Here is a 41,723-nt window from a genome sequence, read left to right on the forward strand (position 1 = left end):
TGGGCGCCAATCTCATGCGCAGAAATGCTCACCCGTGATTTTCCAAACAGGCTCTTACAGTTAGCCAGCCGACTTCTGCTTTTTGACAAAAGAACCAAAAACTTTTTATCAGCCGACGCCGTTTTTCCGGATGCTCGAGTATTCTCGGACGCAAAAATTCTTTTTCTGGACAGGTAAATCCCTTCGAAGAACACGCTTCGATGTATGGCCTTCATCGCCTTCGTTCAGCAGCGGTTCCTTAGGTCAGTTCGCCTGACTCACCACCATGGGTTTCAGAAGATCGGCGATGAACGAATAATGCGGCGGGAAAACGGAGGCCAGCCCGTAGCAGATCAATGCGAAGACTACGGAAGCGCCGTACACCACAAGCGCTTTCCCCCAGCTAAGGCGTAGGCCGACTTTCGCAACGAACCACCCTAGCCAGACCCCGTACAACTCCGCAGCCGCTACAACAGCCTGAACGAACGAAGGCGTATGAACCAGAGCGGGCGCGAAAAGACTGGCGACGGCGAGCGCAACGACCGACACGAACACCGACACCCACTCGCACCAAGCGGCCGCCGTGGCGTAGCGCAGCCACAAATCTTCACGCCCCCAGCGACGCGCGAAGAAGTTCGAGATCACCGGCGGCGCCAGCAGGGCGCAAAACGACAGTTCGACCTTGGTCAGTCCGATCGCGGCATGGTCCTGCATCGCCACCAGAAGCAGGCTGACCAGATTGACGGCGACTCCCGGCGCGATGGCGGCGAGAAACGAATCGGCGGAGCCCCGGAACCGATTCAGGCCCTCCGCGCGACCGGACGCGAGCATCGCCATGCCCTGGACCACGGATTTCGGGTCCGGCGGGTCGCTCCTGCGTTCGGCGTTCACGTCATCATCCTTTCCAGCAACCGCACGTAGACGCGGGTCAGTGTCTGGAGGTCCTCCACCGCCACGCACTCGTCCGCCTGATGCATGCTCGCGCCGACCAGTCCAAACTCTGCGACAGGGCAATACTTGGCGATGAATCTGGCGTCTGATGTGCCGCCGCCGGTGTCGAGGCGCGGTTCGCGCCCGGTCACGTCCATGACGGCGTCCCGCAGCACGTCCACCTCCCCGCCGGGAGCGGTGAGAAACGATTCCCCGCTGCATTCGGTCGTTACAACGACACGTTCCGCATGCTGGCGACAGATCGTCTCGATCCAGCCCCCCAGCGACGCGCTGGTGTGCAGGTCGTTGAACCTTATGTTCAGCGCGGCCGTCGCCGAGGCAGGAATGACGTTGGTGGCTACGTTGCCCACGTCGATACTTGTAATCTGCAGGCTCGAGGGCTCGAACCATTGGCTGCCCGCATCCAGCGGAGCGGCAGTCAGCGTGTCAAGAATCCGGACGAGTCTGTGCACCGGATTATCGGCCCGGTGCGGATAGGCGACGTGACCCTGCCGCCCCTCGACCACGATGCGCGCATTCATGCTGCCACGCCGACCGATCTTGATGACCTCGCCCATGACCGATGGGTTGGTCGGTTCGCCAACGACGCAGAAATCCGGCGTGTGGCCGTTCTCCTGCATCCACTCCAGCACCTTGCATGTGCCAAAACGGGCTGGACCTTCCTCGTCGCCGGTCAGCAGGAAGCTGACAGACCCGCTCCAGTCGGGATTGCTGGCGAGAAACGATGAGGCCGCCGCGACGAACGCGGCGACGCCGCCCTTCATGTCGCAGGCGCCACGCCCGAACAGAACGCCATCCTCGATCGTTCCGGAGCATGGATCATGCCGCCACGTCGCAGCGCCAGGATGAACAACGTCCGTATGGCCAGCGAAACAAAGATGAGGCGAACCAGAACCCAGCCGCGCGAACAGGTTCGGCGTTCGCTCCGCGCCTTCGCCGAACGGAAGATGGACGACATCGAAGCCCATCTCCGTCAGCACTCCCGCCAGCATCTCCTGTGAGTGACCCGGATCAGGCGTAACAGACGGTATCCGGATCAGGGCGGCCGCCAACCCGGCGACGTCGAGCGGCGTGACCATGAGGGCCGATCAGTCCCGCAGCAGTTCGTTGATCGACGTCTTGGAACGCGTACGCTCGTCAACCCGCTTGACGATGACCGCGCAGGCGAGGCTCGGATTGGGCTGGTTGTCGTCGCCGACGGTCTTCCGGGCGGGGAGCGTCCCCGGGACAACGACGGAGTACGCTGGCACGCGGCCAATAAAAATCTCGCCCGTAGCGCGATCGACAATCTTGGTGGACGCGCCGAGGAATACGCCCATCGAGAGGACCGAACCGCGCTCCACGATGACGCCCTCCGCCACCTCGGACCGGGCGCCGATGAAGCAGTTGTCCTCGATAATCACGGGCGCCGCCTGCAACGGCTCCAGCACGCCACCGATTCCGGCGCCGCCGCTGATGTGGCAGTTCGCGCCGATCTGCGCGCAGCTTCCAACCGTCGCCCATGTGTCGATCATCGAGCCCGCGCCGACATGCGCTCCGACGTTGACGAAGCTGGGCATCAGCACCGCGCCGGGAGAGATAAAGGCGGAGCGACGCACGACAGCGCCCGGCACGGCGCGGAAACCTGCAGCGGCGAACTTTGCCGCGTCCCAACCCGTGAACTTGAGCGGCACTTTATCGTAGGCCGGAGCGCCTGCGCAGCCGCCGTCCATCACCACGTTGTCGTAGAGTCGGAACGACAGAAGAACGGCTTTCTTCAGCCACTCATGAACGGTCCAGCCAGATGCGCCGGGGCTTGCGACACGCAGCTCTCCGGAGTCGAGTTTCTCCAGAGCCGTTTCGATCGCGGCGCGATCCTCTCCCGAGGTGGCTGAAGAGACCGTCGCGCGCGCCTCCCACAACGTGTCGATACGGGATTGCAGTTCGTGTTCGGTCATCGTCCTCGGGTCCAGCAGATAGGCTGCGCATCAACTCTCCCTGCAGGGCCGGGAGTTCGCGTCAGGCACGGTCGTCGCCGGACCATGCGGATCGCGCTCCCTCCTGTCAACGCATAGACGTTAACGCGCCCTCAACCTTTTCGCGTTGAAGTGCTCAGGTATGAACACCCCCCTTCGGCCTCTCTTTCCAGAATCAAATTCGCCCGCGAACAGCGGCGAGATGATGGACGTTCTGCTGGCCAGCCGCCGCAGGTGGAAGAGCCTCACCCAGCTTGTCGCCGACGTCATTTTCGAAACCGACGAAGACGGACGTTTCACATTCTTCGACGCAGGGACGACGCTTGGCTGGGCGGACCATGACCTTATTGGAGAAGCATGCTCGCGGCTTCTCCCATTCGTCGACAGCGCCCCCGGCCCGAACCCGTTCCAGACGCGCGCCGCCATACGTGGCAGACGATGCTGGGTCCGGCGGGCGGACGGTACGTTCGCCTGCCTGCTGATCTACGCAACGCCTCTGCAATCCCCTTCCGGACGACACGCGGGGGTAAGGGGGCTTGGCATCGACGTGTCTGACGACGCGAACAACAATGCTGACCTGTCCATCGCACGGCTCCATAGCGAGAGTATCCGGCGCATCACGCTGACCATGCGTTCTCGCCCGATGTTCCGGCTTGGCGTCCCACCAGCCCTGGAAGAACTTGGAGCCATGCTCGGCGCCACCGGCGGAATCCTGCTCGCGCGGCAGGCGGGCTGCGACGCAGAATGCGCCGAACAGGAAATTCTCGAAGCAGGGAGTTGCGTCGGCGACGACGTCGTACATCGCTTTCCAGCGCAAGGATCAGCGCTCGACACCCAGATCGAATCTCTTTTACGCGATTATGAGGAAGGCGCATTAACCGCACCAAAAGTCACGCAGATCGAAGAGCGGGACGTCATTTTCTGCTACAGCCGCATTCGCTACACGACGTCCGCAGCAATGGCGTTATGGAGAGAGGGGCTGGGCGTCTGGACGCAAGACGACGCCAATCTGGCAGACGCCGCTCTGGCGACTTTCGCTTCCGCCGTAGAGATGGAGGCACTCAACAAAGCACTGGCTCAAAACGCACGCTTTGACCCTCTCACCGGAATGCTCAACCGGGCCGGCCTCATCGCCGAAATATCCCGCCGTCTCCCGCGCCTGGATCGTGAGCGCCTTAGTGGCGCGCTGTTGATCATCGGCCTCGATCACTTTGGCGAAATCAACGCGGCGCAGGGATTTGAGGCAGGCGACCGCGCTCTTCAGCAAGTCGCCACCTACCTCCGAAACGCCATACGCCCCACCGATCTCGCCGGCCGTCTCGGAGGCGATATTTTCGGCCTCTGGCTCGACGGGGCGGACCATTTCGTCGCTGCAGAACGTGCTGAAACATTCTGCCAGAACGGCGTCGTCGTATTTCTCGCGGTGCCCACGACCCTGACTTTCTCCGTCGGACTCGCCACCCGCAGTTGGGAAACGGGAGAAACAATCGAATCCCTTATTGATCGCGCCAGTTTGGCGATGCGCAGCGTGAAACTGGCTGGCGGCGCCCGTTGGCACGCCTCTTTGGAGGAATCTCCCCCATGACCGCATCTCTCGATCCAAAGTTCTTTCAGATTCTCCCGACGCGAGCCTTGTCGCCAGAAGCTGCATCGAACAAGTCCAGAAGAGGCGGTCGCGTTCCGCTGACGATCGTAGAGAACTCAACGACAACATGCGAAGAGTTGCAGCGCAGAGTGAAGGCGTTACGGCCAAACTATGATCAGGAACGCGTCGCGACGCTGGTCTCCAGACTTGAAGCGACCCTCACCGCGGCCCTCACCTCAAACTGGAAGCTTGCTCAACGCATTATCGCCCACGCCGCAGGCGACACCCTGGCTATTTCAATCATCGGCCCCCTCTCTGAATCTCCCGCCGCCCTCAATCGCCTCATGGCGGGGCTCGACGAAAATACGATCGACGACGAGTTGACAGGATATGAAGACTCATCTGTCATTCTTCGTAATACCGATTCAGCCGCACCCCAGGTCCTGCACACCGACCAGACAGGCCGTGTAATTGAGACAACCTTGGATGCGATGGAAAAGCATCATAGTCGACGCACTTCCCTTGATCACGCTTGCGTCGTCACCGTCCGATCGCTGGTACGCGAGCGGTGTGCATCACTGATTGCACCAGTAAGGCTGGCAATCGAAAAAGAACTCTCGTTCGAATTCGCTGCAACTTCAGAAATTACCGCCACAGACCTTCCGCCGTCCCCGCGAGTATCCACAGCGAGTGGTTGCGACGACGCAGTAAATGAAGCGCTTGAAGCGGGCGACATCCAAAAAGTCGCGCATTCCCTCGCCGCTGCGGACCGGATTAGACTGGCGACTGCCCAGAGGGCAATTTCCGAAAGCAACGCACGAGCGATCTGCGCCCTGGCATGGAAATCCGGATTGCCCGCCAGCATTGCCGCCGCCATTCAGATTCATATCGCGATGATTCCGCCGCACCGCGCCATCCGGCCCGCCGCCAATGGCGCCTACGCTCTTACCGCTCAAGAACTGGAGTGGCAGATGGGAATATTGGTCAACGACCCACGGCCGGTTTCATCGCCGAACTGAGGGTGGCCAGAATCTGGGCTTCCTACGAGCCAATTAAGTAAAAAAGCATTTTACACCGTGTTAAAAAACACCCGCAAAATCTAACGAATGAAGCTACTACCCTTGGTGCATCTTTATGGTCGGCTGGATGTCTGAACGGGGGGCTAAAGCCTGAAGTAAAGCTGCATTGAATTGCGCAGCATCCTGAATCTGGGGCGAATGCCCCAGTTCAGGAAATTCGACGAGTTGCGCGTCCGGCATAGCTTGCACTGCTCGTCGTGCAATAACCGGGTAATTTCCCAATGCCCCGCGTAATTCCGGAGGAGCAAGGTCCTTGCCTATGGCGGTCGTATCCTTGTCTCCGATCATCACCACTGTCGGCATAGTCAAAGACCCGAATTCATACATGACCGGCTGGGTGTAGATCATATCATAAAGCAGCGCCGAGGCCCATGCGACGCGTTCCCGTCCTGGCCCGCGATACATACCGGCCAACATCTGAACCCAGACTTCATATTCGGGCTTCCACTGCCCAGCGTAGTAGGTATTTTTCTCGTATGTTCTTATCTTGTCTGCAGTATTCGTGATCTCTTTTCTGTACCAACCATCGACGCTTAACCACGGAACGCCTTTGGCCTTCCAGTCCTCCAACCCGATCGGATCTACGAGCACCAGTTTCTGGACATCCGCGGGAGAAGCCAACGCCGCCCTTACAGCGACCATGCCACCAGTGGAATGCGCGACAAATATTGCTTGAGACACGCCTACGTATTTCAAAAGTCCAAGCGTGTTTTCGGCAAGTTGCTGGAAGCTGTAGTGATACCCTTCAGGCTTGTCCGACTTGCAAAAGCCGATCTGATCCGGCGCAATGACCCGATACCCGCCAGAGACCAAAGCCTTGATCGTCTTTTCCCAAGTCGCTGCACAGAAATTTTTCCCGTGAAATAACACAACCGTCCGCCCGTTCGGGGTTGCTGGCCGAACGTCCATATACGCCATGTGCAGGGACAAACGTTGGGATTCAAAGGAAAAGTAAGACACCGGAAAAGGGTAAGAAAACCCCTCGAGGTTGCTACCGTAGACCGGCTCCTGCCCGAAGGCGCTGCAAACGGTAAAGAAGAACATGATACAGGACGCCGCGAAACGCGGCATACGGATCAGATACCGCGAGCGCGAAAACGATTTGGCTAAACCCGCATACATCACCACCGCGACTGCGCGGAGATTTCTCCTGAACGGGCCCATAGCGTCCTCAACGTCGGCGGCACACATTTCGGACGGCGCAACGCCGCTGGCTGCACTTCCGCAGGCTACCCACGTCGCGATTCAGGATGGCCTCAGCTTCGGAATACAAGCACATAATACGCGTGTACATAAATGAGATATTATAGAAAATTTTACCAAAAATGGAATATTTTACGACAGAACAGTATCATAAAACGAAATATTAACGGTTTCGTCCGTTTCCATGACTGTGCCTGGCTGAACACCGCAACATCTCAAGGTCGTGTCACATTTTTACAACTCTAACAATTGTCAACCAGCAACCCAACTTGCGCAAACAACACCTGAGCGTTTTCTTCAGAGATATGGCGAAAGAAGTCTTGCCCCGGAGTCTCGCAGTTTCGTCAGATAATTTCGTTTATCAAGATCATGATGCGTAACCCGCCGGTCACAATGCCCGACGATGAAGTCATCGACCCTTTGCGAAAATTCCGCATTATAGGTTTCAAGGTTGATTTCAAAATTCAGGCGCAGGCTGCGCATGTCAAGATTTGAGCTTCCCACGAACGACCATTCCCGATCCACGACCAGTAGCTTGGAGTGGTTGAACGGGGGTGGCGCCGACCAAACCCTGCAGCCGGCGTCCAGCACCGGGTGGATATCCGCTCGACAGGCCCAGTCCATGACCACATGGTTACTCCGCTGCGGGATGACGATATCGACAGTCACCCCCCTCAGCGCCGCCAGACAAAGCTCGGTCGAAAGCCGCGTGCCGGGTAGAAAATACGGCGTCATCAAGCGGATGCTGCTTCTGGCGAGCGTCATGGCCTGTAACATGACGAACTCTATTTTTTCGAGATCCGTGTCGGGGCCGGCGGTCACGATCCGCATCAGATCCGTCCCACTGGCGTCGATATCGGGAAAATATGTCGGTCCGGCCAGATCCTCCCCCTCGGTGAAGGTCCAGTCCCATGCGAAGGCAGCCGCCAGTTGCCGAACGATCGGCCCGCGCACCCGAAAGTGCGTGTCCGAAACAGGATCGCGGGGGCAGTCAGCGACCATATTCTCATCCCCGATGTTCAAGCCGCCGATGAACCCCAGAACACCATCAATAATCAGGCTTTTCCTGTGATTGCGCAGATTTATAAACGGCATGCTCCACGGGAGCAGCGAATGCATAAAACGCCCGCAGGGAACGCCCGCCCGACGGAGACGCCGAGCGGTGGGGCAAGAGAAATAGCCGGCGCCGACGCCATCGACCAGAACCCGCACGGCAACGCCTCGGTTGTTGGCGTCAATCAACGCGTCGATGAACAGCCCACCTACCCGATCCGCCCGGAAGATATAAGAACACAACAGGACACTGGTGTTCGCGCGCTGGATTGCATCCAGCATTGCCGGGTAAGCCTCGTCCCCATCATGCAGCATTTCGATATTGTTCCCACCTACGAGCGAGCGGCTGGTCAGTTTCCCGACCATGCTCGCCAAAGGCGCGAACCGTCCCTCAACGCTCTTCTGCCATCGCGTGGCTGGCGCCGAACCCGGGGCGCCACGTTGTCTGACAAGCTTGCGAGCCAGACGCTTCACACGGTTGATGCCAAACATCAGGTAAAGAATTGAACCAAGAACCGGCATCAACGCCGCCATCCCGATCCAACCGATCGCCGCTGCTGTATCGCGCTTTGTAAGCAATACGTGAATGGTCACTGCCAGCGCGAGAAGCACACGAAGCGCGGAGAGCGTCATATTCAGAACGTTGAGTGCTGAAAACTCCAGAACTGTCCCCTCCGCGCTTGATCCAGAACATCATTCGATCGGATTGAGTCAGTTCGTCGGAGGAAATACTCGCCGAAACAACGAGGTAAATACGACACAACCGGGTATGGCTCTAGATGAAGCGTCTCTCATTCATCACTACTTCATTTGCATAGCGTATGCTGGGCGGCAATGATGCAAAAGCCAACAAAAACCCAGTTGAAGCAGAGCCTCGCGCGACGTGGCGAAAGATCTTATCGCATCGGCTTGAGTGCTGAGGCTCACGCTGAAACGCTTTTGACGTCGGAAGGCTGGGAAATATTATTGCGGCGAGCCAGAACCGCGCGAGGAGAAATCGACCTCGTCATTTCCCGTGAGGGAATGCTGGCGTTCGTCGAGGTGAAAGCCCGCGCCTCATTAACGGTTGCCGCCATGTCCGTCACGTCACGCCAGCAGGCTCGAATTATGGGAGCCGCCGAGGCGCTTCTCGCAAGCCATCCACATTGGCGTTACGAGGAGATTTCGTTCGACGTTATCGTGATCGATGGACACGGGCGCGCCGCCCACATCCACGACGCTTTTCGGTTGCAGTAGAGGAATACAACCTACTTCGCGGGCTATTCAGGGAGAGCGTTAGCTCTCAAGTCAGGTGCGGTGGCGTACTGCACGAGCATGAGAAGCGGCTTTCCGGGGGCTGTGATAAGCTGCAAGATGCACGAGACCATGAGAATAGCTGCGCGAGGACGCATACTGGTGCGCAGGCGCCGCATGAGAGCGCGCAGCCAAATGATGCACGGCGTGATAAACCGGCGGAGCAGCGGTCAAGGACGCCAGAGTGAGGCGGCTCGCCTCGTAATCAGAGATGATCCGCTCGGCGTGAGCGGGCTTCGCTCCGTAAAACGCGCCCACAGCAACTGTGCCAAGGGCGAATATCGACAGCTTGCGGAGCATCCCGGTCATTGCAACTCTCATATTACATTTCAAAGAGACGATACAATGAACCTGAATTGGCGAGCAAGCCGGAACAACCAGATTTATCTGGAAATCTGGTCCGACTCCGCCATGAAATAGCCAGTTTTTATCGGGTCGACTTCGTTGAAGAACAAGCCGACCCTACTCTCTGTAATCAGACCGGAGCGGAAACGATTCCGTTTTCGACGAACAGGGTCTGCAACTCACCAGACTTCGCCATTTCGGTGACGATGTCACACCCGCCAACGAACTCACCCTTTACATAAAGCTGCGGGATCGTCGGCCAGTCAGAGAAGGTCTTGATCCCGTCGCGCAACTCCGGATCGGCGAGGACATTTTCGTCCTTGAACGGAACCCCCAGGTGATTGAGAATCTGCACGACACGCGCAGAGAAACCGCACTGCGGGAAGTCCGCCGTTCCCTTCATGAACAGCATGACCGGATTGGCGTCGATCTGCGCCTGAATACGCTCGGCTACGGGGGTGGACATCGTTCAGATTCCTTTTGCTGGCAGTGGCCAATGGCTGCGGACGCAAAAGTCGGCGTCCGATTCAAGACACCCCGCCGACGAGCGTGCAGGGCAGAAAAGCAAGGCAGAACGTCAGGGAGCGGCGGTCTGCAGCGCAAGCGCGTGCAGCGTGCCGCCCATGTGGCCTTCGAGCGAATTGTAAACGAGCTTATGCTGCTTTACGCGCGAAAGCCCACGAAATGCTTCACTGATAACCGTGCAGGCGTAGTGGTCGCCGTCACCCGCCAGATCTTCGATCCTCACGACGGCGTCGGGGATCGCCTTGCGGATATAGGCTTCAATCTCGGACGCCTGCATGGCCATCGGGGTAGTCTCCGTGAACGTGTTCTGCGGGCCGCCAGGAAGGGGACGACGGCCCGAGCCGTCACGCTTCCATCAGACCGGGGAAAAATGCCTCGTTCGCTGAACGCAGGCGCGCAATGGATATTGTAGCGCCATTGGGCAAAGTCAAACCGTCTCCGCCGATTGTCGCGATCACACGCGCGGAAACGCTCTGCGCTTTCGCCCGCGCGATTAGTGCGTCGGCGTCGCCTTCAATGGCGACCAGATAGCGGGCCTGATCTTCGCCGAACCAGAACGCCTCCGGACGTATGCCCGTTTCCGCCGATTGCAGGACGCATCCGACCCCACCCGCCATCGCCATTTCGGCGACCGCAACCAGAAGTCCGCCGTCCGAAAGATCGTGGCACGCGGTAACCTCGCCCGCAGCGATACGCTCACGCACGAAGTCTCCGTTACGCTTCTCACGCTCAAGATCGACAACTGGCGCATCGCCTGTTTCGCGACCAAGCACCTCGCGCAGCCAGAGCGACTGCCCGAGATGACCGCCTGTTTCCCCAACCAGCACGAGAACGCCAGACTTTGGCAACGCCAACCCGACCGTCTTCCGCACATCCGAAAGAACGCCGAGCGCGCCGATAGCGGGTGTCGGAAGAATAGCCTGTGTCGAACCGTCAGGATTGCGGGTCTCATTGTAGAGAGACACGTTGCCGCTAACGACCGGGAAATCGAGAACCCGGCAGGCTTCGCCCATGCCTTCGATCGCGGCGACGAACTGCGCCATGATTTCAGGTTTTTCCGGGTTGCCGAAGTTGAGGTTGTCCGTCACCGCCAGAGGCTTCGCGCCCGTCGCGGTGATGTTGCGCCATGCCTCGGCGACCGCCTGAGCCCCACCCGAGCGAGGATTGGCGCGGCAGTAGCGCGGCGTGCAGTCCGTGGTTAGGGCGAGCCCGATCTCGCTGCCTTCTATCTTGACGACTGCGGCGTCCGCGCCGCCGGGACGGCGAACGGTCTGTCCGCCGACAGCGCTGTCGTACTGGTTCCAGATCCACGCGCGCGACGCCAGATCGGGGCACCCGATCAGACGTAACAGCGACTGCTCCAGACCGATCGGGTCGTGAATCGGGCCAAGTTCTTCCGGCGCGGCCAGCGGCGCAACCGGCCGATCATAGATCGGCGCCTGATCAGCCAGCGGGTCGAGCGGAATATCCGCCTCCACCGCGCCACGATGCCGGACGACGATGCGACCTGTATCAGTCAGATGACCGACGACGGCGAAATCAAGCTCCCACTTCTCGAACACGGCGCGGGCCAGTTCGGTCCGCTCCGGCTTGAGCACCATGAGCATACGCTCCTGGCTCTCGGAGAGCATCATCTCATAGGCCGTCATGCCCGGTTCACGCTGGGGAACCGCGTCCAGATCGAGGTCGATCCCGACGCCGCCTTTCCCGGCCATCTCGACCGAGGACGAGGTCAGGCCAGCAGCGCCCATGTCCTGAATCGCCACGATCGCGTCAGTGGCCATCAGCTCAAGGCAGGCTTCGATCAACAGCTTTTCAACGAACGGATCGCCGACCTGCACCGTCGGGCGCTTCGCCAGAGCGTTCTCGTCGAACTCGGCGGAAGACATGGTCGCGCCGTGGATGCCGTCGCGCCCCGTCTTCGACCCGACATAAACCACTGGGTTGCCCACGCCAGCGGCAGCGGACAGGAAGATGCGGTCCTGCCGCGCAACGCCGACGGTCATCGCATTGACCAGCGGATTGCCGTCATATGCAGGGTGGAAATTCACCTCTCCGCCGACGGTCGGCACGCCGACGCAGTTGCCGTAACCACCGATGCCGCGCACGACGCCATCGACGATCTGCCGCGTGCGCGGGTTCTCGGGAGACCCGAAGCGCAGGGCGTTCAGGTTGGCGACAGGGCGAGCGCCCATGGTGAACACGTCGCGCAGGATGCCGCCGACGCCTGTCGCAGCACCCTGATAAGGCTCAATGAAGGACGGGTGATTGTGGCTCTCCATCTTGAAGATGGCGGCCAGCCCCTCGCCGATATCGACCACGCCCGCGTTTTCGCCCGGCCCGTGGATCACCCACGGCGCCGTCGTCGGCAGCGTGCGCAGCCATTTGCGGGAGGATTTGTAGGAGCAGTGCTCCGACCACATCACCGAGAACACGCCGAGTTCCGTCAGAGACGGCGTGCGGCCCATGATCGTCAGGACGCGACCGTATTCTTCGTCCGACAACCCGAATTCGCGCGCGAGAGCCGCGTCCACTGTCTTCTGTGCGGCAGTCACCGGACCAGAGCCTCCACCAAGCCATCGAATAGCGGTTTGCCGTCGACGCCGCCCATCAGCGGATCGACCAGATCTTCGGGGTGCGGCATCATGCCGCAAATGCGGTTGTTGGCGCTGATCACGCCCGCGATGGCGTTAACGCTGCCATTCAGATTGGACGCGCGATCGCTGGCGTCAACGACGCCACCCGCCGAGGCGTAACGGAACGCCACGCGCCCCTCGCCTTCCAGTTCCGCAAGCGTTTCAGCATCGCACGCGTAGTTGCCGTCGCCATGCGCCAGCGGCGCACGGAACACGTCACCCTTTTTCCAGTGACGGGTGAACGGCGTTTCACTGGTTTCCACGCGCAGATAGCAATCCTGCGACAGAAAACGCATGCCGCCGTTACGCAGCAGCGCGCCAGGCAGAAGACCGGCTTCCGTCAAAATCTGAAAGCCGTTGCAGACGCCAAGGATATGACCGCCACGCTCGGCGAACGCCTTCACTTCCCGCATGATCGGGGAATGCGCGGCCATCGCGCCGCAACGCAGATAATCGCCATAGCTGAAGCCGCCTGGCAACACGATCAGATCGAGATCAGGCAACGTCGTGTCGCGGTGCCACAGCATTTCCGGCTTGCGCCCGGTTACGCCATGGAGCGCGATCGCCATGTCGCGCTCCCGGTTAGTGCCCGGGAAGACGACGATCCCTGTTTTCATTTCGCGCCGCCACAGGGATAGGAATCATGCAGCGCCATGAACACGCCCTCGCCCACCGGCTTGGACAGCGAGTCCTGATGCCCCTTCAGCCACGCGACGACCTTGCCGCGCATGGCGACGCCGGTTTCGGCCTGCGGAATGCAGAAGCCCGCAGGCGCGTTGGCGTCGCCTTCGTTGCGGTCATTGACCTTGGCGAGCGCGCCCGCGTCAGCCATGCCGGTGATGTACGCGTCGCAGATCTGCCCGCCGGCGGGCTTCGAACAGATGCGTCCGAAATTGCCCGCCGTCATGGGGGAGACACGTTGCGCGTCGGCGGCCGACGCCAGCAGGGAAGTCGCTGCGACGGCGCAGAAAGCCGTTGCAAGAGTCCGGACACGGTTCATTGCACGATCTCCGTTCTGAAATCTTCGATGACCTGATTGGCCAGAAGCCCCTTCGCCATCTCAATGGCGCGCTCCTGCGCACGCGCGGCGTCGGCCTCGTCGAGATCCAGCTCGATCACCTTGCCCACGCGAACCTCACGAACTTCGGGAAAGTCGAGAACATGCAGTGCGTGCCCGATGGCCTTGCCCTGCGGATCCAGCACGCCTTCCTTCAGCGAAACCGTCACCCGTACTTTCATATCACCCTCTTTTCCGAACTTTTCCCGACGTCAGACCAAGCCCCAACCTTTTGGCCCGGCCTTATTGCATGGCCTCCGGGCCTTTAAGGTCGCCATTGCCAGCCTCGGGCAGAATGCCCAGACGACGTGCGACCTCCTGATACGCCTCCTCGACGCGCCCCATGTCGCGCCGGAAACGGTCCTTGTCGAGCTTCTCACTCGTCTTGGCGTCCCACAGGCGGCAGTTATCGGGCGAGATCTCATCGGCCAGGACGATGCGCATCTCCTCGCCTTCCCACAAGCGACCGAACTCCAGCTTGAAATCCACCAGCGTGATGCCCACTCCGGCGAAAAGACCGCACAGGAAATCGTTCACGCGCAGCGCGATGGCGACCATGTCGTCCATATCGTGCGTCGACGCCCAGCCAAACGCCGTAATGTGCTCTTCGGCCACGATCGGGTCGTTGAGGGAGTCGTTCTTGTAATAATACTCGACGATCGAGCGCGGGAGCCGCGTGCCTTCAGGGATTCCGAGGCGCTTGGCGATGCTTCCGGCCGCCACATTACGGATCACGACCTCAAGCGGAATGATCTCAACTTCGCGAATCAACTGCTCGCGCATGTTGATGCGGCGGATGAAATGCGTCGGGATGCCGATCTCCTGCAAGCGCAGCATCACATGCTCGCTGATACGATTGTTCAGCACGCCCTTGCCGGTGATGATGCCCTTTTTGGCGCCGTTGCCTGCCGTCGCGTCATCCTTGAAATACTGCACGAGTGTGCCGGGTTCCGGCCCCTCGAACAGGATCTTGGCTTTTCCCTCGTAAAGCTGGCGGCGGCGGGCCATCGTCATCCTTGCTGGCTGCGCACGGGCCTGCTTCAAGGCGCAGAATCCGTGCTGTTGTCGCCCCTGCTTGGGGGCCCCGTTGGGGCAGCCTCTTAGCAGCCTTCCGCGTCGGATGATACAGCCCATGCACGGCGCCGCGGGAGAAAGCTACCGCGCGCCCTCCCCCACAACCGCCGTTCAGGCGGCCGGACCAGGTTCCCCGAACACGAGACGGAAACGCGCATCCACCGCCTTCAGATGCGCGCGGCTGTCCATCGCTGCATCGAGCACTTCCGGCGCCACCTTCCCCACGATATCCGGGTCGTCGCCCAGATTCTCGCGGAAGCTGCGGCCTTCCGGCTTGCCGAGCTTTGTCCAGGTCGCCATCGCGCAGCGTTGGACGATCCTGTATGCGTCCTCGCGCAGCACGCCGGCGCGGGCGAGCGCGAGAAGCACCTCACCCGAGTGCACGACGCCTCCGAGGCTCTCCAGATTCGCCGCCATCTGCTCCGGATAAACGACCAGCTTGTCCATCATCCCCGCGAGGCGCGCGAGCGCGAAATCGAGTCCGATCGTACCGTCCGGGCAGATATTGCGCTCGACGGCGGAGTGGCTGATGTCGCGCTCATGCCACAGGGCGACGTTCTCCAGTGCAGGAACGACATGCGAGCGGATGAGGCGCGCCAAGCCCGTCAGGTTTTCCGACAGCACCGGGTTGCGCTTGTGCGGCATTGCCGACGAGCCCTTCTGGCCCGGATGGAAGAACTCCTCGGCCTCCCGCACTTCCGAACGCTGGAGGTGGCGCACTTCGGTCGCCAGACGCTCTATGCCGCTGGCGATGACGGCGAGCGCGCAGAAATAAGCCGCATGGCGGTCACGCGGGATGACCTGCGTGGAAACCGGTTCGATCTTCAGGCCGAGCTTGTCAGCGACGAATTCCTCGATCTTCGGGTCGAGATGGGCGAACGTGCCCACTGCGCCGGAAATGGCGCAGGTCGCGATTTCCGCGCGCGCCGTCAGCAGGCGCTCCCGATTGCGGACGAATTCCGCGTAATGCCCCGCCATCTTCAGACCGAACGAGGTGGGTTCGGCGTGAATGGCGTGGCTGCGGCCGATGGTCAGCGTGTATTTATGTGCGAACGCCTGCTTTTTAAGCGCGGCGAGAACCGAGTCCAGACCTTCGATCAGGATGTCCGTCGCCTGCGTCAGCTGCACCGCGAGACAGGTGTCCAGCACATCGGAGGATGTCATGCCCAGATGCACGAAGCGGCTGTCAGGCCCGATCTTCTCGGCGAGCCATGTCAGAAACGCGATGACGTCGTGGCGGGTCTCCGCCTCGATCGCATCGATGCGGTCCAGATCGGCGCCAGAGAAGGCGGCCATCGCCGCGTCTCCGCGCTCGCGGATCGTGCGGGCGGATTCCTTCGGGATCTCGCCCAGTTCCGCCATCGCCTCACAAGCCAGCGCCTCGATCTCGAACCAGATCCGATAGCGGTTCTCGGGGGCCCATATGGCCGACATCGCGGGTCTCGAATAACGCGGCACCATGAAACGGGTCTCCCTTAAACCTCAGACTGATCGCGGCCCGGGCCGGGGCCGCAGCGTGCTCCTAAAGCATTTTTTCGCATGACGGAATTGAAGAGCAGTTCAGGCGCGCTGTTTCCATAGCGCCCCGAGACCACATGGACGGAAAATTAATGATTTTCATCCATCAATCTGCTCTACGATTGAATAAAAGCGACGCCCCCTGGACTTCAAAATGCCGTATCAGCAGAACCAAGCAAGTTGGTCCGCCTTCAAGGCGGCGGAAGAGGCGCTCGCCCGACAACCGACCCAACTGGTCGAACACGCAAGACGGAAGCGTGGACAGGAGCGAACGCTTTTCCGGGGATTGGCGATAGGCCTGCTCATCTGCGCACCGTTCTGGGCCTTGCTGGCGTGGCTGGTTCTCTGACGCGCGTCCGCCTATTGCTCAGAAGTACCGCTCATACACGGTCACCACATCTCCGGGCGCCAGCAGGCTTGCCGGTTTGACGCTGCCCGTGACCGGCCGACCACCCTGCATGCCTTCCGTTCGCACTGCGCCCGCCATATCGGTGACCGCCCGGTAAGTGTACCCTCCGGCGAGCGCGACAGCCGACTGCATAGTCATGCCTGGGCTGTACGGATATTGACCCGGTTTCGCCACCTCTCCGAGAACGAAGATCGGTCGGTACTGCGCGATTTCCACGGACACGCTGGGATGATTGAGGACGCCGCGCTGCCCCAGCACGCCGGACAGATCGGCTGCCAGCTGATCGGGCGTCTTTCCTGCCGCTTTCACCGGCCCGACCAACGGAAACCCGATCGTCCCGGCGTCGCTGACCGTGAACGAATTGCTTAATTGCGGATCGTTATACGTCAGGATGCGTAGCGTATCTCCCGCTCCCAGAAGGTACGACGCGGGCGGCGGCGGCAGCGGCTGGAGATTGCCCGGCGCCGAACAGGCGGCGGCGCCCAGCGCGCTGAGCAAAATCAGCGCTCGTGCGGCAAAACGACCATCGCATCTGCGGCGGCTGGAGCCGACCGGCGTTACACGCTTCGACGTCGGGAAAGCGGGAGTGATGGTCATGCGACGAACGATGCCCTTCTCAACTGTGTGACGAGTGACGCGCCGCGCCGTCCGCTCTCCGCTCCGCACCGTCATCGCGCGAAGCTCAAAGACAGAATGACCGCGTTCGCGGCGTATGTGGAGCGGCTGACGCCATAGCTGGTCGTCTGCGCCACTCCGTAATGGGAATAGCTGTTCATGTGGCTGTAGTTCAGCGACGCCGTGAAGTCGCGATTGATCTTCCAGTTGACGCCGACACCGAAGGTGAATTGGGTCTGGCGTCGATCCGGCCCGTCGGCGTCGCTGGAACGCGACACGGTTTTCGCGGCGCTTGCAAACCCGCGCAGGTAAAGATCATGGTGAAGTTCGCGGTCGAACTGCACCCTGATGCTGGACGCCGTCTGGTTGCGCGAGAACGGGGACGTCGGATCGAAAATGCCCCGCCACCCTGTCAGGGTGATGGTGTTGCGGCGCCCGGGCGTCCAGATGACGTCAACCTCGGCGGTCGGCGTCACGATCGCTTTGGTCGAAGCATTGGTGAAGTGACGCGTCTCTCCCCCGACGAGCGCGCGATATTGCAAGACTGCGTCGGAACGCAGATCGACGCCGACGAACCCGCCGCCATCTATGTAATTCGACGACGTTCCGCTCCCTTTGACGAACTGCGCTTCCGACGCCCGCAGGATCGCCACCACGGCGTCACCCTGAGATATCGCGAACCGTGACTGAAGCATTTGCGATTCCGTCTGGTGACTGATGGAGTGAAAATCTCGCGAGTCATAGGCGACCGGGCCGGTGGCGCTCCCGAACGAATAATCGTCCCATGCAGCGCCGGGAATCAGCGAGAATCGTCCCCATGTTTTGGAATAGCCGATACGAAGGTCGTCCACGGCGTAGGGCACCGGATAGGCGACGCCGAAATTGCCCAGATCGGTCGCGGAAAGGTGTTGTGCGCTATGGGAGTATCCAAGAGACACCCGGTCGCGACCGATATCCAGCGCCCCTCCGGCGCCGACGTTCCAGTTGGTGTAGCCCGCCTGCGACAGAGACGGATACGCCTTGTTGGCGACGCCGACCGATACGCCCGCAGCGTTGCGTCGCCAGTCGGAATTCACCCGAAGGCTTGCGGAAGTGTCGAGTTGCGCGCTGCCAGTTCCCGGCGTGGCGAGTACATTCGCGTTGTAGCCGACGGACTGGCTGACCTTCGGTCGAACGATGAAATCGTGAACGGGGATACCGGGCTGGGAGTTCTCGATCATCTGTCGCATCACCACCGATCCTGTCGTATCTGGGCCGTATCCGGGAAGGTCGGACGGAAAGTAGCGATCGATCAACTGCGCTTTCGCTTCGGACGACGCCCCGACAGTCACGATGATCCCGCCGAACGCCGCAAGAACGCGCATACGGGTCCACGCTCCCATTCCCAACTTTAGGACCGCCCTTGCGCGTTCGCGCCGCGAAAGGACGCATGCCCTGACGGTCTCAGAATATCCTGATATACGTTGACGTAACGCTGTGCGACGCTTCGCCAGTCGTAAGGCTCGGCCCCCTGCATCGCCAGACGTCGCACCACCGAAGCGGCGCCCTCGTCTTCGACATGCGCCGCCTCGATCCGTATAGCCGCCTCGTCCAGATCGGCTGGATCGACCAATACGCCCACACCGGTCTGGGCGACGAGACGGCGAAACGGCGGAATCGGGCTGAGAAGCGGCGTCAGTCCCGCAGACATCGCCTCCACTGCGGCCAGACCGAAGCCTTCATGTTCGGAAAGACTGGCAAAATAACTGGCTTCCCCGATCGTCTCCCGCAGCGTTACGTCGTCGGGGTCAATCACAAATCGCACAGACGAGGCGACCTGCGCATCCTGCGCCATGCGACGCAAATCTTCCGTGGAGACGTCAGCCGGGCGTCCGGCGACGACCAGAGACCAATCCGGATTCTTTCTCTTCAACGCGACAAGAAGAGGAAATAGAAGATCAGGTCGTTTATGGCTGGCGAAGCGACCGAAAGAGACGATGGTTCGACGCGGAGACGGGGATGAGGCATCGAAAAACTTCTGCTGATTGACGCCGTTTTCGATCGTCATCAGCCTTTCCCGCGCAATACGGCGGAAAATGTCGGCGTCGTTTTCGCTGCACGCAATCACTGCATCGTAAGCACGTATGCTCATTCGCGTGAGTGTAGAAAACCACAATTTTTTCAACCGGGAGAACGCGCCGGTATGAAAGAAACCACCATGCGTCGAAACGATCATCGGTTTGCGGTGCAACCACGTCGTCGCGGCGAAATAATCGAAAAAGAAATCGATCGCATGGACATGAATCAGATCGGCGTCGCCAAGCGCCTGCAAAGCCGACGGCGCAAGCGGATAGCGCGTAGAACCGCGCCACGGAACCCGGCGCACGGGCACGCCGTCCACCTCATCCTCGTCTGCGAGAACGCCCGGCCTGTTAAAAACACGGTTGAGCGTCACGACCCGAGTGTCGAGCCCCAGTTCGCGACGTTGCAGAGCCGCGAGCTGACGAACGGAATCCTCTAGGCCGCCGACCGAAGGACTGAACTGCCTGACGACATGAACGATTTTCACGAATTATCCTGGTTTCTATCTGAAATGCTGAAGCAGGCCGACAGAGGCGCGCGGCGCCTGCCCGTCAGGAGACACTCCGGCGGCCCGACCTTCAGCGGCGTTCAAAACCAGCCCGCTTACGCGCACGCCGTAATGACGCAGCCGCTCGATGCACAGGGCGGCGTCGCGGCGGGATGTGTCGTTCCAGCGGCATACGAACAACGCCTGATCAGCGATGGACGCCAGCACGAGGCCGTCCGGGTTGACCATGAGCGACGGCGCGTCGATCACGATCATGCGGTAGCGTGACGACAGCCCCCGCAGCACGGCGCGAAGCTTGTCGACGCCCGACGGGTCGAACGCGCTGAGATCCCCGCCCCACAGCACGTCGACGCCGGTCGTAGCGTCACGCTCTATCGCTTCGTCAGCCGTCGCGCGCCCAGATGCGACGTCCCACAGCCCATGACCAACGGTGCTGCGGCCAGCCGCGTCGCCGATCACCAGCACATCCTGCCCACCAGCCTGCACCGTCGCCGCGAGCCAGGACACCAGCGTGCTTTTGCCGTCCCCTGACGTTGGCGACGTCACAGCGACGATCCTGTCGTCGGCGTCGCCGCTTGCGCGCATGAGGGACAGTTGGGTCAACAGGCCGCGCGCCGCATCGCCGATCGGCGAATAACTCTGGCCGACCGAAAGCTTGCCGCTGGCCCTCACAAGGCCACGCGTCTTCGGCAACACAGCCAGAAGGCGCAGCCCCCCGAAGCGACGCAATTCTTCGATATCCGTGAAGCCGGACGACAGCATGGCGCGTAGCGCAACGGCGGCGCTCGCCGAAATAAGGCCCAGAACGATGACGCCAAGTTCGAGCTTTTTACGATTGGGGAATGTCGGCGCGGCCGGGACCGCCGCGTGCGAAACAAACGCGACCGGCGGCCGCAGCAAAGCCGCGCGGTCGGCGAATTCCTTGGCGCGATCGAGGAAGGCTTCGTAAACGCTCTTCGCGCTGTCAGCGTCCTGACGCAGCGTGCGATATTCCGCCTGCGCCGCCCCCTGCCCGGTGTAGCTGCCACGCAGCGCGTCGAGCGAGCGGGTAAGCTGCGCGACCTCCGCGCGGGACGCCACCAGTTCCGCGTTGACCGATCCCAGAGCCTGCCGTGTTTCCGCGGCGAGACTGGCCTTCGCTGCGGCGACCTGCCCCGTCAATCCGACGACGTCCGGGTGGTTCGGCCCGAACGATCCGATCTTCTGCGCTCTTGCGGCTTCCGCCTGCATCAGGGCGTTAGCCGAAGCCACGAGCAGCGGCTGATCGCCAAGGGCGATGATGGAACGCGGGTCGCCGTTCGCTTTCACCTCGTTCAGCACTTCCATGCGCGCCTGCGCGGCGGCGTATCGAGCCTGCGCCTGATTGAGGCTGGCCGCCATGGTCGCGATTTCATGCCCGACGAGAGGAGAGTCGCCATCGAGATTTGTCAGACCATGCTGAGCGTTGAAGTCGCTCGCCGCCTTCTCCGCCTCCACCCAGCGCCGCCGCAGCGCCGAGGTCCGCTCATCCAGCCACTCCGCGTCTCGCGCCAGATCCCCGCGCTGTTGGGTCAGCGACACCTGCTGATAGCTGCTGATAAACGCGTTGGCGATCGACGCCGCAGCATCCGCCGTATCGGCTTTGGCGCTCAGGGCGATGACGCGGGAATGCGGCTGCGGCTCCACCGTGATCGTCGCCAGAAGCCCATCGATACGTGCGTCATGTTCAAGCTGCACCTGCTGTTCCGAAGGGGCCGGCGCGGCGCACGCAAATTTCAGGCCGTGTGAACATAGCGCGGCGCGCAGGCCGCCCTTATGCCCGCCTTCTGACGCCGGAATCTGCCTGAGGACGAGTTCCGCGACGTCGCGCGACTGAATCAGTTCCGCCTGCGTCGCAAGTTCGTCATCCTCCAGCGTTTTGCCACCTTGGGCGGTCTGGCTGAACGGGTCGTCGACAGGGGCGGTCACAACCACCGTCGCTGTAGACACGAACGATCGCTTCAGGGAAAACACGACGCCGGTACCGGCCAGGAACGCCACGGCGAAGACGCTGGCGAACAGCGCGCGATGGCGCGACATGACACCGACATAGCGCCACATGACCGCATACCCGTCCACCGGTTGACGATGATACGCCGCGCCATTGTCGAAGGGGTGGTCCAGTTCTCGTTCAAAGCCCATGGCGACGGTTCCTTTCCTGCGTGAGGTCGGTTCGAGTTTCGTCGTCAGAGATCACAAAGCCTCCGCAGCCCGGGCCGATCGGCGCCCGAACAGTTTCCAGCGCAACACATACAGGCCGAACACAGGCAGCCCGAGCAGGTAGCGACGCCACAAACGCCTCGGCTCGCGCACGAGGCGCACCAGCCACTCCAGCCCCATATCAGCGACCCAACGTGGAGGACGGGAGACCCGGCCAGCCGCGTGATCGACCAGCGCTCCGGCTGTAATAGCGACCATGGGCGGCAGTCGGCTCCAGTTATCAAAAAGCCAGCGTTCCTGACGCGGCATGCCCATATTCAACAACAGGACGGAAGGCCGAGCCTGCTGAATCTCCTGCAGCACTTTTTCCGAGTCCGGAGAGCCTGGCGTCGCGTCAAAGAAACCTCCATGCGCACCCGCCGTCTTGCAGCCATACCGGGCGCTGTATATCTGCGCGGCAATCTCTGCCGCCTCCTGCGTTCCACCGAGCCAATACACTGACGCATCGCCGCCCAGACGTTCGAGGGCCGGCCCCACCCACTCAGGCGGCGTAGTGCGCGGCGGCTTGCGACCTGACAGAAACATCGAGGCAAGCTGAACGCCCGCGCCGTCGCAAAATCTGATTTCTGCGTCGTGGAACATTCGCCGCAGCCACGGACGGCGTTGTGCAAGGGTGACACAATGGGCGTTGGCGTTAATCACTCGCATGGCGCGACCGGCGCGCACAGCCTCCACTACGCGATCGACGATCTCCTCACGCGTGATCATATGAAGCCCCAACCCCATGACTTCAATAACCGGCGGCGGCGTGAGGTCGGACGGAGGGGGCATGAACGCCGGGTCCGTGGCAGTGGCAGTGGCAGTGGCAGTGGCCAGATTAGAACGCATGGCGGCTGAAAATCTCCCGAACGACTGTAAGGAAGATAATCTTCACATCGAAAAACAAGGACCAGCGCCGGATATAGTCGAGGTCGTATTTTACGCGCCGCTCAAGGTCACCGACCGTCACAAGCTCTCCGCGCGCGCCGTTTACCTGCGCCCACCCGGTTATTCCCGGCTTCACGTGATAGCGAAGCACATAGTCCGCAAGCGCATCATCCAGAAGATGGCCGCCCGCCCGCGTCTGCGGAGCATGCGGGCGGGGGCCGACAAGAGACATGTCGCCCGCCAGCACGTTGAACAGTTGCGGCAGTTCGTCCAGGCTGAGTTTACGCAACCACTTGCCGACGCGTGTGACCCGGGGGTCGTTCCGGCTGGTCTGCCGCACAGCTCCAAAGTCAGACATTTCCGTCCGCATCGAGCGAAACTTGAACACCATGAAACGTTTTTCGTTGCACCCGCGCCGGGGCTGACGAAAGAACACCGGCCCAGGAGAGTCCAGCTTTACGATAGCGGCTATGGCGAGCAGCAGCGGGGACAGCAGTATCGTCGCCACAAGAGCAAATACGAAATCGAAAGCTGTTTTCTGAAAATTCTGCATGTCGGACAAAGGACGTCGTTGCAGGATGAACAACGGATGCGGTCCCAGATATTCAACAGGCAAGGCCGAGTCCACGCCACTCACGAGGTTCGGCACGATGTATATATCAGAAAGAACTTTACGAAGTTTGTAGCTTACGTCACGCACGCCGCCTCTGGCGGAACCGTTGTCGGGCATAGCGAGAATAATCGCATGCGCCCCCTCTACACGGCATTTTTCGACAAGATCGTCCAGATCTCCATCCAACCCGGCCGATCCCGGCACATTATTGAAAATCCCCATGAGCCCATAGGCGCCATTTGCGCCAGCGCCATCAGCCGAAATACGACCGGCCAGCGCAAACGCCATCGAACCGCCGCCGACAATGGCGATTTTCCTCTGAAGCTTAACCTTGACGAGTGACGTCGCCAGCGCCATCGCGATCGCCGCACGGCCAATCAGCAGTGCTATCGCAGCGGCAAAGCCCCACAATACGGCAACGCGAAACGCCTCCAGAATCGGGCGCTGCAACGCAACCAGCATCCCTGCGTTTACGACACAGGCCATCAGAAACCCGGGGGCCAGATATCGAAATTGCGTATTGAGCTTTTTGATTTTCGGGTAAGCGAGCAATGAGCGTTTTTTTGGGAGCAGCACGAAAGCCAGCGCCGCCACGAAATCCGCCGCCGTAGCGGGCATCAAACCGCCCGCAAGCGGGAGATCAAGCACAAAGTGAGAGGCGAAGAACGAGGCCAGAAAAACCGCGCCGGCGTCGACAGAAAATACGATCGAAGCCAAAACTGTATGCAAATACGGATAAGGCTCCCGCAGAAGCTGCCGCCCCGGCGATACTATCGACAGCGTCCTACGCGTATCGCCCACTGGAAAATCGATCTCGACGTCCGCAAAAACAAGCTGCTCTTTCATGGCGACGCTCCCTTACATGACGCCAACAGAAATCGCGTCAAAATTGCGCCTTCCGACAGGACATTTCTCCGATGACACAAAAAATGCCTTCACATGCGCCATCTTTCGACCGGAGCAACTTGCGCTCCAACCGGGCTCAACGTCTTCCCGTTTTCAAACAGAGCGTGAAAGAGATCACATTTTACAACGAAGACAAAGCGAAAAGTGCGCAAATTTTAACGATATTTTAATAGAAATAAATATAAAAATATTTACGATGCATATTTATATTGTTTGAGAGTTATTTTTATATTTTTCTAATTTATTGGAAAATCATTTTGAGCGATGAACACTGCGACGATCGATAAATCGCCAACAATCAAACTTTCGCCGTCAAAAAAACAAAAATCACAGCAAGAGCCTCCCCTCCACAGACACGACATCACCATCTCATCTTCAAACACACCACGTCGCCACAGCCATGGGCGACGAAAAAGGCGCAGAACATCGTCGTTATACGAACGCTCCACTGAGCATGAGCAACGCCGTATCCCAGCCCTTTTTGTGTCTTGCTTATGAACCCGCGAATAATCTCGAAGAAGCTTCTCGGGGGCCAGTTACTCACACTTCAGCCACCTGCGCGACTCAGCGCCAACGTCACCTATCTCACGACGCTTAGCCCTACCGCTGCTCCATCGCCCTTTCAGGCAACGACTAACTTGGCCGTCTCTGACACGAAATATTCATACAGAAAATTGGCACCACCGATTTTTTGCCAGATCAGCACAAAAGAAATTTTGTAAAGTTTCGTTTCGAATTACCTACAATCCAGTTGCGGCGTCACGCATGGTTGCAGAAACGACGCCTTCGTCCCTCAGTCGGGCGCTACGCTCGACGCGGCGCCGATACCAGAACGTCCACGCTCCCAGCGCCCCCATCGTGCCGTAACCCAGAAAATTGTGCACAACGAGGTACGCCTGAATACTCAATACAAACGTGAGGACACAGGCCACGCTCGCGGAGAGCAGCAGCCCACATCCCCACACCAGCGTCATGATGGTCATCACGCGACGGAAGCCTGCATTGTGACGCAGCGCCTCGAACCTCTCCAGAGAATCGTCCGCCTGCCGCACCATCGTTGCGCGCGCCAGATAATAGATCAGAGGCCTCCCTACTGCGACCGATCCCAAAAACAGCACCCCGATCAGCGCCGAAACCAGATTTTCCCGCAATTGAAGGAAACGCGGCCCCCCTCCGCCTATCATTGCGAGCAAAGACAACGCTATGCCCGCGAGAACGAGCATCGAAATCGCGTCTACAGTGCGCCGGATTGAGAATTCAGCGAGTGACCAGAGAATGGGCGGAACTGCGGACGCAAGCAATGCCGTAACATCGCCGTAAACCGGAGCTGCCCGGTTATATATCAGGAGAGGCAGCGCGAAGTTCACAGCCAGATCGGCGACCACATGAAAGCCACGCCCCCGAAATCGCGCCATGGGCCGGCTGTCCGAACGTTTATCCCGCAATTCCGCGCCCATGCCCCCACCCGCTCCCTTCCGCCGCATCGCTAAATTTCGGTCCCATTGTTACACGATAAGGCCAACGCACACGATATCTTTCGGCGTCGAATCAAACTGACCGGACGGAAACCCTCACGTCGCTCACACGGCGCCGCACCTCTCCACCGCAAAGACCGATAGAGCCGTCCGATCTTAAAGTTCACCCAGTAGGCCGTCTTTTGACGACGGAGCCGGAACGGTGAAACATTCACCCCATGCCGACCGCCAAAACGAAGCCCGCAACCAGATCCTCCACGTCGAAGACCGCCGATCCCGAGCCTAAGGGCGCTGCGTTCGCGCCCAGGGACATGACAAAGAAGGAAGTCACGGCTTTTCTCTCCGACTTGGCCCGTGCATGGCCGGACGCCGAAACCGAACTCAAATTCTCATCGCCTTTTCAGCTTCTTGTCGCGACAGCGCTTGCGGCGCAGGCTACCGACGCCTCGGTCAACCGGGTCACGCCCGCGTTGTTCGCGAAAGCCCCCGGACCTGCTGAGATGGCGTTGTTAACCTCGGACGAGGTTGGCGAGTTCATCCGCACGATCGGCCTGTGGCGGAACAAGGCCCGCAATATCGTCGCCCTCTCGCAGATGCTGGTGGAGCGTTACGACGGCGAAGTCCCGACCGACCGGGACGCTCTGGAGTCCCTGCCCGGCGTTGGACGCAAGACTGCGGCGGTTGTGCTTAACGTCGCGTTCGGAGAACCGGCGGTGCCAGTGGACACGCATGCGTTTCGCCTCGCAAACCGCACGGGACTGGCGCGTGGCAAAAACGTTCTGGACGTCGAGCGGGCGCTGGAACGGCGCGTTCCACTCCCCATGCTGCGTGATTCCCACCACTGGCTGATCCTGCAGGGGCGTTATGTCTGCAAGGCGCGGCGCCCGGAATGCTGGCGATGCGTCGCCACGGCGCACTGCCTCTACCCCGACAAAGAACTGATTGCGCCGAAGCGCGCAAAAGCATGAGCCGTTCGCCGTTATTCTGTGTACGGATATTGCGCGAACCAGCGCCGCCGCCAATGTTATAGAGCAACGAAGTCGAGCGCCGTGCGGCTGTCACTGGGCCTCTCTTGATCTGCATCAGCGCGGGTTTGTATTTCGCTGTCGCTGCGCTAGACGGAAGTTCGATCAAGGATGTCCGGGCAGAAGGCCCGAACGCGGCGTAGCATAGCTGAGGCAGGATTCGAGACGATGGACTACATAATCGGCCAGAACCGCCCGAACGCGACCGGGACGACGCAGGGCTCCGGAATGCTTCAGGAGGACGGGCTTCCCGTTTCCGGATCAGCCGCGCCGGCCGTCATGGACGGCACTGAAGCCAACTTCATGGAACTGGTGATCGACGCCAGCCGCTCGGTTCCTGTGCTGGTCGATTTCTGGGCCGATTGGTGCGGCCCCTGCAAACAGCTTACGCCGGTCATCGAAAAAGTCGTCAACGCGGCTGGCGGACGCGTGCGGCTGGTCAAGATTGACATCGAAGCCAACCGTTCACTTGTCGCTCAGTTGAGCCAGCTTGGTCTACCCTTGCAGTCGATTCCAATGGTGGCTGCTTTCTGGAAGGGCCAGATTCTCGACCTCTTTCAGGGCGCCCTGCCGGAAAGCCAGGTGAAGAAATTCATCGAGGGCGTGCTGAAAGCCGCTGGCGGCGCGACCTTGCCTGCGGCCGATTTGCTGGTCGAGGCGCGCGCGGCCCTTGACGGCGAGCAGCCCGAACAGGCGGCGCAGCTCTACTCCGCGGTCCTTGAGATGGAGCCGGAAAATCCGGCCGCATGGGGCGGGCTAATCCGCGCCATGCTTGCACTGGATGACGAAGAAGCCGCCGAAGCGGCGTTGAACGATGTCCCCGCCGCGATCGCCTCCCACGCCGACATCGAAGGCGCGCGCGCCGCTCTGGAACTCAAGAAAGAAGGCCGGCGCGTAGCAGGAGAGGCGCAGGCGCTCCGAGCCCGCATCGAAGCCGACCCCAAGGATTTCGAGGCGCGGGTCGGGCTCGCCAACGCGTTGAACGCCGCTGGCCAGAAACAGGAAGCCGCCGACGAACTGCTGGCGATCCTCCGCGCGGACCGGGACTGGAACGACGGCGCAGCAAAGCAGCTTCTGTTCAAGTTCTTTGAATCCTGGGGGCACGACGACCCGGCCACGCTGCTTGCGCGTCGGCGTCTCTCCTCCCTGCTGTTCTCCTGAAAGGACCGGGTTTGGACGACTCGGTCTTCAGCGAAGAGATACCGCGCCTCATACCTCGCATCCCGGACATGACCCTTGCCGATCTCCCCGCAGAGATCGGCCTTTTTCCGCTTTTCGGGGCTCTGCTGCTGCCACGCGGCAAGCTGCCGCTTAACGTTTTCGAACCTCGTTACGTGGCGCTGGTCGAGGACGCGCTGGCGGATCGTCGTCTGATCGGGATCATCCAGCCGTTCAACGATTTCGACGCTGATGAAGACGGACGCGCACCGTTGCTTTTCGACGTCGGCTGCCTCGGTCGGATCACATCCTTCTCAGAACGCGCCGATGGGACCTATGCCGTCACGCTGACCGGCGTGTCGCGCTTCCGGTTCCTTCGCGAAAGCGGAGTACGCCGGGGATACCGGCGGGCGCGTATCGATACGTCGGCCTACTCCGGCGACCTGAGCGACATGCCGTCGGCCCCGTTCGACCGGGAGCATCTCCTCTCTTCGCTGCGGACATATTTCCAGGCGCGCGGCCTGAGCGTGAGCTGGGAGGCGATCGACCAGATGGGCGACGACGCCCTTCTCGTCACGTTGCCCATGATCTGCCCGTTCCCTTCCGCCGAGAAACAGGCGCTGCTTGAAGCGGAGACGCTGACCGAGCGCGCCCAGGTGCTGCAATCCCTGCTCGATCTTTCCGGACCGTATCCGGGCGACGGAGCGCCGCGTAATATCTCCCCATCCTAGACGGCCGTCAGAGACGCCGCCGTCCAGCATCGCCACACGGAGTCACCCAATGTCTGCCCCGACGCCATCATCCCCGGACACAACCCCGCACGACGCAGCGCCGCTGGATCCTCGACTCCTGTCGATTCTGGTCTGTCCCGTTACGAAGGGACCGCTCACATACGACCGCGCCGCAGGCGAACTGATCAGCGCGCAGGCGCGCCTCGCCTACCCTGTGCGGGACGGCATCCCCATCATGCTGCCCGAAGAGGCGCGTGCGCTGGCCGACTGACAGTTCGCATTATGGCGTCGACCCAAGAGAGCGGCCCGTGCTGACGGGACGGCGCCCCCTTCTGCTCGCTATGGCGGGTCTACTTGCGACCGGCTGCCGCCCCACCGCTCAGGATCCCGGCGCAGGCGAGGACATCGACGTTCCGCCGGAGCGCCCCGGCCGAAACTTTCCCGAGGCGGCTGAAGCCGAAGAACGGCGAGAGCGCGAAGCAGATTACAGCGATGCGTCGGCGCCCCGCACCCGTGGCGGTCGCTACGAACCCGCGCCTTACGCAGGAACGTCTCTACCCAAGCCCGGCACGTCCAACGTGACCCCGGATACCGAGGTCACGTACGGACGTCCTGACACGGGGACTCACCACCCTCGCGGCGGTGGTGCTGCTGGCGGAGGAGACGAGTAACCCCCGCGCCGGTGATGGTGGTGGTGATAATGGCCGCCATAACATGCGCTCAGGATAAGAAGCGGGAGCAGAAGAAGGGGCTTTCGGATCGATGAGCGCAAGTACGGCCTCGGATTCTGATGGACAACGCTCTGCCGACAGGCAGCAGGCGCTACGACACGAAAGCGCCACGCCCCGGTCGAACCCTATGTGGTCGTTCGCGACCGGGTTTTCCACCCCGGCTTATGAACCTTGCGGAACGGGCTTGCCGCGCCGCGCCCTTCTCGGCGCCGGAGGGGCGGCTCTTTTCCCCCGACCCGGACATACCGCCCCCCGATGCGAAAACGGGCGCGGGCGGGTGCGAACCGGCTTTGAAGTCGCTATGGCGCAAGGATTCGCGTCACTACGCGGCATGCGATTAGGCATAATCGCCAATCAGACAAGTATCGGTCCCGACTTTCGGCACATATCAGAAATTCTCCACGAACGATCCGACGTCGATCTGCGTGCGCTGTTCAGCCCCGAGCACGGGCTGCATGGCTCAGCCCCTCCCGGCGCGACAGAAAAAGGAGGCCGGGACAAGCGGACCGGCTTACCCGTCATGCCGCTCTACGGACTGTCAGGCCCCGCGTTGGAGCAGGTTTTCGTCCAGGCGAACATCGAGGCGGTGATCTTCGACATTCAGGACGTTGGCGCAAGATTTTACACCTATATCTGGACGCTGTTCGACGCGATGGCGGCCTGCGCGCGGCTTGACCTGCGGGTAATCGTGCTTGATCGACCGAACCCGCTGGGTGGAGAGGCCGTACGCGGTCCGGTCCTTGCGCCACAGTATGCGTCCTTCCTCGGCCGGGCGCCTGTCGCGCTGCAGCACGGCATGACAGTTTGCGAACTGGCGCGTTTCTTCAACGCAGAGATCCTGCCGCACACAAATTACCCGGGACGGTCGGTGCGTCTGGACGTCGTCAGCATGCAAGGCTGGCGGCGCTGGATGACGTTTGGCGAAACCGGGCTGGCGTGGGTGCCCCCAAGCCCGAACATGCCGACGCCGGTGACAGCAACTGTCTATCCCGGCGTATGCCTGTTGGAAGGAACGCCCCTGTCCCTTGGGCGCGGCACCACGACGCCATTCGAACTCGCAGGCGCGCCGGATCTCGATTCATCGGCATTCGTCCAACGGCTCAACGATTTCTCGCTTCCCGGCGTCGGATTTCGGGAGACGAGCTTTACGCCCTCTTCTTCCATTTTCTCGGACCGCGAGGTGCAGGGGGCGCAGATGCTGGTGACTGATTCCGGGCGTTTCGATCCGGTAGCCCTCGGCGTCGCGTTGCTGCTCGCGGCGAAGGCCGTCTGGCCCGGTTTTGCGTGGCGCGAGGAGGGACGCGCGATAGACAGGCTGGCGGGAACGGACACCTTGCGGCGATCCGTGAACGCCGGAACGCCGCCTGCCGCGACCCTGCGTCAATGGAGCGCCGAAACGGCGTCCTTCGCCCGCCTCCGACGTCCTTATCTGCTGTATTGACGCAACCGATCATGGCGTAACTGGGGTAAGCGACCAATCGCGCCATGCCATGTCGCGCCGCATCGCGAATTCAGATCCGCCCGTTCATTCTCGCCCCTGCTCTTTCAGTTTATCACTTGCGACGCATTTCACGCCCTGCCCACTGGAGCCGAACCGACGATGATCACCTCCGACCGCCTGCTTCTTCGGCCGCACACCCCTGAAGACCTCGAGGCCATACTGGCGGTAACGACTGACGCCGCCGTTAATCAATTCATCCGGGGCATGCCAACGACCCGTGAAGAGGCGTGGCGCAGACTTCTTCAACACACGGGGCACTGGAGTCTGTTTGGTTACGGAATGTTCGCCGTCGTCGAGCGCGCGACCGGAACTGTCATGGGGGAACTGGGGCTGGCGAATTTTCACCGCGGGCTCGGCGCGTCATTCGACGCCTCACCCGAGGCAGGATGGCTGCTCCGGGGGGCGTTCCACGGCAAAGGGTTTGCGTCTGAAGCAATGTCGGCCGTACTTCGCTGGTTCGATGAAACGCGCTCCGAGTTACGAACCGTCTGTATCATAGACCCCGACAACGCCAGTTCGATCCAACTCGCCACCCGACTGGGGTTCAGTCCCTTTGGCGCCTCCGAATATCGCGGCGCCACCGTCACCATGTTCGAGCGTCAGCGACCCCCGCTCGGGCGTGAACCATCCCATTTATCAAACTGACGGACGCGAACTGATTGTCCCACGGCTCGGCGGCTCCATTGTCGATAATCGATCGACGGGGCCACCAACTGTGGCCTGAACCCCCAGCCTGCTTCTCGCATTCGTCTGATCGGGCGCGCGCTGCCTCACCGAACCCACGTAGCTGATGAGACTGTCTTCGTTAAAGCGACGTCCGGAAATTTTTAATGATTAACACCAAGATAACGATCGGCCAGCACCCGCCGGCAGGCGACTACCGCACCTTGCGTTGCTGAGTTTTCGACGGAGCGCGGGGCGCCGATCCTGCGCGACGAAGAATCACTTCACGGAACCGGGCGTCACGTTCCGCCCATCCCTCGTCCAAGGCGTTACGCCAGAGAATCACCAAAGCAATCAGCAATGGCGCAAAAATTGACAGGAACAGAAACGTCATCAGCGCGACAAACCCTTGCCACTCCATACGTTTCCCCTCCGACGCCTCAGAGGGCGGCTGTCCATACGACGACGAAATATAGTTCTTTAAAGATAGGACTGCATTACGAATCGGCAAGATGGGACGATGGCGATCAGCTACGCCGCCGCCCTGCCCCCTCTTCGCAAAGACGGAATAGACGGCAGTCAGAAAGCTTTAGTGACCAGACTGTTTTCGAAACTCCGGTCTGGCGTGCCGGTTCGCAAACGCTGGCTTTCACGACAGCCATTTGAGGCCCTTCGCCCACCCCGCCGATGTAGCGTTGATGCGCGTACAAATGCTCCACCGCAACCAAGCGATGAAAAGAGTAACGGCCCGGGAAGACCGGGCCGTTACTCTTTATTGCATGAGCAATTTTCTGCGAAAGTCGCTGACCGCCAACTTTGCGAACAGACTCCCTGACTTCAGGGTCGTCCCACAGACTGGTACTGCAGGCCGGCGGCACGCATGGCGGCCGGATCGAAGATGTTGCGCAGGTCGACCACGACGTCGCCCTTCATGGCCTCCTTGATCGCCTTGGGCGCAACCGCGCGGAACACGTTCCATTCGGTCAGGACCACCAGAGCGTCCGCATTCGTCGCAGCGTCGATCGCATCCGTGCAATATGCGACGGATGGAGGAAGGCCGGGCCTGGCCGCATCCATTCCGACCGGATCGTAAGCGCGGATCTTTGCGCCCGCCTCGGCCAGACGATGCAGGATCGGCAGCGACGGCGCCTCACGCATATCATCCGTCTCCGGCTTGAAGGTCAGCCCCAGCACCGCGATGCTCTTGCCTTCCACGGAGCCGCCGCACGCCGCGATGATGCGACCCGCCATGCCGATCTTGCGAGCGTCGTTGACCTGCACGGTCGTCTCGACCAGACGGCAGGGGCTGCCGGCTTCCTGCCCAATACGAGACAGCGCGAGCGTGTCCTTGGGGAAGCACGAGCCACCGTAACCCGGACCAGGATGCAGGAACTTGCGGCCGATACGCCCGTCGAGCCCCATGCCCTTGGCCAGATCGTGAACGTCCGCACCGAGTTTTTCGCAGAGACTGGCCATCTCGTTAATGAACGAAATCTTCATCGCGAGGAACGAGTTCGACGCGTATTTGGTCAGTTCCGACGTCTCGAGCGACGTGAAGAGCAGCGGCGCCTCGATCAGCGACAGCGGGCGATAAACCTTGCGCATGACCGCTTCCGCACGCGCGACACGTTCCGGACGTGTGCGGTCAAGACCGATAATCACACGATCTGGCCGCATGAAATCGCCTATCGCGTTGCCTTCGCGCAGGAACTCAGGGTTGGAGGCCACGTCAAAGTCCGCATCTGGTCGGGCGGCGCGGATAATTTCGGCAATCCGGCGGCTCGTTCCCGCAGGAACGGTGGATTTCGTGACCACCACCGCATAGCCCGTCAGAGCGTTGGCGATCTGTTCCGCCGCAGCGTGGACATACTGCATGTCCGCCGCTCCGTCGCCGTTGCGCGGGGGCGTGCCGACGGCGATGAACACCGCTTCGGCTCCCGCCACAGCGACGGCGATGTCGTCGCCAAACGTCAGGCGTCCGGCCTGCATGTTGGTTTCGACAAGCTTGTCCAGGCCGGGCTCGTAGATGGGAATACGTCCCTCGCGCAGCGCCGCGAGGCGGCTGGGACTTGTTTCCACCACGGCGACCTCGATGCCGAACTCAGCGAAACACGCGGCTGACACGAGGCCGACATAGCCGCCTCCGATCATTGCAATACGCACTGGTTCCTCCTTGCCATTTCGGCTTCGATTCAGGTGTGCAGGCGGTCTGTAGAGAGGTTTACCGTTTTATTAACGGTAGGCGACTTGACCCTGTATAGGCCACGCAGGTCAAGCGGCCAGATACCCTTTTTTGGTGATGAAATACGACATCCATCTGTCAATCAGCGAAAAAATTTATCGCACGGGCGCAAGGGCCGCTTTGACGCGCGCCGGGTCTCGGGCTACGGCTTGGCCATGCACCTGATATCCCTTGCACCACAAGGACACGTTTCGACGGGCTCGCTATGCCGCCGGACCGAACCTTCGGCATGAACGCGCTTCTCGATTTGATCGCCGCGATCGGACGCCACGTGCTGGAAGCGGCGCGGGGCGCCGGGGCGCTTGCCCTGTTCGCCGTGGAAGGCATGCTGCACGCCGTGAGGCCGCCGTTCTACTGGCGTGTGTTCGGCGCCGCCCTGATGGACACCGGCTACCTGTCGTTGCCTGTCGTGGCCATGACGGCGCTGTTCGCGGGCGGGGTGATCGCGCTGCAGTCATACACTGGCTTCGCGCAGTACCATGTGCAAAGCGCGATCGCCGGGATCGTCGTGCTTTCGGTCACGCGCGAGCTTGGGCCGGTGCTGGCGGGATTGATGGTCGCCGGACGCGTCGGCGCGGCGATGGCGGCGCAGATCGGCACCATGCGCGTGACCGACCAGATCGACGCGCTGACGACCCTTCGCACCAGCCCGATGAAATACCTCGTGACGCCACGTCTGTTGGCGGGGCTGATCTCCCTGCCCCTGCTCGTCGTGGTTGCAGACATTCTGGGCGTGGCGGGCGGCTTTACAGTCTCCGTCGTAAAGCTGGGCTTCGCGCCGGCGGCCTATATCTCCGCCACGATCAACGCCGTGAAGCCGATCGACATCACGGTCGGATTGGTCAAGGCGGCGGTGTTCGGCTTCATCATCGCCCTCATGGGATGCTACTACGGCTACTCCAGCCGCGGCGGAGCCGAAGGCGTCGGCAGCGCCACCACGTCTGCGGTCGTGTCAGCGTCGATACTCGTCCTCGCCTTCGACTATCTGCTAACCGATCTGTTTTTCGCCCAATGACCGACGCATTCACGCCCTCTGCGCGCACGCCGAAAATCCGTATTCGCGGGCTGCACAAATCGTTCGGCGGCAAGCACGTCCTGAACGGAATAGATCTCGACGTCGAAGAAGGAACCTCCTTCGTCGTCATCGGCGGCTCCGGTAGCGGAAAATCCGTGTTGCTGCGCTGCATCCTCGGGCTGATCGCCCCGGATGCAGGAACGATCGAGATCGACGGCGTGAATTTGCTCACGGCGTCTCGCAGCAAGCGGGAAGAGTTGATCGGCGAGATCGGGATGCTGTTCCAGAACGCTGCGCTGTTCGACAGCCTGCCCGTCTGGGAGAACGTGGCGTTCGGACTTCTTGCACCGGAAACGAAGAAGCATAACGACAAGCATCCTCGCCTGACCCGTGCGCAGGCGCGCGAAAGAGCCGGCGAGGTCCTGACGCAGGTGGGGCTGGATCCGTCCGTCGGCGCCCTGTATCCGTCCGAGCTATCGGGCGGCATGCAAAAGCGCGTCGGCCTGGCTCGCGCAATCGCCGACCGCCCCGATATTTTGTTCTTTGACGAACCGACCACTGGCCTTGACCCGATCATGGGCGCCGTCATCGACGGACTGATCGTCGACTGCGTCAAAAAACTGGGCTCGACAGCCATCGCCATCACCCACGACATGGCCTCCGCCCAGAGAATCGGCGATCAGGCCGCCATGCTCTACCAGGGCCGTCTGGTGTGGCGTGGCGCGGCGAGTTGCCTGATGAACAGCGGCAACGCGATGGTCGACCAGTTCACGCATGGCCGTCGCGAAGGACCGATCACGATGGAGCTGCGGCGCTAGACGTCGCCTCTTGTGTCGCCGCCCGACAGGCGGCCATACTCTTCAAAACCGGCGTGGAAATTCGGCGAATGACGCCGTGTCTCTCCCCACCCGACAAGCAGCCTGCGGAGTTTCTGGCCGATCATGAAGCGTGTCCTCATTCTGGCGCTCGGCGCGATGGTTCTGTCCGGGTGTTCGTGGTTCGGCGGTGGAGACAATCCCAAGAAGCACCTGACGCAGAAGCAGCAGTGGGAAGCCCTTGGCTACCGGGATGGCCTGCAAAGCGTGAAACAGGGCCCCTGACTCTTTGACGCTAAACGCTCGACCACTCTGATGAGGCTTTTCATGAGCGACGCGCCTGTAGCAGAAGACGTCCGCGCCGCAGCCGCGCGCATCGAGGGCCTTGCCCATCGAACGCCCGTCCTTCGCTCCCGCACGCTTGACGAACGCGTCGGAGCGACGCTGTTTTTCAAAGCCGAGACATTCCAGCGTACAGGCGCTTTCAAATTTCGCGGCGCGGCGAACGCCATCGCGCGGCTGACGCCCGAACAGCGTCGTCTGGGCGTCGTCGCGTTCTCATCCGGCAACCACGCACAGGCCATCGCTCTGGCCGCACGCTGCGCCGACGTCCCGGCGGTGATCGTGATGCCGAATGACGCTCCCGCCATCAAGCTGGAAGCGACGCGAGGTTATGGGGCCGAGGTCGTCCTTTACGACCGTTACGCCGAAGACCGACAGGCGATCGGCACGCGGTTGGCGGACGAACGCGGGCTGACGCTGATTCCCCCTTTCGATCATCCGGACATCATCGCCGGCCAGGGCACCGCAGCGCTGGAACTGCTTGAAGAAACGGGACCGCTCGACCTGCTTCTGGCCCCGTTGGGCGGTGGCGGGTTGTTGGCCGGGACCGCGCTCGCCGCATCTTTACTCTCGCCGAAATGCCAGATCATCGGCGTCGAGCCGGAAGCGGGCGACGACGGCAAGCGATCATTCGCCGCGGGAAAGATCATCTCCATCCCCGTCCCGGCCACGATCGCTGACGGAGCCCAGACAACGGCGCTGGGGCGGTTGACGTTCGAAATCATCCGCGAGCGTGTAACGGCGATCGAGACCGCGACTGACGAGCAGTTGCGCAGCACGATGCGTACGCTCGCCACCCGTATGAAACTGGTCGTGGAGCCTACCGGCTGCCTCGCCGCCGCAGCCGTGCTGGAAGGCGTCGTTCCCGTTGCGGGCAAGCGGGTGGGGATTATCCTGTCCGGCGGGAACGTGGATTTCGGCTCGCTGTAAGTTTCTTTGAGACGACGTCGTGGCTGGCGAAGCGATCAACCAAGGCCAAACGTTTCGCTCCCGATTGCATCCTCTCCATCGAACTGTTCATACTGCGCGGGATTCGTCGGGTCCTTGACGGGCTGGCGGGCGCACACCCTGAATCGGAACGGGCATGACGCACTCTAGACCGACGAAAGCGCGGAGCACGCTGGTCATCACAGCCGCCTGCATCGGAAATTTTCTCGAATTCTATAATTTTATGGCGTTCGCCTTCTTCGCGCCCATGATCGCCCGTGCGTTCTTTCCGGGCGAAAACTGGCTCATGCAGTTGTTCTACGCGCTGATGACGTTCGCGGTCGGCTTCGTACTGCGCCCGGTGGGCGCCTTCGTGATGGAGCGTTACTCCCGCCGTGCGGGGCGCAAGGCTTCGTTGATGGTCACCTTCCTGCTGATGGCCATAGGCTCTCTGCTGCTGGCCGCCACGCCCCCTGCGGCCTCTATCGGGCTGCTGGCGCCGCTGTTGATTGTCGTTGCGCGCATGTTGCAAGGCTTCTCCGACGGCGGGGAAGTCGGCCCTGCGACCGCCCTGATCTTCGACGCCGCGCCCGAGCGAATGGGGGGGATGCTCGGGTCGCTGCAATATATGACGCAGTTGCTCGGTTCTCTGGTGGCCGTGGTCATTGGTCTGGCGCTTTCGGAGCTGTTGTCTCACGACGCGCTCTATAGCTGGGGATGGCGCGTTCCGTTCGTTCTCGGCCTTCTCATCGTGCCGGTCGGATTGGTGCTCCGGCGTCTGGCCTTCTCAGATGAGGGCGCACAAGTCCTTGATCGTCAGGTTCCTCTCTCCGCTTCGACGCCCCACGAAAAAGCAGCTCTACGTCAGGCGGTGTTCTTCGTTTTCATCGGGATCATGTGCGGCACGATTTCGACGTATCTGCGCAATTTCGGCGTCAGCTACGCCGTGACGGTTCTCGGCCTGTCGCCCTCCATCAGCATGATGGGCATGGTCGCGGGACTGACCGCCGGACTCGTCGGCATTCTGATCGGCATCAGAATCGCCACGCGCCACTCAGACGCCCGGGCGATCGTAGTTTCCGTAGGCCTGCTCAACGCCGTTCTCAGCGTGCCGCTATATTATTACGCCATTCACGTGCCGGGACTGGGCAGCCAGCTTGCCCTTAATGTCGCGATGTTCCTGCTATCGAGCATTACCGCCGTCGGACTTTGGCAGGCGATGCTCGATGCGCTGCCCACGGGAGCCCGTTCGTCTCTGTTTGGGGTTATCTACGCACTGGCCGTCTCGACATTCGGCGGCATGACGCAACCCGCCACGGCGTGGCTGATCGCCAAGACCCATGACCCCATGACGCCTGCATACATGATGGCCTTCGTCCTGCCCGCCGGTCTCCTCGTTTATCTTCGTCTTCACACCCTCGCGCGACGCAATGTCGAGCATGTGACGCGGGAAGAGATCGCGCGAGCGTTGATGGCTGAATGACCTTCCGAAATCTGCCGACCACATATTGGAGATTGTCATGAAAAATTCCGACCAGATATGGGATCTCGTCGACTCTCACGCAGCGCCCCTGGTCGCGCTGAGCGACGATGTATGGGAAGTCCCTGAACTGAACTTCGGCGAATTCAAATCATGCGCGCTACACGCCAGTGCGCTGGAAAGCGAGGGCTTCGCCGTCACCCGCGACGTCGCCGGTCTGCCGACCGCCGTCATGGGCGAGGCTGGGGAAGGCGGTCCGGTCATCGCGTTCCTTGGCGAGTTTGACGCCCTGCCAAACCTGAGCAACGCCGCAGGCGTCACGGAACATGCGCCGCTTCCCGGCAGCGGCAACGGTCATGCCTGCGGCCACAACCTGCTCGGCTCGGCGGCGCTTCTGGCGGCCACGGCGGTCAAATCCTGGCTGGCGGCCAACAATGTTCCGGGCCGCGTCCGTTACTACGGATGTCCGGCCGAGGAAGGAGGCGCCGGAAAAAGCTTCATGGTGCGGGCTGGCGTTTTCGATGGCGTGGACGCCGCCGTTTCGTGGCATCCGCTCTGCTTCGCGGGCGTGTTTCCGCCAAACTCTCTCGCCAACATACGCATCGATTTTACGTTCACCGGCAAGGCGGCGCACGCCGCCGCCGCGCCGCATCTCGGCCGCTCCGCCCTGGACGCCGCCGAGTTGCTGAATGTCGGCGTAAATTACCTGCGCGAACACATGCTGCCGACGTCGCGCATTCACTATGCCTACCTCGACGCAGGCGGCGTGGCGCCGAATGTCGTGCAATCGAAAGTGGTGATCCGCTACACAGTTCGCGCTCTCGAACTCGGCGACATGATGGCTCTGGCCGACAGGGTGCGTAAAGTCGCTGACGGAGCCGCCATGATGACGGAAACTTCGGTTTCGGCGGAGATCATCAGCGGCATGGCGAACCTGCTCCCCTGCCCGCCCCTTGAGCGCGCGATGCACGCAAACCTCGAACGGCTGGGGCCACCGCCGTTCGACGACGCGGACCGCGCCTTCGCTCTTGAAATGCAGAAGACATTTCCGCGCGAAGACATCCTGTCCGCCTTCCGCGCGGTAGGCCTGCCTCCGGCTCCAGACGAGCCGTTATGTGCGTCGATCCTGCCGCTTGCGACCACAAGGATGTCTCTGGGTTCCACCGATGTCGGCGACGTAAGCTGGACAGTGCCAACCGTACAGGCGCTGGGCGCCACATGCGCCGTCGGCACACAGTTGCACTCATGGCAGATGACGGCGCAGGGCAAGTCCTCGGTCGCGCACAAGGGCATGATCCATGTCGCGAAAGTCATGGCTATGACCGCGATCGATCTCCTGACGGACGAAACGCTGCTCGCCCGGGCGAAAGCGGACCACGCCGACCGCCTGCGCGTCCAGCCGTATATCAGCCCGATCCCGGCCGACGTGCAGCCGCCGGTGCGACAGGCCCCGGATCAGGCGGCCTGACGCACGCCCCTCGCCCGTTCACGCCACACCGTGAACGGGGCCACAGGTTACAGAAACATATTGAAAATCACACAAATTTCCAAATTTTCACTGCGCGTCTATCGAAAATCACGAAACCATCCACCCGCAAGGCGAAAGAGCGACCATGACCGCGATCACCGATCTGAACGCCTGCGCGCTGAAAGACGCCATCCACGCGCGCTCCGTCTCCGCGCAGGAGGTCATGCGCGCGCATCTGGACCAGATCGCCGCCGAAAATCCGTCCTGCAACGCGATCGTGTCGCTGGCTGACGAAGGCGCACTGCTCGCCGAAGCCGCAGCACAGGACGAACTGGCGGCGCGCGGAGAGTTCGTCGGCCCGCTGCACGGCTTCCCCCACGCGATAAAGGATCTTTCGCCAGCGCGAGGTTTCCCAACGAGTATGGGATCGCCGCTTTTCGCCGGGACTATGGCGCAGAAAGACGGCCTGGCGGTTTCCCGAGTGCGGGAGGCCGGAGCCATCATTATCGGCAAGACGAACGTGCCGGAGTTCGGCTTCGGCTCCAACACCGTCAACCCCGTGTTTGGCGCGACGCGCAATCCATACGACCTCGATCGTTCGGCGGGCGGCAGCAGCGGCGGCGCTGCCGTGGCGCTGGCGACGCGCATGACGCCTCTGGCCGATGGCAGCGACTTTGGCGGATCGTTACGCAACCCTGCCGGGTGGAACAATGTCTTTGGTTTTCGTCCGACATCCGGGCGCGTGCCCAAGGATCCCGGCGAGGACGTTTTCTACAGCCAGCTCGGTTACGAAGGACCGATGGCGCGCACGATCGACGATCTTGCCCTGCTTCTGTCCGTGCAGGCGGGCTACGATCCGCGCCACCCTTTATCCCTTCGCGATGATCCCGCCGCTTTCGCGCAGCCGGGCGAACGGGACTGTCGCGGCCTGAAGGTCGGTTGGCTTGGCGACATGGGCGGATCGTTGCCCATGGAGGACGGCGTCCTCGACGTTTGCCGCCATGCGCTCGCGACATTTGAGGCGACCGGCGCGCGCGTTGAAGAAATCGACTTTCCCCTCTCCGAGCCGGAAATCTGGAATACTTGGCTCGCGTTGCGGCATTGGGGCGTCGGCAACGCAGTTCGCCCACTCTACGACGATCCATCGAAGCGTAAGCAGCTCGCGCCGCATGTGGTCTGGGAGATCGAGGGCAGCATCACGCAGACCGGACGGGACATCCACGAGGCTGGCGTGGCGCGCACGAAACTCTATCGCGCTTTCGCCTCCCTGTTCGAACGTTTCGACGTCCTCGCTCTGCCGACAGCGCAGCTTTTTCCTTACTCCCTCGAAAAGATGTGGCCGGAAGAGATCGCGGGCGTGGCGATGGACACCTATCACCGCTGGATGGAGGTCACGTTCGCGGTGTCCCTCAGCGGTTGCCCGGCGCTCGCCGTTCCGGCGGGGTTCGGCGGCGCCCGCAATCTGCCTATGGGGCTGCAGCTTGTGGCGCCGTATCACCACGACCTCGACCTGCTTCGCATCGGGCGGGCTTACGAGCGGGTGGCGGAATGGACCACGATCAGACCTGATCGAAAAAACGCCTGATATCGCCTGCATTCCACCGCGGTTCTGGAGATGACAACAGGAGGTGACGAGGTGACGAGGTGACGAGGTGACGAGGTGACGAGGTGACGAGGTGA

General features: G+C 61.4%; 43 protein-coding genes. 18 read left to right on the forward strand and 25 right to left on the reverse strand.

Annotation, left to right across the window (positions count from 1 at the left end; all coding sequences use genetic code 11):
• From J2D73_RS18185 to dapD, 4 genes are all read right to left on the reverse strand, one after another.
• Positions 1 to 215: hypothetical protein (locus J2D73_RS18185; protein ID WP_207883673.1), on the reverse strand; the 215-nt coding region annotated here is incomplete at its 3' end.
• 28 nt (positions 216 to 243) lie between these two features.
• Positions 244 to 870 (reverse strand): hypothetical protein, encoded by a 627-nt coding sequence (locus J2D73_RS18190; RefSeq protein WP_341535127.1) that lies wholly within the window; start codon positions 868 to 870, stop codon positions 244 to 246.
• Positions 867 to 2,009: a succinyl-diaminopimelate desuccinylase gene (gene dapE / locus J2D73_RS18195; protein ID WP_207883674.1), complete on the reverse strand. Its 1,143-nt coding sequence runs from the start codon at positions 2,007 to 2,009 to the stop codon at positions 867 to 869. The genes J2D73_RS18190 and dapE overlap by 4 nt, the downstream gene beginning before the upstream one ends.
• A gap of 9 nt (positions 2,010 to 2,018) precedes the next feature.
• Positions 2,019 to 2,867 carry a 2,3,4,5-tetrahydropyridine-2,6-dicarboxylate N-succinyltransferase gene (dapD, locus tag J2D73_RS18200; RefSeq protein WP_207883676.1) on the reverse strand — a complete coding sequence of 283 codons (849 nt, stop codon included), beginning with the start codon at positions 2,865 to 2,867 and terminating at the stop codon, positions 2,019 to 2,021.
• A gap of 160 nt (positions 2,868 to 3,027) precedes the next feature.
• On the opposite strand from dapD, the gene J2D73_RS18205 reads away from it, so the two are divergent.
• Positions 3,028 to 4,470 (forward strand): sensor domain-containing diguanylate cyclase, encoded by a 1,443-nt coding sequence (locus J2D73_RS18205; RefSeq protein ID WP_207883678.1) that lies wholly within the window; start codon positions 3,028 to 3,030, stop codon positions 4,468 to 4,470.
• Positions 4,467 to 5,489 (forward strand): DUF2336 domain-containing protein, encoded by a 1,023-nt coding sequence (locus tag J2D73_RS18210; protein ID WP_207883680.1) that lies wholly within the window; start codon positions 4,467 to 4,469, stop codon positions 5,487 to 5,489. The genes J2D73_RS18205 and J2D73_RS18210 overlap by 4 nt, the downstream gene beginning before the upstream one ends.
• Before the next feature lie 96 nt (positions 5,490 to 5,585).
• On the opposite strand, the gene J2D73_RS18215 is transcribed toward J2D73_RS18210, so the two are convergent.
• Positions 5,586 to 6,593, reverse strand: a complete 1,008-nt coding sequence (locus tag J2D73_RS18215) for an alpha/beta fold hydrolase (RefSeq protein WP_207883682.1) — start codon at positions 6,591 to 6,593, stop codon at positions 5,586 to 5,588.
• Positions 6,594 to 7,049: 456 nt separating this feature from the next.
• On the reverse strand, positions 7,050 to 8,438 hold the full coding sequence (gene cls, locus J2D73_RS18220; protein ID WP_207883683.1) for a cardiolipin synthase: 1,389 nt from the start codon (positions 8,436 to 8,438) through the stop codon (positions 7,050 to 7,052).
• A gap of 201 nt (positions 8,439 to 8,639) precedes the next feature.
• On the opposite strand from cls, the gene J2D73_RS18225 reads away from it, so the two are divergent.
• Complete coding sequence (locus J2D73_RS18225) at positions 8,640 to 9,041, forward strand: YraN family protein (RefSeq protein ID WP_243430082.1); 402 nt, start codon at positions 8,640 to 8,642, stop codon at positions 9,039 to 9,041.
• A 51-nt stretch (positions 9,042 to 9,092) separates the two neighbouring features.
• Here J2D73_RS18225 and J2D73_RS18230 read toward each other — a convergent pair whose 3' ends face one another.
• The 9 genes from J2D73_RS18230 to purB form a co-directional block, all read right to left on the reverse strand.
• A complete protein-coding gene (locus tag J2D73_RS18230; RefSeq protein WP_207883685.1) occupies positions 9,093 to 9,407 on the reverse strand; it encodes a hypothetical protein in 315 nt (104 codons plus the stop codon).
• 166 nt (positions 9,408 to 9,573) lie between these two features.
• A complete protein-coding gene (gene grxD / locus J2D73_RS18235; RefSeq protein ID WP_026397360.1) occupies positions 9,574 to 9,909 on the reverse strand; it encodes a Grx4 family monothiol glutaredoxin in 336 nt (111 codons plus the stop codon).
• 111 nt (positions 9,910 to 10,020) lie between these two features.
• Complete coding sequence (locus tag J2D73_RS18240; protein ID WP_026397359.1) at positions 10,021 to 10,251, reverse strand: BolA/IbaG family iron-sulfur metabolism protein; 231 nt, start codon at positions 10,249 to 10,251, stop codon at positions 10,021 to 10,023.
• 61 nt (positions 10,252 to 10,312) lie between these two features.
• Positions 10,313 to 12,523 carry a phosphoribosylformylglycinamidine synthase subunit PurL gene (gene purL / locus J2D73_RS18245; protein WP_207883687.1) on the reverse strand — a complete coding sequence of 737 codons (2,211 nt, stop codon included), beginning with the start codon at positions 12,521 to 12,523 and terminating at the stop codon, positions 10,313 to 10,315.
• Positions 12,520 to 13,221 (reverse strand): phosphoribosylformylglycinamidine synthase subunit PurQ, encoded by a 702-nt coding sequence (gene purQ, locus J2D73_RS18250; protein WP_207883689.1) that lies wholly within the window; start codon positions 13,219 to 13,221, stop codon positions 12,520 to 12,522. Before purQ ends, purL begins: the two co-directional genes overlap by 4 nt.
• The gene (locus J2D73_RS18255) at positions 13,218 to 13,604 is read right to left on the reverse strand and encodes a Rap1a/Tai family immunity protein (protein WP_086644178.1); all 387 of its coding nucleotides are present in this window, start codon (positions 13,602 to 13,604) and stop codon (positions 13,218 to 13,220) included. The genes purQ and J2D73_RS18255 overlap by 4 nt, the downstream gene beginning before the upstream one ends.
• On the reverse strand, positions 13,601 to 13,843 hold the full coding sequence (purS, locus tag J2D73_RS18260) for a phosphoribosylformylglycinamidine synthase subunit PurS (protein WP_026397355.1): 243 nt from the start codon (positions 13,841 to 13,843) through the stop codon (positions 13,601 to 13,603). Before purS ends, J2D73_RS18255 begins: the two co-directional genes overlap by 4 nt.
• Positions 13,844 to 13,904: 61 nt before the next feature.
• On the reverse strand, positions 13,905 to 14,669 hold the full coding sequence (gene purC, locus J2D73_RS18265) for a phosphoribosylaminoimidazolesuccinocarboxamide synthase (protein WP_026397354.1): 765 nt from the start codon (positions 14,667 to 14,669) through the stop codon (positions 13,905 to 13,907).
• Positions 14,670 to 14,846: 177 nt separating this feature from the next.
• Entirely contained in the window at positions 14,847 to 16,196 is a 1,350-nt protein-coding gene (gene purB / locus J2D73_RS18270; RefSeq protein WP_207883690.1) for an adenylosuccinate lyase, read from the reverse strand.
• 211 nt (positions 16,197 to 16,407) lie between these two features.
• Between purB and J2D73_RS18275 the strand changes: the two genes are divergently transcribed.
• Positions 16,408 to 16,602 (forward strand): hypothetical protein, encoded by a 195-nt coding sequence (locus J2D73_RS18275; protein ID WP_086644176.1) that lies wholly within the window; start codon positions 16,408 to 16,410, stop codon positions 16,600 to 16,602.
• An 18-nt stretch (positions 16,603 to 16,620) separates the two neighbouring features.
• On the opposite strand, the gene J2D73_RS18280 is transcribed toward J2D73_RS18275, so the two are convergent.
• The 7 genes from J2D73_RS18280 to J2D73_RS18310 form a co-directional block, all read right to left on the reverse strand.
• The gene (locus J2D73_RS18280) at positions 16,621 to 17,259 is read right to left on the reverse strand and encodes a polysaccharide biosynthesis/export family protein (RefSeq protein ID WP_207883691.1); all 639 of its coding nucleotides are present in this window, start codon (positions 17,257 to 17,259) and stop codon (positions 16,621 to 16,623) included.
• Between the two features lie 71 nt (positions 17,260 to 17,330).
• Entirely contained in the window at positions 17,331 to 18,641 is a 1,311-nt protein-coding gene (locus J2D73_RS18285; protein WP_207883692.1) for an outer membrane beta-barrel protein, read from the reverse strand.
• Between the two features lie 26 nt (positions 18,642 to 18,667).
• On the reverse strand, positions 18,668 to 19,825 hold the full coding sequence (locus tag J2D73_RS18290; protein WP_207883693.1) for a glycosyltransferase: 1,158 nt from the start codon (positions 19,823 to 19,825) through the stop codon (positions 18,668 to 18,670).
• Positions 19,826 to 19,840: 15 nt separating this feature from the next.
• The gene (locus tag J2D73_RS18295; protein WP_207883694.1) at positions 19,841 to 22,006 is read right to left on the reverse strand and encodes a GumC family protein; all 2,166 of its coding nucleotides are present in this window, start codon (positions 22,004 to 22,006) and stop codon (positions 19,841 to 19,843) included.
• A 51-nt stretch (positions 22,007 to 22,057) separates the two neighbouring features.
• Positions 22,058 to 22,855 (reverse strand): WecB/TagA/CpsF family glycosyltransferase, encoded by a 798-nt coding sequence (locus tag J2D73_RS18300; RefSeq protein ID WP_207883696.1) that lies wholly within the window; start codon positions 22,853 to 22,855, stop codon positions 22,058 to 22,060.
• A 46-nt stretch (positions 22,856 to 22,901) separates the two neighbouring features.
• Positions 22,902 to 24,410, reverse strand: coding sequence for an exopolysaccharide biosynthesis polyprenyl glycosylphosphotransferase (locus J2D73_RS18305; RefSeq protein ID WP_207883701.1), 1,509 nt, complete (start codon positions 24,408 to 24,410; stop codon positions 22,902 to 22,904).
• An 800-nt stretch (positions 24,411 to 25,210) separates the two neighbouring features.
• Complete coding sequence (locus J2D73_RS18310; RefSeq protein ID WP_207883703.1) at positions 25,211 to 25,885, reverse strand: VC0807 family protein; 675 nt, start codon at positions 25,883 to 25,885, stop codon at positions 25,211 to 25,213.
• 278 nt (positions 25,886 to 26,163) lie between these two features.
• Between J2D73_RS18310 and nth the strand changes: the two genes are divergently transcribed.
• The 7 genes from nth (at position 26,164) to J2D73_RS18345 (ending at position 31,736) form a co-directional block, all read left to right on the forward strand.
• The gene (nth, locus tag J2D73_RS18315) at positions 26,164 to 26,913 is read left to right on the forward strand and encodes an endonuclease III (RefSeq protein ID WP_207883705.1); all 750 of its coding nucleotides are present in this window, start codon (positions 26,164 to 26,166) and stop codon (positions 26,911 to 26,913) included.
• 285 nt (positions 26,914 to 27,198) lie between these two features.
• The gene (locus J2D73_RS18320) at positions 27,199 to 28,131 is read left to right on the forward strand and encodes a tetratricopeptide repeat protein (RefSeq protein WP_408736858.1); all 933 of its coding nucleotides are present in this window, start codon (positions 27,199 to 27,201) and stop codon (positions 28,129 to 28,131) included.
• Positions 28,132 to 28,199: 68 nt separating this feature from the next.
• Entirely contained in the window at positions 28,200 to 28,859 is a 660-nt protein-coding gene (locus J2D73_RS18325; RefSeq protein WP_084440401.1) for an LON peptidase substrate-binding domain-containing protein, read from the forward strand.
• A 49-nt stretch (positions 28,860 to 28,908) separates the two neighbouring features.
• Positions 28,909 to 29,130 (forward strand): Trm112 family protein, encoded by a 222-nt coding sequence (locus J2D73_RS18330; RefSeq protein ID WP_035376250.1) that lies wholly within the window; start codon positions 28,909 to 28,911, stop codon positions 29,128 to 29,130.
• A 37-nt stretch (positions 29,131 to 29,167) separates the two neighbouring features.
• Positions 29,168 to 29,530: a hypothetical protein gene (locus J2D73_RS18335; RefSeq protein WP_233140441.1), complete on the forward strand. Its 363-nt coding sequence runs from the start codon at positions 29,168 to 29,170 to the stop codon at positions 29,528 to 29,530.
• Between the two features lie 91 nt (positions 29,531 to 29,621).
• Positions 29,622 to 31,031: an exo-beta-N-acetylmuramidase NamZ family protein gene (locus J2D73_RS18340; protein ID WP_207883707.1), complete on the forward strand. Its 1,410-nt coding sequence runs from the start codon at positions 29,622 to 29,624 to the stop codon at positions 31,029 to 31,031.
• A gap of 159 nt (positions 31,032 to 31,190) precedes the next feature.
• On the forward strand, positions 31,191 to 31,736 hold the full coding sequence (locus J2D73_RS18345) for a GNAT family N-acetyltransferase (RefSeq protein WP_207883708.1): 546 nt from the start codon (positions 31,191 to 31,193) through the stop codon (positions 31,734 to 31,736).
• A gap of 232 nt (positions 31,737 to 31,968) precedes the next feature.
• Here J2D73_RS18345 and J2D73_RS18350 read toward each other — a convergent pair whose 3' ends face one another.
• Both J2D73_RS18350 and J2D73_RS18355 read right to left on the reverse strand, forming a co-directional pair.
• On the reverse strand, positions 31,969 to 32,175 hold the full coding sequence (locus J2D73_RS18350; RefSeq protein ID WP_207883709.1) for a hypothetical protein: 207 nt from the start codon (positions 32,173 to 32,175) through the stop codon (positions 31,969 to 31,971).
• Positions 32,176 to 32,591: 416 nt separating this feature from the next.
• Positions 32,592 to 33,905 carry a UDP-glucose dehydrogenase family protein gene (locus J2D73_RS18355; RefSeq protein ID WP_243430086.1) on the reverse strand — a complete coding sequence of 438 codons (1,314 nt, stop codon included), beginning with the start codon at positions 33,903 to 33,905 and terminating at the stop codon, positions 32,592 to 32,594.
• Positions 33,906 to 34,225: 320 nt separating this feature from the next.
• Here J2D73_RS18355 and J2D73_RS18360 point away from each other — a divergent pair, with 320 nt between their 5' ends.
• Both J2D73_RS18360 and J2D73_RS18365 read left to right on the forward strand, forming a co-directional pair.
• Positions 34,226 to 35,011, forward strand: coding sequence for an MlaE family ABC transporter permease (locus J2D73_RS18360; RefSeq protein ID WP_207883711.1), 786 nt, complete (start codon positions 34,226 to 34,228; stop codon positions 35,009 to 35,011).
• Positions 35,008 to 35,829: an ABC transporter ATP-binding protein gene (locus tag J2D73_RS18365; RefSeq protein ID WP_207883713.1), complete on the forward strand. Its 822-nt coding sequence runs from the start codon at positions 35,008 to 35,010 to the stop codon at positions 35,827 to 35,829. The genes J2D73_RS18360 and J2D73_RS18365 overlap by 4 nt, the downstream gene beginning before the upstream one ends.
• Here J2D73_RS18365 and J2D73_RS21070 read toward each other — a convergent pair.
• Positions 35,826 to 35,954: a hypothetical protein gene (locus J2D73_RS21070; RefSeq protein WP_279380952.1), complete on the reverse strand. Its 129-nt coding sequence runs from the start codon at positions 35,952 to 35,954 to the stop codon at positions 35,826 to 35,828. The two genes, J2D73_RS18365 and J2D73_RS21070, sit on opposite strands and share 4 nt — an antisense overlap.
• Between J2D73_RS21070 and J2D73_RS18370 the strand changes: the two genes are divergently transcribed.
• The 5 genes from J2D73_RS18370 to J2D73_RS18390 all read left to right on the forward strand — a co-directional run bounded on the left by J2D73_RS18370 (position 35,953) and on the right by J2D73_RS18390 (position 41,628).
• Positions 35,953 to 36,111, forward strand: coding sequence for a hypothetical protein (locus J2D73_RS18370; protein ID WP_207883714.1), 159 nt, complete (start codon positions 35,953 to 35,955; stop codon positions 36,109 to 36,111). The genes J2D73_RS21070 and J2D73_RS18370 overlap by 2 nt on opposite strands.
• Before the next feature lie 42 nt (positions 36,112 to 36,153).
• The gene (locus tag J2D73_RS18375) at positions 36,154 to 37,098 is read left to right on the forward strand and encodes a threo-3-hydroxy-L-aspartate ammonia-lyase (protein ID WP_207883715.1); all 945 of its coding nucleotides are present in this window, start codon (positions 36,154 to 36,156) and stop codon (positions 37,096 to 37,098) included.
• A gap of 154 nt (positions 37,099 to 37,252) precedes the next feature.
• Positions 37,253 to 38,578, forward strand: a complete 1,326-nt coding sequence (locus J2D73_RS18380) for an MFS transporter (protein WP_207883716.1) — start codon at positions 37,253 to 37,255, stop codon at positions 38,576 to 38,578.
• 37 nt (positions 38,579 to 38,615) lie between these two features.
• Positions 38,616 to 40,043: a M20 family metallopeptidase gene (locus J2D73_RS18385; protein WP_207883717.1), complete on the forward strand. Its 1,428-nt coding sequence runs from the start codon at positions 38,616 to 38,618 to the stop codon at positions 40,041 to 40,043.
• Positions 40,044 to 40,188: 145 nt separating this feature from the next.
• Positions 40,189 to 41,628 carry an amidase gene (locus J2D73_RS18390; RefSeq protein WP_207883718.1) on the forward strand — a complete coding sequence of 480 codons (1,440 nt, stop codon included), beginning with the start codon at positions 40,189 to 40,191 and terminating at the stop codon, positions 41,626 to 41,628.
• The last annotated feature ends 95 nt before the right edge of the window (positions 41,629 to 41,723 follow it).

The organism is Acetobacter sacchari (assembly GCF_017377715.1).
GTDB lineage: Bacteria > Pseudomonadota > Alphaproteobacteria > Acetobacterales > Acetobacteraceae > Acetobacter > Acetobacter sacchari.

Coding starts and splice junctions, on each gene's coding strand:
- J2D73_RS18230 (WP_207883685.1), bottom strand. CDS start 9,407: ATGACCGGGATGCTCCGCAAGCTGTCGATATTCGCCCTTGGCACAGTT.
- J2D73_RS18285 (WP_207883692.1), bottom strand. CDS start 18,641: ATGCGCGTTCTTGCGGCGTTCGGCGGGATCATCGTGACTGTCGGGGCG.
- J2D73_RS18305 (WP_207883701.1), bottom strand. CDS start 24,410: ATGAAAGAGCAGCTTGTTTTTGCGGACGTCGAGATCGATTTTCCAGTG.
- J2D73_RS18310 (WP_207883703.1), bottom strand. CDS start 25,885: ATGGCGCGATTTCGGGGGCGTGGCTTTCATGTGGTCGCCGATCTGGCT.
- J2D73_RS18380 (WP_207883716.1), top strand. CDS start 37,253: ATGACGCACTCTAGACCGACGAAAGCGCGGAGCACGCTGGTCATCACA.
- J2D73_RS18215 (WP_207883682.1), bottom strand. CDS start 6,593: ATGTTCTTCTTTACCGTTTGCAGCGCCTTCGGGCAGGAGCCGGTCTAC.
- purC (WP_026397354.1), bottom strand. CDS start 14,669: ATGGCCCGCCGCCGCCAGCTTTACGAGGGAAAAGCCAAGATCCTGTTC.
- J2D73_RS18330 (WP_035376250.1), top strand. CDS start 28,909: ATGTCTGCCCCGACGCCATCATCCCCGGACACAACCCCGCACGACGCA.
- J2D73_RS18350 (WP_207883709.1), bottom strand. CDS start 32,175: ATGGAGTGGCAAGGGTTTGTCGCGCTGATGACGTTTCTGTTCCTGTCA.
- J2D73_RS18280 (WP_207883691.1), bottom strand. CDS start 17,259: ATGACCATCACTCCCGCTTTCCCGACGTCGAAGCGTGTAACGCCGGTC.
- dapD (WP_207883676.1), bottom strand. CDS start 2,867: ATGACCGAACACGAACTGCAATCCCGTATCGACACGTTGTGGGAGGCG.
- J2D73_RS18255 (WP_086644178.1), bottom strand. CDS start 13,604: ATGAACCGTGTCCGGACTCTTGCAACGGCTTTCTGCGCCGTCGCAGCG.
- J2D73_RS18225 (WP_243430082.1), top strand. CDS start 8,640: ATGATGCAAAAGCCAACAAAAACCCAGTTGAAGCAGAGCCTCGCGCGA.
- J2D73_RS18370 (WP_207883714.1), top strand. CDS start 35,953: ATGAAGCGTGTCCTCATTCTGGCGCTCGGCGCGATGGTTCTGTCCGGG.
- J2D73_RS18385 (WP_207883717.1), top strand. CDS start 38,616: ATGAAAAATTCCGACCAGATATGGGATCTCGTCGACTCTCACGCAGCG.
- J2D73_RS18340 (WP_207883707.1), top strand. CDS start 29,622: ATGAGCGCAAGTACGGCCTCGGATTCTGATGGACAACGCTCTGCCGAC.
- J2D73_RS18300 (WP_207883696.1), bottom strand. CDS start 22,855: ATGCCCCCTCCGTCCGACCTCACGCCGCCGCCGGTTATTGAAGTCATG.
- J2D73_RS18390 (WP_207883718.1), top strand. CDS start 40,189: ATGACCGCGATCACCGATCTGAACGCCTGCGCGCTGAAAGACGCCATC.
- J2D73_RS18205 (WP_207883678.1), top strand. CDS start 3,028: ATGAACACCCCCCTTCGGCCTCTCTTTCCAGAATCAAATTCGCCCGCG.
- J2D73_RS18355 (WP_243430086.1), bottom strand. CDS start 33,905: ATGATCGGAGGCGGCTATGTCGGCCTCGTGTCAGCCGCGTGTTTCGCT.
- J2D73_RS18210 (WP_207883680.1), top strand. CDS start 4,467: ATGACCGCATCTCTCGATCCAAAGTTCTTTCAGATTCTCCCGACGCGA.
- grxD (WP_026397360.1), bottom strand. CDS start 9,909: ATGTCCACCCCCGTAGCCGAGCGTATTCAGGCGCAGATCGACGCCAAT.
- J2D73_RS18320 (WP_408736858.1), top strand. CDS start 27,199: ATGCTTCAGGAGGACGGGCTTCCCGTTTCCGGATCAGCCGCGCCGGCC.
- purS (WP_026397355.1), bottom strand. CDS start 13,843: ATGAAAGTACGGGTGACGGTTTCGCTGAAGGAAGGCGTGCTGGATCCG.
- J2D73_RS18240 (WP_026397359.1), bottom strand. CDS start 10,251: ATGGCCATGCAGGCGTCCGAGATTGAAGCCTATATCCGCAAGGCGATC.
- J2D73_RS18275 (WP_086644176.1), top strand. CDS start 16,408: ATGCCGTATCAGCAGAACCAAGCAAGTTGGTCCGCCTTCAAGGCGGCG.
- J2D73_RS18365 (WP_207883713.1), top strand. CDS start 35,008: ATGACCGACGCATTCACGCCCTCTGCGCGCACGCCGAAAATCCGTATT.
- nth (WP_207883705.1), top strand. CDS start 26,164: ATGCCGACCGCCAAAACGAAGCCCGCAACCAGATCCTCCACGTCGAAG.
- J2D73_RS18375 (WP_207883715.1), top strand. CDS start 36,154: ATGAGCGACGCGCCTGTAGCAGAAGACGTCCGCGCCGCAGCCGCGCGC.
- J2D73_RS21070 (WP_279380952.1), bottom strand. CDS start 35,954: ATGATCGGCCAGAAACTCCGCAGGCTGCTTGTCGGGTGGGGAGAGACA.
- J2D73_RS18345 (WP_207883708.1), top strand. CDS start 31,191: ATGATCACCTCCGACCGCCTGCTTCTTCGGCCGCACACCCCTGAAGAC.
- purQ (WP_207883689.1), bottom strand. CDS start 13,221: ATGAAAACAGGGATCGTCGTCTTCCCGGGCACTAACCGGGAGCGCGAC.
- J2D73_RS18295 (WP_207883694.1), bottom strand. CDS start 22,006: ATGGGCTTTGAACGAGAACTGGACCACCCCTTCGACAATGGCGCGGCG.
- purB (WP_207883690.1), bottom strand. CDS start 16,196: ATGGTGCCGCGTTATTCGAGACCCGCGATGTCGGCCATATGGGCCCCC.
- cls (WP_207883683.1), bottom strand. CDS start 8,438: ATGACGCTCTCCGCGCTTCGTGTGCTTCTCGCGCTGGCAGTGACCATT.
- J2D73_RS18360 (WP_207883711.1), top strand. CDS start 34,226: ATGAACGCGCTTCTCGATTTGATCGCCGCGATCGGACGCCACGTGCTG.
- dapE (WP_207883674.1), bottom strand. CDS start 2,009: ATGGTCACGCCGCTCGACGTCGCCGGGTTGGCGGCCGCCCTGATCCGG.
- J2D73_RS18325 (WP_084440401.1), top strand. CDS start 28,200: ATGACCCTTGCCGATCTCCCCGCAGAGATCGGCCTTTTTCCGCTTTTC.